Raw genomic sequence first — 57,671 nt, forward strand, 5'->3', positions numbered from 1 at the left:
GACCGCCGAACAGGAACAGCCGACCACCCTGCCCGCAACGGGCAGCGTGGTCGGCATCGACCTGGGCATAGCCAACTTCCTCGCCGACTCGGGCGGCGAGTTCGTCCCCAACCCGCGCCACGGACGGCGCGCCGCCGCGAAGCTCGAAGCCGCACAGCGGGCACTGTCCCGCTTCCCCCGGGTCCGCCGGGACAAGCGCACCGCCAACCACCAGCGTGCCGTGGACAAGGTCGCCGGACTCCACCGCAAGGTACGTCTCCAGCGGCTCGACCACGCGCACAAGACAGCCCTCGATCTGGTCCGTGAGCACGACGTCATCGCGCACGAAGACCTCAAGATCCGCAACATGGTCAAGGCCCCGGCACCGAAGCCGGACCCCGACCAGCCCGGCGGCTTCCTGCCCAACGGGGCCGCCGCGAAGGCCGGGCTGAACCACTCGATCTCGGATGCTGGATGGGGGGTGTTCCTGACGATCCTGCACACCAAGGCTGAAAGCGCCGGACGAGAAGTGATCGCCGTGGACCCCCGCAACACCTCCAGGACCTGCCCCACCTGCGGGCACGTCTCAGCGGAGAACCGGCCCACCCAGGAGAAGTTCACTTGCGTCTCGTGCGGCCACAGCGCGCACGCGGACACGGTGGGCGCCCTGAACGTTCTACGGGCCGGGCTGGTCCGTCGCGACGCCCAACCGGCATAGCGAGAAGCCCCGGCGTTCACGCCAGGGAGGAGTCACAGACTTGAAGGACTGGTTCGGGGACGCGGGGACTGGGAACTCGGGATCCGGACCGGGGAGCGGGGGGATCGCCACCTCAGGAGGACGCGATGTTGCGGCACACCAGACTGGCCGGGGAATCAGCGGACCACCTCGCCGCCCGCGAAGAACTGCGCCTGGCCGAGATCGAGCTCATGCGCCACCGCGAGCAGGTCGCGGCCCAGCGACGGGCGCTCCCGCAGGGGCCGCTCGTCGACGACTACGTCTTCATCGAGGGCCCCGCCGACCTCAACGCCGGCGACACACCGGTCCGCGAAGTCACCCTGAGCGGGCTGTTCACCGCCCCGGACCGCCCGCTGATCGTCTACCAGTTCATGTACGGCAAGCTGCAGACCGATCCCTGCCCGATGTGCACCCTGTGGATCGACGGCTTCAACGGCATCGCCCACCACATCGCCCAGAGCGCCGACTTCGTCATCGCCGCGGCCGCCGACCCGTCCGCCCTGCGCCAGCACGCCCGCAACCGCGGCTGGCACCGGCTACGGCTCCTGAGCTGCGGCGACAGCACGTTCAAGTACGACCTGGGCAGCGAGGACAAGGACGGCGAACAGGACTCCACGGTCTCCGTCTTCACCCGCGACGGCGAGGGCACGGTCCGCCATTTCTACTCCGCCCACCCACGCATGGCCGACGACATCGACGGGCGCGGCATCGACCTCCTCGCCCCCGTCTGGCACATCCTCGACCTGACCCCGCAGGGCCGCGGCGACTGGGACGCGAGCCTGGACTACTGACTCCCGTACAGCCGACAGGGCGGACATGGCGCTGTTCCAGGGCATCAGCGTGGGCGTGGACCGCAAATCGCCGGTCTCCTGGCCGGTGTACGAGCGCCAGGACGTCTTCCGCGACACCGGCGCCCTACGCTCCGTAACCTACCGTCCGGGCTTCCCCGGACCGGACTCGCCGGCGGCGGTGGCCCGGGCGCTGCGCGAAGCGGCGGCAGCGTTCGAATAGCTGGTGGCTAGGGATTGGTCCAGGCCCCGGGGTCCTCGGCAAGGCCCACGACCTCCTCGGGCAGCTTGGCCGCGGCCACATCTGCCAGGGTGACCTCGCCGAGGATCTTCCGGACGTTGGCGCGTACCGCGATCCACAGCGGCAGCAGGGATTCCGCGGGGCCGCAGTAGGAGAGCTCGGGCGGGCGCACGCCCCGTACCGACACCAGCGGTCCGTCCGCCACCCGGATCACGTCCGCGATGGCGATCGAGTCCGCCGGGCGGGCCAGCCGGTAACCGCCTTTCCCGCCCCGCTGACTGACGACAAGGCCGCCTCGGCGCAGGTCGCCCAGAATGCCCTCCAGGAACTTGTGCGGGATGCCCTGTGCCACAGCGATCGCCTCGGCCTTGACCGACGTGTCCTCACCTGCCGCCGCCAGCTCCAACGCCGCCCGTACCGCATAGTCCGCCTTCGCCGAGATCCGCATGCCGCGATTATCCGCCACTGCGGCGTACGACGGTCCCCTGCCACCGGATCGGTGCGCGGTCACGAGGGGAGAGTGAACGGAGGGTGCGCACCATTGAGGAAGTAGTCGCCGACCTCGCGGAGTCTGTCGCCGACGGGCTCGCGCAGGGTGTGCGTCCGGGCGTTGCGCCAGAAGCGGTCGAATCCGTGCCGCGAGGAGGCGGCGCGGGCGCCGATGGCGTCCAGGGCACGCGTGGTGATCTCCTGCGCGGCCCGGGAGGCGGCGGCCTCTGCCGCACCCGCGAGGACAGCGATCTCCGCGCACTCGTCGTCGTTCAGGTCCTCGCCTCGTGCGAGGCCACGTATCAGGGCGTCCACCGCCTGGTCGGCGAGAGCGGATGCGGCATGTGCGGCGACGGCGAGCTCACCGTAAGCCGTCAGCACGTACGGGTCCTGCGGCGGACGGCCCGGCCAGGACTGCCGCGAGGCCGGCGGCCAGGAGGAGTCCATGGTCCTCCCGTACTCGCGGGCTTCGGCGAGCAGCCCCTCGGCGACACCGAGACAGAACTGCGCGGAAACCAGCCGTGAGGTCGGCGCGGCCAGGCCGGCGAAGGGTGACAGGGCGCCCTCGTCCGAGGAAAGGGAGCCGAACACGTCGTCAGCCGTGATCGGCACGGAACCGAACTCCACGCTGCCGCCGGCGGCCAGCCGCTGGCCGAAGGTGTCCCCGTCGCTGCCGCACACGACGCCGGGGTGGGCGGGATCGACGAGGACGGCCAACGGTTCACCGGTGTCGGACCGAGCGGCGCGGACGACCAGTCGATCGGCGACGGTGACTCCGGCGGCGTAACTCTGGTGGCCCTCCAGCAGATAGCCGTCCGCGGTGGGAGTCAGCGTGAGTCGCGGCTCGTGGGAGGCGATACCGCCTCCCCAGCACCACTGCCCCGCCGCGGACTCCCGCTCGACACGCGCGGCCAAGTCGGGACCTGCGAAGAACCGGGGGCTGAAGGACAGGAAGAGGTGACAGCCGAGCAGTTGGCCGATCGCCCCGTCCGCCGCGGCGATCGTCCGGACGACCGCATAGGCCGTACGCCAGTCCGCTCCTCCTCCGCCATGCTCGGCCGGCACCAGCAGCGTCAGCAGCCCCGCCTCACGCAGCCGTGCGACCTCGTCGAACGGCGCTTTGCCGGCCTGCTCGCGCAGGGCCGCGTCCGTGGCCAGGTCGTCCGCCAACTCACGGGCGATGCGCAACAGGTGTGCGCGCCCGGCCCCTTCGTCGGCGGTCTCCTCGATGTATGTCATCGTCACTCGCCCTGTCGGTCGGCATTCCGATTTCCCTAGTAAATCAGTAGGGATACTAGGGAAGCAGTTGCGCTCGGGTCGCACACTCACTGGAACGCCGACGGAACCCCGGCGCCAAGGTCGACTACGCCGCGGGCTCGATTTGCGATCTTCGGTGGTTCATCCTTCGCTGGAAGGGTCCGTTGGTTCCTGGAGATCTCCATCATCAGCCGTGGCCCGCGAGCTGCAGGCGGCGGCGCGCACCCGGTCGGCCTGTGGACGTCTGCTCCTGATTCCCGCCCTGGGGGGCGTCGGTCGCGGCAGCCGCCGTGTGGGCGTGTGGCCTCGTGGTTCGAGGTGGCGCATCCGCGACCGGACACTGGTGAGCACCCGCCCGTTCAGCGACGCCGAGCGAAAGCCGTCGAGTCTTCTGTGCGTCGGATGGTTGGTGATCCTGCTCGCCGCCGACGGCCTCTACTACGGGACCCAGGCGACGACCGGAACCGCGATCGCGGAGGACCTGTCCGAGGTGGGATGGATGCTCTCCTCCCTCCTGTTGGGGTCCGCGGCGCTGCACTCGTCCGTCGCCCAGCCCGCGCTCCCGGCGAAGAACCAGGAGAGGCTGCCCCGGCGGCGAATGTCGATCCTGATCGCGCTCATCCTGATGGGGCCACTCATCGTGCTGGCCAATGTCGGCGGCATCCGGGGCCAGCCCGTGAACGTCACAGTGATCGTGGGCATGATGGCGGGCCTGTCACTGCTGCTGGTGCTGCGCGTCGCGTTCCTGGCTCAGTACGCCCAGGGCAGGGCCATTGCCCTCGCCGCCTCACTGCGGGAACAAACAGACCTCCAAAAACAACTGACCCATCAGGCGACCCACGACCCGTTGACGGGTCTGGCCAACCGAGCGCTGCTCCATGAGCGCCTGGAGTCCGTTCTCGGCCGGTGCTCCGCAAATTCCTCCGCCGGACTGGTGATGCTCGATCTCGACGGCTTCAAAGACGTCAACGACACGCTGGGGCACCCGGCAGGCGACGAACTGCTGGTCGACGTCGCACAACGGCTGACGGGCAGGGTGCGCGACCAGGACCTCGTGGCCAGGCTCGGCGGAGACGAATTCGCACTCCTCGTGGAAGGCGTGGACGCGAGGACACTGCACGACTACACCACGCGGCTCCTCGACGCCTTCACAGACCCGTTCATCCTCGCCCACGGCTATTCCGTCCACGTGACCACCAGTATCGGAACACGCAGCGTCACCAAGCCGACCACGCCCACGGAAGCACTGCGGGACGCCGACACCGCCTTGTACAGAGCCAAAACCGCAGGCAAGAACCAGGCCGCTTTCTTCGAATCCCCGCACCAGGTTTGACGACAGCGCCTAGCGCCGCGCCCCGTGGCGCGTGCCGTGCAGGGCGAAAGCGGTGTTGACGAGGCCGACGTGGCTGAATGCCTGTGGGGTGTTGCCGAGTTGGCGGTGTGCGACCGGGTCCCACTCCTCCGAGAGCAGGCCGACGTCGTTGCGGGCGTCCAGTACCCGCTCGAACACCTCGTCCGCCTCCTCTCGGCGGCCGATCGCCATGAGGGCGTCGGCGAACCACAAGGAGCAGACGAGGAAGGCTCCTTCCCGGCCGCCGTCGGTGTAGCGCCGCAGGAAGCCGTGGTCGCCGAGCGTGCGGGCCACGGCCGACAGCGTGCCGTGGACCCGGGGGTCGTCCGGAGGCAGGAAGCCGAGTTTGGGCAGCAGCAGTGCGGACGCGTCAATGCGACTCGAGCCGTACGACTGCACGAAGCTGTGCTGCTCGGCGTCCCAGCCCTCGCGGCACACCTCGTCGTGGATCGCCTGGCGCATCACCCGCCAGCGCTCCGCCGAACTCCGCAGTCCCGCGATCCGCGCCATCCGCAGCGCCCGGTCCGCGGCGACCCACGACATGATCCGGGAGTGCACGAAGTGCCGTGTCGGGCCGCGTACTTCCCAGAGTCCCACGTCGGGCTCCTGCCAGTGCTGCTCCAGGTGGTCCATGAGCGAACGGACGACGCGCCACATGTGGTGGTCGACGGGTACGCCCGCGCGCACCGCGGCGTACATGGTGTTCAGCACTTCGCCGTAGACGTCGAGTTGGAGGTGATCGGCGGCTGCGTTGCCGAGGCGGACGGGCCGGGAGCCCTCGTATCCGTCGAGCCAGCCGGCCGGCTTTTCGGGCAGCCTCCGCTGGCCCGACACCCCGTACATCGGCTGAAGGTCGTCGGGTTCGCCGGCCACGGCACGGGCCAGCCAGTTCCGCCACGCGACGGCCTCGTCGCGGTAGCCGGTGCGCAGGAGGCAGGACAGTGTGAAGGTGGAGTCACGGAGCCAGCAGAACCGGTAGTCCCAATTCTGTTCTCCGCCGAGGCATTCGGGCAGTGAGGTGGTGACGGCGGCGACCATTCCTCCGGTGGGCGCGTAAATCAGCGCCTTCAGTGTGATGAGGGACCGGATCACCGTTTCCCGCCAAGGCCCTTGATACGTGCACTTCGCCGTCCACTTTTCCCAGAATTCCTGCGTCTCGGCCAGGAGTTCGGTGGTGTCCCCGCGCGGATTCGACGGCAAGTGAGAGGGGCTCCAGTCGAGGACGAATGCCCTTCGCTGTCCGGCCGAGATCGTGAACTGCGAGCGAATACAGGAATTGCTGACGGAGAAACACGCGTCATCGTCGTCGCACAGCGGAAATCTGTCGCAACTCAAGAGGACGGAGTCCGGTCCGGCGACCGCGGCCACCGTGCGCGGGTCCACGCCCCGACTCCAGGGCAGCACACGCCCGTTGAGGAACCGCAGCCGCAGTTCCCCGCACATCTCGACCCGGCCCGCCAGCCCTTCCACCAGGCGTACGACACGGGGAATTCCCTGGCGGGGAGGCATGAAGTCGGTCACGCGCACGGCACCGTCCGCCGTCTGCCAGACCGTGTCCAGGATCAGCGTGTCACCGCGGTAGGACCGGTGATCACACAACCGCGAGGAACCGTCGGCCGGGGCGATGCGCCACCGGCCGTTTTCCTCACCGCCGAGGAGAGCGGCGAAACAGGCGGGAGAATCGAAACGGGGCAGGCACATCCAGTCGATCGCCCCGTCCCTGCCGACCAGAGCGGCCGTCTCAAGGTCGCCGATGAGGGCGTAGTCCTCGATTCGCCCTGCCATGACAAGAATTCTAGGCGACGAGACCCGGAAGCGGAAAAGCTTGAAAGGGAACGCTTTAGGGAACGCTTTCATTGACTGGCCCAGGGCGCTGTGTTAAGGCTGAGATAGCAGGGCATTCAGTTCTTCGACAGGACCTATCGATGTCCCTCTTGGTGAGCCGATTTTCGGCACGAGTGGTCCCGCACCCTCTACGGCGTGCGACGGACCGGCCTGCCGCGCACGGCTCACGGCATCCCGGTCCGCCCTGTGGCGTCCACCCGCTGCGCCGTGCCTCGGACCGCATCTCGCGCGCGCCGGTGCGCCGGGCGGCGCGGTGCCGGGTCCGGACCGCTCCGCGGCGCAGGCGTCCGCGTACGGCCTCCCGCACGGTCGGCGATCGCGGCGGGAGCGACGCAGGGGACGGAGCGGGCGACCGGGACGTGTCTTCCGCGGGAGGCTGCCATGGCAGCTGACGCCCGCAGCCCCCGCGTACTGCTCCTCACCAGTGGCCCGCTCGATGTCGGAGACGGAGAAGAGGCCGAACTGGCCCTGAGCCTCGCCCAGGCCATGCCGGAGGTGGACCACTTCTGGTTCAAGCGCGGACGGAACGGCCCGGCCGCCGCCTGGCGCGGACGCTCGGTGCCGAAAGTGTCGCGGAACGGTGCTCCCGGCCTGCCGGAACGACTCCAACTGGCCGCGGTCGGCGCCCGGTTGGCGCGGCGGGCCGATCTCGTGCACGCCGTGTTGACCATCAGTCCCGGCTTCCCCGCGTTCTCCCGCCTGTGGCTCCCGCTGCTCCACGGACGGCCGGTCCTGCACACCGTCCCCGGCGTCTCGGACCCGGCCCTGCTCGCGCGGTCCCGGCCGCTCGGCCCCACCGTGGCGCTGTCCGAGGTGACGGCCCGGGCGCTCGGCGCGGCGGGGTTCGGCAAGGTGCCGGTCATCGGTCCCATGATCGAGCCGGACGAGTGGCAGCTGCGGCCCCGGTCGGTCAGGGAGCCGCCGATCGTCCTGGCCACGGCCCATCACGACCCGGGCGGCGGTGCGTACGAGGCCATCGGCGCGGCGGCGGTCGCCGCTCGCGCGGGCGCCCGTTTCCAGCTGATCCTTGCCGTCCAGGGCCGCCCCGGACAGCGGGTCGAACCTCTGGAGCAGGCGCTGCGCGCCCGTGCGGCCCAGGAGGGACTGCACGCCAGCGAGGTTCTCGACAGCGTCGAGGACCTGCCCGGGCTGCTGACCGTCTCGGACATCGTGCTGCATCTCCCGCGCGCCCTCGGCGGCCGGCCGGACGTGCCCTTCACCGTCCTGAAAGCGCTCGCGACCGGACGTCCCGTCATCCTCAGCGACCTCCCCCAGTTCGCTCCACTGAAGGACGCCGTCGTGCGTGCCCCCGCCGCGGACGCCCACCGCGCCGGCCATCTGCTGCTCCAGCTCCTGGACCGGCCCTGGTGGTGGGACAAGCTCGCGGAGCGTGGCCGCGCCACGGTCGAGGAGCGCTTCGGTCCCGAGCAGTTCAGGTCGGGCTATGCGGCGCTGTACCGAAACCTCCTGCAATGAGCCGGGAGCCAAGGCCGAAGCGGGCCCCGTCAGGGGCGCGGGGCTGTATCAATTTGCGGCTCCGCCGCGTGGGCGCGACCAGCGTCCCTTTAGGGGCGCGGGGCTGTATCAAATTGCGCCTCCGCCGCGTGGGCGCGACCAGCCACAACGGACCCGCAGCTTCAACCGCATTCCCAGCGGAGCGCTTACGCGGTCTCCCGCCGTACGGCCCGCAGCAGCACCATGCCGGTGTCCCCGTAGTCGGGCAGCGTGGGGTCCTTGCGTACGCGCGTGATGCGCAGGTTCTCCGTGTACGGGGCGAAGACGTCGTGGACGGTGCCCGCGCCCACCGGGCAGGCCGGCCAGCGCGTCCCGGAGGCGATGCGGTAGCTGGGCATGTTCTCCATAAAGGCGGCGACGAGCCGTCCGCCCGGGCGGACGGAGCGGATGAACGCACGGCACAGGGCAGCGAATTCGCCCAGGTCCTCGGTGACGCTTTCGGCCACGAAGTTCATCGACGCCAGGTCGTACAGGCCGTCCGGCAGCGTGCGGGCGCTGCCTGGCACGACCCGTACCCGTGCCAGAGCGTCGGACAGCCGGGCGGGCAAGGCCGGGTCGAGGTCCCGGCACAGGGCGTAGAAGGGCGCCCAGTGCGGGTCAGGGCCGTCGCGCAACTGCCGGGTGAGATAGGCGATGTTGCTCGCTCCGGGCTCGACGGCCTCGATACGGCGGCTGGCCGCGGCGGACTGCATGAGGGGGTAGAGGTTGGGTCCGGCGCCGCACTCCAGAGAACGGGCGACGCTTCCCGGCGCCAGTGTCCGGTACAGGCCGGCGTGGTGCCGGATGACCGCCGCGTCGGACGGGTGGATCCTGCGGTAGTTCTCGTCGAGGTAGGCGTCCACGGGCCAGCGGTCCCAGTCGGCGTCCGCGTTGCGCCGGTGCGTGGGTGTGCCGGGTGCGCCGCGCCCGTGGGCCCTCACACTCATGGCGGGCCCCCGACCGCGGCCGTCCGCTTCACGGGGAACCGCTCGGCCACCGAGGTCAGTACGGCGTTGAGGCGGTCGATCTCGCCATCGGTGTTCCGCGCGGTGATCTGGACCCGGAAACCGACCTGGTCGCGCGGCACGAGCGGATAGGCGGCGAGCGTGACGTAGACGCCGTTGTCCCACAGATACTCGCCGACAGCCGTGAGGTCAGCCTCCTCGTCGAGCGGGATCTCGATGATGGGCAGTCCGTCGGTGTTCGGAGTGGCCAGGTCAAGGCCGCGTGCGTGGTCCAGGACCCGGGCGGTCTTGCGGTGCAGATCGGCGCGGATCTCGTCGCCCCGGCGCTCGTTGACGTCCATGCCCGCGAGCGCGGTGGCGAGCGAGGCGGTCGGGGAGGGCCCGGAGTAGAGGTAGGGGCCGGCGGCGACCTTCAGATGCGCCTTCAGGGCGGGCGGCGCGGTGACGAAGGCCAGCAGGGACGAGTACGCCTTGGAGAAGCCACCGACCAGGACGATGTCGTCGTACGACTCCCCGAAGTGCCGTACGACGCTGTTGCCGCGTATGCCGTACGGGGACGTCTCGGCGACGTCGCGTTCCCCGATCACTCCGAAGCCGTGGGCGTCGTCGACGTAGAGCAGCGCGCCCTCGCGGCGGCAGATGCGGAGCAGCTCCGGCAGATTGGGCAGGTTGCCGGTCATGCTGTTGACGCCGTCGACGCAGACCAGTCTGGGGGCGCCGACGGGAGACGCGCGCAACAGCCGGGTCAGTTCGTCGGGACGGTCCGCGTGGAAGCGGCGTACCGTCGCTCCATGTTCCTGGGCCACCAAACAGCCGTCGTACATGGTGCGGTGGGCCCGCGCCTCGACGAAGACATGGCCACCGCCGCGCCGGCCGGCCGCGAGCACCGGGATCACCGATGCGTGGATCAGCGTGATCGTCGGAAGGAGAAGCGCGTCGGGAGCGCCCAGCAGATCGGCCAGCCGTGCCTCGATCTGCGGATACAGGCGGGGATTGCCGATCAGCCGCGACCAGCTGGGGTGAGTGCCCCAGCGGCGGACGTGCGGCTCGATGGCGTCCATGATCTCGGGGTCGAGGTCGAAGCCCAGGTAGTTGCAGGAGGCGAAGTCGGTCAGCCAGTGGTCGCCGCTGCGGATGCGCCGGCCGCGTACCTCGTCGATCACCGCGTCGCACATCCGGCTTTCTCTGCGCAGCTGCGCGAGTTCGTCCCAGTGCTGCGTGCGACGTGCCGCGGCTGCGGGCAGGGAAGGGCGTCGGCTGCCGCGCGGCACGGTCGAGGACTGCCGTCCGGCGAACTGCCGTTCCTGGTTCACCATCAGGAACTGCTGTGCCTCGGCCGCCGCCATCGGCCGGGCAAACAGAAACCCCTGCCCGTAACGGCAGCCCATGGCCCCGAGCAGATCGCTCTGCCCGTCGTTCTCGATGCCCTCGGCGATCACCTGAAGACCAAGTACCTCGGCGATACGCACGATGCCCTCGACCAGGGCGACCTGCTGGCCGTCGGTGACGATGTCGTCGATGAAGGACTTGTCCACCTTGAGTACGTCGATGGGGAACTCGCGCAGATAGCTGAGCGAGGAGAATCCGGTGCCGAAGTCGTCGATGGCGAGGGAGACCCCGAGTTCCTTCAGGGTGCCCATGGCGGCCCGGATCTGTTCGTCGCGCCGTACGAGCACCGACTCGGTGAGTTCCAGGACCAGCGAACCCGGGGCCAGACCCGAGCGGTCGAGGACCCGGCGGACCTCGTCCACGAACCGGGCGTCCCGGAACTGACGGGCCGACACATTGACGTTCAGACGGAGGGGTTCGGGTCTTGGCCGCAGCTTCTGCCAGCGGGCGACGTCGGTGGCGGCGCGCTCCAGCACCCAGGCGCCGAGCGGCATGATCTGCCCGGTCTCCTCGGCCAGGTTGATGAACTGGTCCGGCGGCACCAGTCCGCGTCTGCTGTGCGGCCAGCGGATCAAAGCCTCGAATCCGACGACGTTGCCGGTGACGATCTCCACGATCGGCTGGTAACGCATGGCGAAGGAATTCTTGGTGATCGCGCCGGCCAGAGAGGCCCGAAGCTCGTGGCGTTCGGCCATGCCGGTGTGCAGGTCGGGACGGTAGCGCTGCCACTGCCGCTTGCCCGCGGTCTTGGCCGCGTACAGGGCGAGGTCGGCGTGGCCGAGGAGTTCCTCGGCCTCGTCGCCGGGGTGCGCGATCGCCACACCGACGCAGGCGGAGACACTGGTGGATCCGCTGACGAGCCGGAACGGGCGGCCCAGGGCCCCTACGATCTGCTCGGCGAGCGCCTCGGCGTCGGCCGGATCCCTGGCGCCCTCCATGAGGATGGCGAACTCGTCGCCCCCCAGCCGGGCCGCAGTGTCGCTGAGCCGCAGCGCGGCGGTCAGCCGCTGCGCCACGGCGACCAGCAGTTCGTCGCCGACCGAGTGGCCCATCATGTCGTTGACGACCTTGAAGTCGTCGAGGTCGACGAAGAGCACACCGGTGAGACCGGCGTCCCGGCGGCCGCGCAGCAGGGCACGCTCGATGCGCTCGAGCAACAGGACCCGGTTGGGCAGTCCGGTCAGCGAGTCGTGGAAGGCCCGGTGGACGAGTTCGCGTTCGAGCTGGCGTTGCTCGGTCACGTCCCGCAGGGTGAGGACGACACCGTGCACGGTCTGCTCGTGACGCAGGTTCCGGCACCGGACCTCGACATCGAGGCGTCCTTCCTCACCTCGTACGACCTGCCAGTCGTCGCGGATGTCCTGGCCGCTGTCCACGCCGTCCCCGGCCCGGACGCGCTCCAGCGTGTGCAGGGCGCGCTGGTGGTCCCGCGGGGCCACCAGCTGGGCCAGCGGCGTGTTCACCTGCAGATCACGCCCGAACATCTCGTACGCCGAAGGGCTGGCGTACCGGACGGCGTTGTCGTCGTCGACGATCAGGATGACGTCGGAGGTGTTGTGCACGAGGGTGCGGAAGTACGCCTCACTCCTACGGCGGTTGATCTCCTCGTTGAGTCCGACCCGGGCCAGCGCCAGCGCGGCCTGAGCGGCCAGCGACTCCGCCGGGCCCGACAGCTCCTTGAGTCTCTTCACAGGGCCCGCCAGGAGCAGCGCGCCGATCAACGGCTCCTGCGCGCCGGAGGCCTCGAGTCGCAGCGGGCACAGGAGCGCGGCGGAGGACGGTGCGAGGGCATCGGCGACCTCGGGGCCGAGATCGCCGACGCCGATCAGACGGGCGCCCCGGGACAGCAGCTCCGAAGGGCTCTCCCCGAGACGGCCGCCGTCGAAAGACCAAGTGGAGCGGGGTTCGGGGGCACCCACGGGAAGCAGCGAGGACCGGTCATTGTCGAAAACCAGCAGCACCGCCGCGTGGGCAGCCTCCTGTCGTTGTCCGAAGAGGGTGGCTGCCGCCGCCCTGACGGCGCCGGCCACTTCCTCGGGGCTGACGGCCGCGACCAGTGACACCGCCGCCACGCGCAGACTCCGTTCGCGGGCGACGGCCTTGCGGTGCTCGTCGACCAGACCCCACAGCCGGGCCAGCACGAACAGGAACATCACTCCGGAGAAGACCGCGGTGACCGCGACGTCACGGACACTTCCGCGCAGGGACTGGGCCAGCAGCATGGCGGGCGCGATCAGCGAGGCACAGGCGAGGGCGGCGAGCCGCCACTTGGCGATACCGGGCCGGGGCTGGGCCATCGGCTCGGTCAGCCGCACCATGGACGGGTGCAGAGCCGCCAGCCCCCAGGCGGTGAAGAAGACCACCCACCCCAGGTCCATGGGCGTACCGACCTGCCAGGTGCCCTGCAACTGGAGCACCCCGTAGAGCACATCGGAGACCAGGATGCCGACCGTCCCGACCGCCAGCAGCTGCACCGAACGTTCCCGGATGCCGCCGAGGCTGACCAGCCCTACGAGCATGGCCAGAATCAGCACATCGCCCAGCGGATAGGCCACCGAGATCGCCCGTTGCAGCCAGGTCTGCCCCTCGGTTTGTGCGATCGGGTTGATCAGATGCACCCAGGAGAGGAGCGCGAGGCCCGAGGTGAGGATCAGCGCGTCCAGCAGCCCGGCGCGGTCACGGGCCGGGAAGCGGAAGTGAATGATGCCGAAGATCCCGGCGGCGAACAGCGGATAGGTGGAGAGGTAGAAGACGTCTGCCAGCGAGGGGAAGGGGTTCTCCTCGTTGAAGGCGGCTTCGAGGATGTTGTAGGTGGTGTCGCCGGCGGTGAAGGCGAGGTTGGCGGCGGCGAGGAGGAGCCAGGGCCAGCGGTGGGCGGGGCGGTTTCGATGGACGCCCAGGAGGATCGCGGCTACTGAGCCGAGGCCGATCAGGGCCCAGCTAGTGGTGTGGCGGGAGGGGACGGTGAGGTAGACGACGGTGGGGGGGATGACGCAGAGGACGTACGCGACCATCAGGCGGAGGTGGGACTTGCCGCTTGGCGGGGGGTTCGGGGCGCGTGTTGTGGTTGTCGGTTGGGGGGTGGGTGGTGTGGGTGTCGGCTCCGAGGTGCGTGTTGTGGCTGGCTCCGGCGCACTTGCCTCGGCCAGTCCTGGCGCGGGTGCAGCGGCCGACTCCGCCGCGCGTGCGTTGGGCGACTTCGGCGAGCGTGCTGCGGCCGGCCCGGGGGCGGCTGTTGTGGCCGGCTTCGACGCGGGTGCTGCGGCGGGCTCAGCCGTGGGTGGTGTGGCCGTGGTCCGCCGTCCGCCGGAGGGTGGCGGTCGCCTCCGCGGAAAGCGCTGACCGATGCGCTGGAAAGGGCGTCCGCGACCTCGAAACCATTGCGCCATATCTACCACTTTGTCCTGATGGCGTGGCACGGTCAAACGAGGACCCTTCCGCCGAGGGGAAGGCGCGGAGTCCAGGGGCCACAGTGCCGATGAGGGGCGGGCCGGGCCTCGAGGACGGACGACAGGATCTCCCGCCCTCCACGCCGAGCCCCTTCGCGGCCTTCCGCCGTCTTCCCGATCCCACCCTTCTTGATCGGACCCTCAAAATAAGTGAAGGCGTATGTATGTACCGTAAACGTACATTGCATGGATGTAACGTAAGCTTGTGAAGGGCGTCGTTCCATCTGTGACGGAGGTTCCGGGACATCTACTCCGCCGCAGCGCCTGGGAGAAAACCCAGGAGCCGCTCCGAGCAGCCCCAGCCTCGGCTCCTCTCCAAGCCCCGGCCGACGCCAAGAGCGCCCCATGACCCGCTGAGCCCTCTTACTTATTCGACATACCGCTGTTCGACATATCCCTAAGTCGTGATCACATGCTGACACCAGGCTCCTCACATCCGAAGGCCGCAGAATCCGGCGGCCCGCCTGGCCACGAGCTGCACGTGGCGGTCGTTCTCGGCACCAGGCCCGAAGCCATCAGGATGGCACCGGTCCTCAGGGCCATGGAGAACTCGCCGCTGTTCTCACCCGTCCTGATCAGTACCGGCCAACACCGGGCGATGCTCAAACAAATGCTGCGCAGGCTCCGGCTCACCGTGCCCCATGACCTTGCCGTTATGCGGGAGCACCAGCAACCGTTCGCGCCCACCGCCCGTCTGACCAGTGGACTGGGTGAGGTGATCCGCGAAGAGCGACCCGATCTCGTCATGATGCAGGGCGACACGAGCAGCACGCTGTGCGGGACCCTCGCGGCCTTCAACGAACAATTTCCGGTGGCCCATGTAGAAGCGGGACTGCGCAGCGGTGTCCTGGGAGCCGCTTTCCCCGAGGAGCTGAACCGGCGGCTGGTCACCTCGATGACAGAGTGGCACTTCGCACCCACGCCACGTGCTGCCGCCGCACTGACCGCCGAGTCCGTTCCGGCCTCGCGCGTCATGGTGACCGGCAGCACGGTCATCGACAATCTCTTGTGGGCCCGCCACATAGGGGAAGGGCAATCGGCTTTCCGCAGCGACCGGCGAGGGGTGCTGGTGACCCTGCGCCAGCAGGAGAACCAGAGGGCGACGATGCGGTCGATCGCTGTGGCGCTGGTGCGTCTTGCGGAGCGCCGGGACATCGAGGTACTGGTACCGGTCCACAAGAGCCCCACCGTCCGCGACGCACTCCTACCCGTCCTGCGGAACCATCCGCGGATCACCCTGACCGAACCGCTGGACTACTTCGACTTCATCTCCACCCTGGCCGCCTGCGAACTCGTACTCACCGACTCCGGCGAAGTCCAGGCAGAGGCGCGCAGCCTCGACAAGCCGATTCTGGTGCTGCGGAACACGACCGAACACCCCGAAGCGGTCCAGGCGGGTGCCGCCCAGCTTGTCGGTACCGACCCCCTCTCGGTGCACACGGTGACCACCTCGCTGCTGAACGATTCTGAGCTCTACGGGCGCATGGCAGACGCGCCGAGCCCCTTCGGGGAGGGTCATGCCTCCGACCGGATACTCGACCGACTGGCCCGCGACTTCGGCAGGACTCCGGCTCCGGCTTCTGCCCTGGATGTCGCGGCCACATGAGCGTCCGCGCCGCCCGGTGGGCCGCTTGGCGGTGGCTCTGCCGCTGGTGCTGCTCCTGTCTGCGCGTGGCGACGGTCGCGAGGACCAGGCTGATCTCAACGGGTGCCAGGTGGGATTGAGTATGTGCAGATGCTGGTCGCTCCAGTGGGAGTTGGTAGTGCCAGATGGAGGCCTGCCGACCCCGCGATCGGCCAGTGGCCCTTGCATTTAATCCCCACTTGCTGGAGAAGCGCTCCTTCGCGGTCGCCCAACCACACGCGAAGGGCTCTCAGGCGTTTGCCTGCGAGCCCTTCCCTCTTTCAGAACGACAGGACCTACGCCCTCGGTGAGTGAAGCGGATGCTGTTGCCGAAGGGGTCGTGAAGACCGCAATCGATGCCGTACTCGCACTCCACGGGTTCCCCGGAGAGCTCAACACCCCGATCCCGCAGCGTCTCGTACGCCTTGCGGCAGTCGTCCGCTCTGAAGATGACCGGGGCGGTCCTGGGCCTGTCACAGGCGGCGGAGAACCGTGGCGTGTTCCGCCGCACGCCCCGCACTTGACTCAATGCCCGAAATACCCAAAGATGTACGTATACGCTATAAACATATGCCGTCTATATGCGAGCGCTCCACCAAGTCGTGGACCGTGCCCCCGCAGATGTCACACGGTCGACGGGCGAAGCCCTCTGGCAGAACCGACCCCTCGGCCCAGGCAGCGGCGCATTGTCCGGCCACTCACAACTCATCCGGACACCCACCGAATCGATCCCTGGAGACACCGGCACCATGAACAACGCCCCTCAGCTGAACGATCACCCTGTACTCGCCCATCAGCCCGACGGCGGCGGCCCTGCAGGACACCCGGCTCGCCGGTCCACAGCCCCCTCCACCCACCCCCTGCGCCGGGCGGAGGACCGCCCCCCGCCCCGCGCCACCGTGAGTCTCGTCGTGCCCGCCCGCAACGAAGCACGCAACATCCCCTGGGTCCTCGAACAGATCCCTGACTGCGTCGACGAGGTCATCCTGGTCGACGGCGACTCAAGCGACGCGACAGTACCCATGGCGACCCACTGCCTGCCCACGGTCAGGAACATCCAGCAGAGCGGGCCCGGCAAGGGCAACGCCCAACGCGCCGGATTCCGCGCAGCAACCGGCGACTACGTGGTGATGATGGACGCCGACGGAAGCATGACGCCCAGCGAGATCCCACACTACGTGCACTTCCTTGACCATGGATTCGACTTCGTCAAGGGCTCCCGGTTCATCGCGGGCGGCGGCTCCCTGGACATCACCCCCATCAGGCAACTGGGCAACCGCGTGCTGCTGGCAGCGTTCAACCAGCTCTACGGCACCTCTCTGACCGATCTGTGCTACGGATTCCTCGCTTTCCGACGCTCCTTCCTAGACCTGCTCGACCCGCAGGCCGACGGCTTCGAGATGGAGACCGAGATGCTCGCCCACGCGCTGAAAGCCGGACTGCGGATTACCGAGGTCCCCAGCCTCGAACTCCCCCGCCGCAGCGGCAGCTCCAACCTGCACGCCATATCCGACGGCAGCCGGGTACTGCACACCCTCTTCTCGGAGCGACCGGGCGCGCAGTCGGCACACCCCGGAAGGAACTCGGAATGAACAACACACAGCGACTGCCGACCAATGGTCGTCCGGCAGCAGACACGGTGTCCCCACGAGTCAAGAAGGCTCTCATCACCGGCATCACCGGCCAGGACGGCTCCTACCTCGCGGAGCTTCTCCTTGCAAAGGGATACCAGGTCCACGGCGTCGTTCGCCGGTCGTCCATGATCAACACTCAGCGCATCGACCACCTTCACCAGGACCTGCATACCTCCGAGTCGCGGTTGTTCCTGCATTACGGCGATCTCGCCGACGGCACCCGACTGGCCAGCCTGCTGGAGATGGTGGAGCCCGACGAGGTCTACCATCTGGCCGCGCAATCCCATGTTCAGGTGTCTTTCGACGAGCCGGAGCTCACCGGAAACACCACGGGCCTAGGGACCATCCGCCTTCTCGAAGCCATCCGTAGCACCGGCCTGCCCTGCCGCTTCTACCAGGCATCGAGCTCGGAGATGTTCGGCGCCTCAGCACCGCCCCAGCACGAAGAAACTCCCTTCCACCCCCGCTCCCCCTATGGGGTCGCCAAGGTTTACGCCTACTGGGCAACCCGCAACTGCCGCGAGGCCTACGGCATGTATGCCGTCAACGGCATCCTCTTCAACCACGAATCACCACGCCGCGGCCCCAACTTCGTCACCCGCAAGATCGCCACCGCCGCCGCACGCATCAAAGCCGGCCTGCAGGACTCCGTCTACCTCGGCAACCTCGACGCCCGGCGCGACTGGGGCTTCGCCGCCGAGTACGTCGAAGCCATGTGGCTCATGCTCCAACAAGACGAACCCGACGACTACGTCATCGCCACCGGCATCAGCCATAGCGTCCGCGACTTCGCCGAACAGTGCTTCTCCCACGTCGGCCTCGACTGGCGCGACCACGTCCGCTTCGACGACCGATACGTACGCCCCTCCGAAGTCGACCATCTGATCGGTGACGCCTCCAAGGCCAGACGCGCCTTCGGGTGGCAAGCCGCCACGCACGCCCCCGAACTCGCACGCCTCATGGTCGACGCCGAGCTCAACCCGATCATGGCTGCGGAGCAGGCTCAGAGGGCCGCGTAGTCACGGGCCAAGCAGCGGTGGCACATCCGTCAACCCGTCCCACTGCGTGCGGAACGACACGACCTATGCCCTCGGCTGAGTCAAAGCAGCGGCGCAATGTCCGGCCCCTCACAGCTCATCGACCCCCGGAGACGTCACACGATGAACAACGCTCCTCGCCCGAACGCACACCCCGTCCTCACTCATCTGCCCGACGGCGGCGGCCCTCCGGGACACTCGGCCCGCAGTTCTACGGACCGCCCCACCCATCCCCTGCCCCGCTGGGAGGACCGCCCCCCGCCCGACGCAACCGAGAGCCTCGACCTGCCCACCCGGAATGCGGCGCGCAACATCCCGTGGGTCTTCGAACAGACCCCGGGCTGCGTTGACGAGGTCACCCTGGTAGACGGTGATTCCAAGGACGCCACCGTACCCATGGCCCGGCACTGCTTGCCCACCGTCCGCCATGAAGAGATCCCCCACTCCTTGGACAACGGCTACGACTTCCTGAAGGGCTCGCGGTTCGCCGTCGGCGGCGGCTCACTCGACGTCATGCCGTTCAGGCGGCTGAGCAACCTGCACGCCATATCCGATGATCGGCGGGTGCTGCGCACGCTGCTCTCCCAGCGCCCCGCCGCCCAAGCCGGACGGAGCAAGCAGTGAACGCCACCGGCCGACGCTTTGCTTCGGGTGCGGGAGTCCCCGTCGCCGACGTTCCTGCGTACGTTCCGGCCCGCGTCGTCGACATCGATCTTGCCGTGCCGGGCGAGTTCAGTCCGCCGGGCGGTGGCGAGCGGATCCGCCCGCAGGGCCGGGTGCTGGCCCTGGTGCGACTGTACGGTCACCCGCTAGGCATGGTGGCCGCCGACGGCGCCGATCCCCAGACACTGTGGCGTGCCCTGGTCGAGGCGACAGAACGCGAACTCAGCATCGAGGCGGCCCGCCTGCCGCCGGCCGACAGGGCATACGTCCCAGCCGACGGTCCGGGCTCTGCCCCGTCGCCGGACGGAGCTGACGCCGGCTCTCGCCGAGGCGCCACGCTCCGTGGTGACCCGCCTAGCGCCAATCCACCTCACGATCTGCCCGATATAAGCGTTATTGTCCCCACCCACAACCGCTGCCATCTGCTACGCCAGTGCCTGGACTCTCTGCTCGGGATGGAGTACCCGACGTCGCGGTTCGAGGTCATCGTGGTGGACAACGCCCCCGCGGACGAGGCGGCCGAGCAATTGATCCACAAGGCGTACAGCAGCCGGGTCCGCTACGTGAAGGAGCCCGTTGTTGGCGGGGCTCGTGCGCGCAGCCGAGGTCTGGCCGCCGCTAACGGCAGTATCACCGCCTTCGCGGACGACGACACCCTCGTCGACACCCGGTGGCTATCCGCGCTCGCCGAGGCCTTTTCCAGAGACCGCAGGATCGGCTGCGTGACCGGGCTGATCATTCCCGCCGAGCTCGAAACCGCAGCTCAGGCCGCGCTGGAACGGCACGGTGGATTCAGCAAGGGATACAGTGCCCGCGCCTGGTCACTGGACGACCCGCCTGAAGATCCGCTCTTCCCGTTCACCGCCGGACACTTTGGCTCCGGGGCCAACATGGCTTTCCGCACGGATCTGCTAAGGAAGCTGGGCGGCTTCGACCCGGCCACCGGTCCTGGAACCCCTGCGCGCGGTGGGGAAGACTTGCTCGCCTTCTTCCAAGTGGTCGTAAGCGGCCACACCCTCACCTACCAGCCCGACGCGATCGTCTGGCATCGCCACCGACGCACCCCGGATGCCCTGTCAGCACAGGCGTTCGGGTACGGCGCTGGGTTTGGGGCCTATCTGACCGGAGCGCTCGCCCACGAGCCCCGCATGCTGCCTGTCCTGCTGCGCAGGCTCCCCGGCGGCATCCGATACGCGGCTGGCAGGGCACGCACCCGGACGAGCAGCCAAGGCTCAGAATGGTCGCCGCGGCTCACCCTCCTGGAGATTCGCGGCCTGCTGTACGGACCGCTGGGATACCTGCGCAGCCGCAATCGCTGCCTCAAACACAACCGCAGCAGCATTAGCCACGCAGATGGAAATTGAGGATGCTTCATGTACGCGACACGTGCCCGTGGTTCTCCAGGAGGGACTCCGACGCCGACCGCTCCAGCCGTTGACGCCCCGGGATACCCCGTAACCAGGGCGATACGGGCAGGGCTTGCCGCTGTGCTACCTCGCGAGCCACTCTTGCGCAACGGACATCTCCTCGCTATGAGCTCCCTGGTCAACGCCACACTGGGGGCCATCTTCTGGGTGTTGGCCACACGCTGGTACGACGACGAGGTGGTCGGCCTCAGTTATTCCGCTCTCTCCGTCGCCACGCTGCTGGCTAGCATCGGCCAGCTGAACCTCAACGAATTCCTGGTCCGCTTCGTGCCGTCCGCAGGACGGCACACCCGCAGACTGGTTCTCACCTGCTACCTCGCCAGCGTTGTCTGCAGTGTGCTGGTTGCCCTCGGCTTCCTGCTGCTGGTGCCCCGGATCTCGCCCGGTCTGGACTTCCTGCTGAGCCCGACAACCGCCATCTGCTTCGTGGCGGCCACGGCGGGCTACGCCTTGTTCGTCCTGCAGGACGGCGCCCTGACCGGAGTCAGCCGCCCGGGGTGGCTCGTGGCAGAGAACATGATGTTCGCCCTGGTGAAGATTACGCTGCTGGTCGTGGGTGCCGCCTTGACACTGTTCACAGGCATTCTGCTGTCCTGGGCCGGCGCTCTCGCCATCGCTGTAATCGTGACCAACTTTTTCCTGCTGCGGCGCGTGGTGCCCCATCACGAGCGGGCCGCAGCCGAAGCCGTACGCCCACCCCGCCTGGTCGGATACGCGGCTGCGGACTATGTCGGCTCGCTGCTCCGGATGGCCGCATACACCTTCGTCCCGCTCATGGTGCTCAACAGCCTGGGAGCGGAACAGAGCGCCTACTTCTCGCTGGCGTGGATCGTCGGCTACATGCTGTATCTGGTCGCGACCAACTTGGGGAGTTCGCTGATCGTGGAAGCTGCACGCCGCCCCGGGCAGCTGGCCGGACACACGTTCAGGATGCTGCGCCACTCGGCTCTGCTGATGACCCTGGGAGTGGTCGCGACGATCGCCCTCGCCCCACAACTCCTCTCCCTGTTCGGCCCCGAGTATGCCGAACGCGGCACAACGCTGCTACGGCTGGTGGCGCTCTCGGCACTGCCGAACCTCCTGGTGAGCCTGGCCGTTGACGTGGCACGCGCGCGCCGGAGGATGCGTGCGGTCGTCGGATTGCAACTGGCCCTGTGCGTACTGGTGCTCGGCCTCTCGGGGGCCCTGTTGCCGGTGATGGGCCTGACCGGACCAGGTGTCGCCTGGCTCGTGGCCCAGTGCCTGCTGGCTCTTTACCTGCTGGTGCGGCGATCGCACTGGCTGAACTCGGAGGTCGTAGCCTCATGAACACCACGCCCGGTCAGACACAGAGCAGCGGCCTGAACCGTACAGACATCTCCGTCGTCATCTGCGCATACACGGAGGAACGGTGGGACGACATCCTGGCGGCGGTGGCATCGGTGCGTACGCAGTCGTACCCGGCACTGGAGACGCTGTTGGTGGTCGATCACAATGCGGTACTTCTCGATCGATTGGCCAGTCAGTACCGACAGGCCGGATCAGGAGTACGGGTGCTAGGCAACGCCGGCCCTCGGGGACTGTCCGCGGGCCGCAATACCGGAATCGCCGCCGCAGAGGGCTCGGTTGTCGCGTTCCTCGACGATGACGCCGTGGCGGAACGGGACTGGCTGCGGCACTTCGCCGCGGCATACGCCGACCCACGGGTGATGGCGACTGGCGGCCGCACAGTCCCGATATGGGCTTCGGGACGTCGGCCGGCTTGGTTCCCCGCCGAATTCGATTGGGTGGTGGGCTGCACGTACAAGGGGCTACCACCGGGCAGGGTCCGGGTACGCAATGTGTTCGGCGGCAACGCCTCCTTCCGCCGCAGGGCCTTCGACATCGCCGGCGGATTTGCCACCGGGATCGGCAGGGACGGCGCCAAACGGCCGCTGGGGTGCGAGGAGACGGAGCTGTGCATCCGCTTGACCCGTGCCGATCCCAACGCGGTACTGCTGATCGACGACCGGGCTGTGATCCACCACAAGGTTTCCCCACCGCGGGAACACTTCGCGTACTTCCGCGCTCGCGCCTATGCCGAGGGCCTGTCCAAGGCTCTGGTGGCGCGTAGCGTCGGCGCAGGCAAGGGCCTGAAGTCCGAACGCGGCTACGTCACCCGGGTGGTCCCCGCAGGTGTGGCGCACGGACTGCGCGACGCGCTGCTTGGGCGCCCTGGTGGCGCCAGCCGTGCCGCCGCAATCGTGGTCGGCGTCACTGCCGCCGCATGCGGCTACGTCGTCGGCAGCGTCCGCGCGCGGAAAGACGGCGGCGCCATTACCGTAATGGAGGTGTCGGCATACAAGGAGGAGCAGCCGTCTGCCTCGTGGACGCCAGCGTAGAGGGGTGTCGTATGAATGCCGTCCGTTCGCGCAAAGCCCCGGCAACTCCACGCGTGCCCATACTGATGTATCACGCGGTCGCACACACACCGGCGTCCAAGACGTACGCCCTGTCCGTCTCACCACAGGCGTTCGCCAAGCAGATGCGGATGCTGAACGACGCAGGCTTCACACCGCTGACCACCGCCCGGCTCGCCGCCTCCTGGCGACACGGCATCCCACTACCACCCCACCCGATACTGATCACCTTCGATGACGGATATGAGGGCGTGCACCGCCACGCCCTGCCCGTCCTGGCCCGGCACCATTTCGCATCAACGGTCTTCGTCGCCACCGGCTGGATACGCGGCGCGCACGAGATCAGTGGCGCCGCCCCCGACACCATGTTGGACTGGCACCAGGTACGCGAACTCGCAGAGGCAGGCATGGAGATCGGCGGCCACAGCCATAGCCATCCGCAGCTAGACCAAATCACCGACGAACAGCTCTGGTTCGAGGTGCTGTGCTGCCGGGAAATCATCGACGAACAGCTCGGCCGGGATCCCGTCTCCTTTGCCTACCCGTACGGCTATTCCAACCGTCGGGTCCGCCGGACGGTGCACGCCGCGGGGTTCTCACAGTCACTCGCAGTGGGCAACGCACTGGCCCGGCCAGCGCAGGGGCCTTACGCGCTGGAACGGATCACGGTGCGGCGCAGCACGCATCTCCGTGAATTCGAACGGCTTCTGGACGGGCGGGAGATCGCCCGTAATTTCGCCAGGGACCGCACGCTCACGAAAGGGTATGCGCTCGTACGCAGATCCCGCCGGCTGATGCGGATAGTGACTCAGGATCGCCGCCGGTTCGCCTCCTCGACTCCTTGAAAGACTTCCAGGAGAACGATACTGCCATGCCCCACGTCTTCTCACAGATCCGTCTCAGGCCACACAGGTCTCTTGCCGTATTCCTGGCCGGTGTCACCGCGGCCTTCGCCGCCACCAGCTGCGCAGGATCGGAGGGACCTTCGCCGAGACCAAAGGGCATTCCGGGTGACTGGCACTCAGTTTTTAGTGATGAATTCGACGAGACAGCACTCGATGAGGAAAAATGGTCCGTCGGGAGCTTCCGCGACAAGGGCGAGTCAGACATCACAGCACCTGTCAACACGGCCGAACTGCAATGCTACGACGCCGATCTCGTGGACGTGTCCAAGGGCTCTCTGAAGATAGCCGCGACCAGGAAACAGGCTACCTGCGGAGGAAATACCATGGAGTACTCCTCCGGAATGATCAATACCAAGGCCCAGTTCCAGCAGAAATACGGCGCCCTTGAGTCGCGCATCTATCTTCCGCCTGCCGCTCCTGGTGTAATCGCGAATTGGCCGGCGTTTTGGCAGGTGGGCGCCGACTGGCCCAAGAACGGAGAGAACGATGTGATGGAAGGACTCTTGGGGCAGGCCTGCTTCCACTTCCACTCAGAAGCCGGTGAGAGAGGAGGGTGCACCAAGGGCAACTACACGGGCTGGCACACCTATGGGGCGAACTGGCAGCCCGGTCGGGTTGACTACTACTACGACGGCCGCTTTGTCGGTGCAATCACAGAAGACGTTACGTCGGCCCCTCAGTGGCTGGTCCTGAACTACTCGGTGCAGCCGGCGATCGGGGGGCCAACAAGACTTCCGGCCGAGATGCGGGTGGACTACGTTCGCGTCTGGCAGCACTGATCACCTGTTTTCCGTACGCGTGCAATGGGCGCTGCGCCCGGCCGGAGCCAGCGCCGCCCCCGTGGTGACCAGGGCCAGGATGATGAGAACCCGACCAGGTGTCAGGACTCCTGCCAGCAGCAGCAATTCGCTGACCACCATCACACAGGAAATACTCACAGCTCCCGTAAGCACGGCGATCTGCAGCACACTCCTGCCTGAACACCCTTCGAATGCCGACGATCTGAACGAGACTCGGAGGGCCAGTGGGAGCCCTGGGAAGAGAATCAAAGCAGCGGTCACAGCAGCGATGCGCAGGGCGTTCCCAGCAGGCAGCGCCATTGCGGCCGGTGCGCACCAAGCGGCGAGAACAAGAACCCAAGAGCGCGCACTGGGTCTCATCGGTTCCCCTGACTTTTCGGCGGGGTGAACAGGTACACCACGGCATGTTCGTTCCGATAGACGACGCGGAAGTCCGGATGGTCGGCAAGCATCTTGTCGATGTTCTTCAGGCTCGTGGAGATCCATCCGGTCGCATGGATTCTGGCCTCTTGCGCCCTGTTGAGCATCAGATACACGGGTCTATTCTTATCGGTGACGAGCGAGTCAAGCACGCCTGCCGGGTCGGTCGCAAACCGCTTCTTGACGGGTTCTCCCTCCAGCTCGATCCACAACCTCTGATACCGGTCGTAGTCGGTGTAGCCGGCGGGGAAGTCTTCCGTAACGGCTGCCACGACAGCTCCATGAGGTGCGTGGTCGAACATCCACCGGCTGGCCGCCGTCTCCGACTTGGTGAAATAGAGAGCATAATCTTTGCCGTAGTAACTGATGGTGAACCCCGCGAACAGCACGATCAAAGCGATCGGCAGCACCAGCCGACGTGCCCAGCGGCGCGGAGGGGGTGAGGCCAGCAGGGCGGCTGTGCCATACGCAGTGGCGGGCAGCCCGAACATATAAGCGCGGAAGAGCATCTCCCCGCCGTAACTGTTGAGTGCGAGCAAGGGCAGCGGAGCGACGGCGATCAAAGGCAGTGGAGTGCGCCGCAGCGCCGGCCGGAACAACAGCGCGACAGCGGCGAGCAACCACACACCGCCCGACAGCGTGCGGTCTGTCCAGGCGACCAGCACCTGTGCGGAAGACGCGTCCGACAGGTCCAGTAGACCTTGGCTCGCATTCGATCCGGGCTGAGTGAGGCCCTGGACCATCTCTCTGAGATTCGACGAGATGAAAGGGCGAGCAACGGTGAGGTCCCACGCCAACGTGAGAACCACGGTTCCCAGCAGGACTGGTAGCACCGTCCGTCGGTTCCGTCTGGGCACAGCGAGTACGGCCAGAGTGAAGATCAGCATCAGCGGTGTCAAAGGATGCGAGCATGCAATCGCGGCAACGATGGACAACAGCAGCAGTGTCCAGCCGATCGAGGGACGTTGAGCGGCTTCCCCAGCGGCAGTGGCGATCCCCTGACGCCGGGGAAGGCGCCGCACGACGACGGCCAGAACAGTGACGTAGAGCAGGAAGGAGAGCGTCTGCGGGGCGAAGTAGTCCTGGGTCACCCAGAAACAGGTGTAGAACACCCACGCGGCGACCCAGGACAATCTTCTGCTGCGGGAGAACGAGCGGTAGAGCACCATCAGCGGGCCGAGCAACAGAGCATCGGCCACAGGCGGGGCCCAAGCGGCATAAGAGAGCGCTGAGTCGATTCCCATCGCCGGAACCACCACGGCGTTCAGCGCGAAGAACCCTGGCCACTGGTTGTATACGTCCAACCCACGATCGTGGGCGATCGGCAATTCGCCGACGCGCAGAAGCACATCGACCATGGACACATGTTTCCAAGCCCAGGCGTTGCTCAGTTGGTCGTACAGGAGGGGGGATGTGCCATGCAGCATCGCGATCAGTACCAGGATGTACCCCGCGTAGAACCAATCGTGCGTACGCCGGTCAACGAGCGCTGCACAGAACCCGAGTGCCAGAAGGGCCGCCGCTACCCAGAAAGCAACCGGAAACACCTGTACCAGGCCTAGATCCCCCATGCCCGCCACATTCACGTCCTGTAGTGACACCAGCCACACGATCAGGGCCGCGGGGAGCGCGACTCGAGCGAACATACGGGAGAGACGGTGGATCGGGCGTGCTGCGACGGATACAGCCGGGGCAGATACTGCTGTATTTGCTCTCGGGCCACCCTCAGGTTTCATGGCTACCTAGGTACCACAACGAGTTGATGTCCTCCTGTATTTCCTGGCCATGTCATTCCGACTATATTTTCCCGGCCCTGTCATTCCGAATGTCCGGCCCATCGCGTCCGTATCATGCCCAGGCCGTTCAGAGTCCGCCGGGCCGCCCGCCGCAGGTGCGGCCTCTCCAGCACGGCATCGCAGAGGCGTTCTGCCGGTGCCCGGCTCAGCCAGTGCGCCACAGCGCCGGCTGATGGGAGTGCCGCCCAGCCTTCCGCAACCGTCAACTCCCGCGTCTTCAGTGTCTCCTTGTGTTCACTCGCACCGCGCCCCAGATCCATGTAGTCAAGCCCCGCCGCGGCGGCCTCCTCCGCCATCCGTAGATGAAGCATGAGTCCTGGCGAGTACCTGTAGAAGCGGGTGTCGTAGGCGGGGAACCAGCAGGCGAGGACCCTTTCGGACCGCAACCCGAAATGCGCGGCGACCGGCTGGTCCCCGCTGTAGAGCACGGAGAGGAGGCCGGTCAGCTGACCCATGCGGGTCGCCTGCAGGCGCGTCAGCAACTCGGTGATCCATGGCTGTGCGAAACGGTCCTTCCGGCCAGTCCTCCGGTATTGAGCCGACTTCCACCGCATCAGAGTGCGCAGCTGATCCTGATCCGTCTCGTCGAATACGAAGCGGACGTTTCCGAAATCTCGTGTGAGTCTGCGGGTGTATTTCCCCATCGTGCGCACGAATCGTGGTGCGTGCTCCGACACGCGTTCCTTGTACCGCTCGTAACCGTCACTCACGTCCATCACTGGCGAGGCATGAAGCGTCCGTGCGTAGGAAGAGAAAGGCTGCGCGCTCCCCACGAGGTTGTCGAATTCCCACACCGAAAGCCCGCATGCTCTCAGGAGTGGTTCCGCCTCGCTCACTGCGCCTGGCCGCTGCACCACAGCCTGGCAGTCGGAGACCCCCAGGCCCACCGCCCGGCCGATTCCCAAAGGGCCGCGCTCGAAGGGAAGGAACGCCACCGGGTCGCTACCCTGCATAGCGACCGCCACCCGTACCGTCGGCCGTACGGCGCTGACGGCCTGTGCGAAACCGGGTCCAAGGAATGGATTGGCGTACTCGGGGTGGTCCGCCTGGATGGAATGCCAGGCATCCATCTCATTGGGGCGCAGCTCGGTCGGGGCAAGTACCTTGATTTTCATATCAGTGTTCGTCTTTCGTGGTTCTGCCACGGCGGGGGCTACGGGCCGCCGACCGGGCTGCCCAGCCGGGCCCGTGTACGGCGGTAGAGGCGCCATACCGTGGTCTGTGGACGTTCCCGGAAGGGCGCAGTCCGGGCGCCCCGGCCATCGACCCAGTGTTGGAAGACGTCGGTTGCGGTGTCGGCACGCACCGTCAGCCGGGCGATGCGGAGCGGATCGTCATCCGGGGAACTGAATGCATTGGCGACCGCGCAGGACGAGATCCAGCCGGCTTCGCGCACCCGCCGCCGGACCCGCCTGTCCGAATAACCGTGTGGATAGGCGTACGTCCCGACCGTGTGACCCAGTACGTCCTCCAGCGTTCTCCTACAGCCCTCGATCTCCTCGTGCAGCATGTGCTCTGGGAGGGTGTCGAGCTGCGGATGTGTGCGCGAATGGCCGCCGATCTCCACGCCGGCGTCATCGAGCTCTCCGACCTGTCTCCAGGTCAGCATGTCGGCTGGTGGCAGCAGGCTTTCTCCCGTCACCCTGCCTGGCGTGCGTACCGCCCCGGTCGTGATGTACAGAGTGGCGGGAAGATCTCGTGCGGCGAGTTCGGGAAACACCGTGCGGTGGAAGTCAGCGAAGCCGTCATCGAAGGTGAGGACTGCGGCACGGGATGGCAGCGACGCTCCGTTGCGCATTGCGTCGATCAGCGTGCCCAGGGGGATCACGGTGCACCCGCTGCCCGCGAGTCGGTCGAGCTGGTCGACGAACACGCGTGGGGCGACCGTGAACGGTGCTATCCAGGACGGTGGATCGTCCGCAATTGCGTGGTATAGGAAGACGGGCACCGAGGTCATTGGTTCTGTCTCCCGTTCTCCGCCGTCGCGGTCGCGTCATACGCGAGGGATGGGCGTGGATTCACTGCTGTGAGGGCGATGTTCATGGACGAGGCTTTCGCGAGGGCGTACGCCTGTCGGCGATCGGCCGCGTTCAAGGGGTCCTGCAGCGCCGTGAACTGGTAGACAGCCGCGGAGCTGCTCGCGTATATTTACGATGTAAATGTACGTACAGATTGCACCAAAACGGGCACGACGTCAAGACGGCCGCAGGGACCAGCGAGAGACAGCAGAGGTGGGCGTCCAGGAAGACGTGACCGGTGCGCGGCGCGGAGTTCGCTTGAGGCGGATGGCGCGCCTCGGCCGCGAGGGCGGAAACTGCCCTCCGGACGCGTAAGATCCTTGTTTACATTGTCCGCGGATGCTGTCAACCCACAGGAAGCCTGCGCGAACGCGCGGCGAGGAGACAGGCAATGGCGAATGGCTCAGGCACCGGCCCAACCCGTCGCGCCAGCGACCGCGGCCGTTACGGCAGGCTCAATCGGGAACGTGTGCTGGCCGCCGCCCTCGACTTGGTCGATCGCGAAGGGCTCTCAGCGCTGAGCATGCGCCGTCTCGGCTCCGAGCTCGGCGTGGAGGCGATGGCGCTCTACAGGTACGCAGCGAGCAAGGACGCCCTCCTGGACGGCCTGGTGGAAGCCCTGTACCTGGAGCTGGAGGAGCGCCTGGAGGCCGAGCCCGGCCCCGGCGCGGCCGACGCAGCCGCCTGGCGCGCCAAGCTCCACCGGATCGCCCGGACGACGTACGACATCTGCCTCGCCCACCCCGAAGCCGTCCCGCTGCTCGCCACCCGCATGCTGGCGGTCCCGCTCGCCCGGCGGCCGCTTGCCGCGCTGCGGGACCACGAGCGGGTGCTGACCCTGCTGCGGGAGGCCGGGCTCGACGACGTCCGGGCCTCGGCCGTCTTCCGGGCCTTCACCGCTTGGCTCCTCGGCTACGTGTCCGTGGAGCTGCAGCCCATGGTCGACAACCCGGACGAGCAGGAGCCGGCGTTCCGGCTCGGGCTGCACCGTATGCCGTCGCAGGAACTGCCCCGGCTGCGGGAGACCGCCGCCGCGCTCGCCGAACGGGGTGGGCCCGAGGGACTGGCGGCGGGGCTGGACGCGCTGCTCGACCGGTTCCTCGCCGAAGAGTGATCAGCGGGCGAACGGTCCCTCCAGTGCCGCCCACTGCAGCAGCATGATGGTCTTCGCGTCGGCGATCTCGCCGGTTCGGACCATCTCCAGTGCCCGGCGGAAGGGTAGTTCGAGGATTTCGATGTCCTCGCCCTCCTCGTCCAGGCCGCCGCCTTCGTGGGTGTGGGTTGAGGGGCCGTAGGCGGCGGCGTAGAAGCTGACGCGTTCGGTGACCGAACCGGGGCTCATGTAGATGTCGAAGACGTGCTGGATCTCGCCGATGGTGTGGCCGGTCTCCTCCACCACCTCGCGGCGTACGGCGAGTTCCGGATGTTCGTCCTCGTCGTCGAGGAGTCCCCCGGGGGTTTCGATCAGCATGCCGTCGGGGTGGCCGTTGACGTACACGGGGAAGCGGAACTGGCGGGTGAGCAGGACGGTTTCGCGTTCGGCGTCGTACAGGAGCATCGTGGCGCCGTTGCCGCGGTCGTGTGTTTCGCGCTCCTGGGTGGTCCAGGTGCCGTCGGCGTGCTGGAAGTCGAAGGTCGTGGTGCGTTCGACGTACCAGTGGCTGGACAGGAGTTTCACGTCCCGGACCCTGACGCGTGGATTGCCGGTGAGGTCGCGGCCGGTCCGGTCGAGTCCGGTGCGGCCACGGCGGTCCGGGGTGTCGATGCCGGCGGTCATCGGGCACCGCTCCGGCGGCGGGGACGAACGACATGCGAGTTGGTCATGCCTGCTTTTATCACTTCTCCCGTCGCCGGTGGGCGGGAGGGCGTCCCGCCCACCGGCGACTCGCCAACACCAGCCCGGCCCCGTCAGAGGAAGCCAACCCCCTGCGCAAGCGCCGGCTCAATGCCGACGGGAACAGTTCACGGCGGGCGAGAAAGGCTTCCAGGCGGGCACGCAAGTCGGCGTCGAAGTCTGTGACAGGCGCGCCGCGACGTGGCTCGCAACTGCCATTGATTGATCGTTGACATGGTCCGGCCTTTCGATCGGAGTTCACACGTTCACACGACGTGGGCCTCGGGGCGGATCTCGGCGCCGTGGCGGAACCGGTCGGCGCTGAGCGGGGAGATGTCGGTGAATGGCTCGCGCTCCAGGTACAGGTCGCGTACGACCTCGCCGACGGCGGGCGCCTGGAGGAAGCCGTGGCCCGAAAACCCGGCTGCGTAGAGGAAGTTGGGCAGTTCGCCGGAGCGGCCGATCAGTGCGTTGTGGTCGGGTGTGATCTCGTACAGGCCGGCCCAGCCGTCGACGGTCCTCATGTCGGCCAGAGCGGGGGCCCGGTCGCGGGCGACGGTGCGGAACAGGTCGAGCCACTCCGGAGTCCAGGTGGTGTCGAAGCCATCCTTCTCGTCGGGGTCGGCGAGGCCGAACAGCAGGCCGTCGTCGCTGTTGTGGAAGTAGGCCGACGACGAGAAGTCGATGGTGAACGGGATGCGCGGCGCGGCCGGTGTGAGCGGCGCTGTGAACGCCAGCTGCCGCCGTACGGGCCGGACCGGGAGACTGACGCCGGCCATGGCGCCGAGCTGTGCCGACCAGGCCCCCGCCGCGCAGATGACGGTGCCGCAGGCGATGCGGCCCTGGCTGGTGTGTACGCCGACGACCTGGCCCCCGGCGGTGTCGATGCCGGTGACCGCGGTGTGCGTGGCGATGGTGACGCCGGCGCGGGCCGCGGCCTGCGCGTACCCATTGACGACCAGCCCCGGGCGGCAGTGTCCGTCGGTGGGCGAGTACGCGGCGGCCACGAGGCCGTCGGTGGTGATGTAGGGACACAGTTTCTGTGCCTCGGCGGGCCCGATCATGCGGCTCGGCACGCCCAGGCTGTTCTGGATGCCGACGCTTGTCTCGAAGTCGGCGGCCTGCTGTTCGCTGGTGAGCAGGAAGAGGTAGCCGACGGTGTCGAGCTTGATGTCGGCGCCGGGCCGGTGGGGGAATTCCTGGTAGGCGCGCAGGCTGCGGTTTCCCAGTTCGATGTTGAGCGGGTCTGAGAACTGGGCGCGGATGCCGCCTATCGGCTTGCCTGAGCTGCCGCGGCCGAGGTCGTCGCGTTCGACGACGACGATGTTGTGCACGCCGGCCTCGGCGAGGTGGAACGCGATGCTCGCACCCATCACGCCGCCACCGATGATCACCACATCGGCGGAGGTCGGAACGGTGCGGAAGGCGGAGGAGGACAAATGGACCACACTCCCATCTATGGGCCGCACGGCGGACGCGGACGGGTCCGCCCCGCCGGCGGCGGGGTTGTCGATACGGGGGCGCGCTGCTGGGTCTTGTGCGGCGGGCAGGTGTACGCAGATCGTGACGGGGCGGCGAAGTCGAGCGTGACCATCTGAGCATGAGGGAGCTACTGAAGTGACGGCGACAGTGCAGGGCCCGGAGCGTCTCGACGCGGCGGCCGTGACTGAGGCGCTCGCCCGGGGCGACTGCGGTGAGGTGCAGGGTGATGCCGGACGCCGGGCGCAGTATTCGGCCGACGCCTCCAACTACCGCCGGATTCCGCTGGCCGTGGTCTTCCCCCGCGAGCGTCGGCATGTGCTCAACGCGCTGGCCGTGTGCCGTCGCCTGGGTGTGCCGATCACCTCGCGCGGCGGGGGCACCAGCACCTCGGGGCAGGCCGTCGGCTCCGGCGTGGTCCTGGACTTCTCCCGCTACTTCAACCGTCTGCTCGCGCTGGATCCCGTCGCGCGTACGGCGACGGTGCAGCCCGGCATCGTTCTGGACGAGCTGCAACGGGCCGCCGGCGAACACGGTCTGCTCTTCGGCGCGGATCCCTCGACCCACAGCCGCTGCACGCTGGGCGGCATGATCGGCAACAATGCGTGCGGCTCGCACTCCGTCGCCTGGGGGCGCACCGCGGAGAATGTACTGGAACTCGAAGTGGTCACCTACCGTGGGACCGTCCTGCGCCTCGGCGAGATGACCCAATCCGAGATCGAGGAAGCCGTCGCTGCCGGGGGCGAACGCGGCCGGCTCATCGCGTCCCTGCACCGGCTGGCCGAGCGGAATCTGGCAACCCTGCGCACCGAGTTGGGCCGGTTCCCCCGGCAGGTATCGGGCTACGCGCTCGAACACCTGCTGCCGGAGCGGCGGTTCAACCTCGCCCGCGCCCTGGTCGGCAGCGAAGGCACCCTCGCGGTGATCCTCTCCGCCACCGTCCGTCTCGTAACTCCCCCTCCCGCCCGGGCCCTTGTCGTACTCGGCTACCAGGACGCCTGCGCTGCGGCCGACGCCGTACCCGCCCTCCTCAAGCACCAACTGCTGGCCCTGGAAGGACTCGACCAGGCCCTGACCGACATCGTCACCCGCGCCGAGACCCGTAGGACGATCGACACCCTGCCGCGCGCACAGGCGTGGCTGTTCGCCGAGTTCGGCGGGCAGGAGGACGAACTGCCCAGGCTGGCCGAGGAGTTCAGCGCGACAGCCGGCCGGACAGGGGGGTTCACCGGCCATGAGGTGGTCACCGATCCCGTACGCGCCCGGCAGCTGTGGCGGATCCGGGAAGACGGAGCCGGTCTGGCCACACGTACCCCCGACGGGGCAGAAGCCTGGCCCGGCTGGGAGGACGCCGCCGTACCACCCGGCCAACTCGGCTCTTACCTACGGCAGTTCACCGAATTGCTCAGCCGCCACGACCTTCGGGGCCCCGTGTACGGGCACTTCGGCGAGGGCTGCCTGCACGTACGCATCGACTTCGACTTCACCACCGAGCACGGCACCGCCGTCTTCCGGGCCTTCGTCACCGAGGCCGCCGAACTCGTCGCCGCCCACGGCGGCTCGCTCTCGGGGGAGCATGGCGACGGCCAGGCACGTTCCGAGCTGCTGCCGTTGATGTACGGGCCCGAAGTCATCGCTCTGTTCGAGCAGTTCAAGGGCGTCTGGGATCCCGACAACGGCCTGAACCCCGGAATGATCGTCGAACCGCTGCCCATCGACGGCAACCTTCGGGTCGGCCCGCACCGCACCCCGTTGCCCCTGACCACCGTCTTCCCCTTCCACGCCGACGACGGCGACTTCGCCAAGGCCACCCGCCGCTGCGTGGGTGTCGGAAAGTGCCGCAGCGCCACCCCGCGCGGCGATGTCATGTGCCCCAGCTACCGCGTCACCCTGGACGAGAAGGACTCCACCCGGGGCCGGGCCCGTCTGCTGTACGAGATGACCCAGGGCGAGGTCATCACGGACGGCTGGCGGTCCGCCGAGGTGCGCGACGCGCTCGACCTGTGTCTGTCGTGCAAGGGATGCAGCGTCGACTGCCCGGTGGAGGTCGACATGGCCACGTACAAGTCCGAGTTCCTGCACCACCACTACCGTCGGCGCCTGCGGCCCGCGTCCCACTACTCCATGGGCTGGCTGCCCCTGCTGTCGCGCCTGGCCGCTCGTATGCCTCGGCTGGTCAACGGGCTCACCGCGTCTCGCCTCGCACCGGTCGTCAAGCGGCTGGGCGGTATCGCCGCCGAACGCGAGGTGCCCCGCTTCGCCGAGCGGACCTTCCTGGCCTGGTTCCGTGCGCGCATTCCCGAGGGCGACGGGCATCGTGGCCCGGTCATGCTCTGGGTGGACTCCTTCAACAACCACTTCACGCCCGAAGTCCTCAAGGCAGGAGTGGCCGTTCTGGAACATGCCGGATACCGGGTCCAGGTCCCGGACGGCACCCAGTGCTGCGGGCTGACCTGGATCACCACCGGTCAACTGGGCATGGCCCGACGTATCGCCCGCCGCACCGCCACCGCGCTCGCACCGGCGACACGCGAAGGCGTACCAGTCGTGGGCCTGGAGCCGAGCTGTACCGCGGCGCTCAGAACCGACCTGCCCGAACTCCTCCACGGCGATCCCGACGCGCAGGCCCTCTCCCGGTCCACCCTCACCCTCGCCGAACTCCTCCTCCATCACGCCGAGGGATGGCAGCCGCCACGGATCGACGCCGGCTCCATCAGCCAGACCCATTGTCACCAGCACGCCACCAGCGGCTTCAGTGCCGACAGCGCACTGCTGGAAGCCATGGGCGTCGACAACAGGGTGCTGAACTCCGGCTGTTGCGGACTGGCCGGCAACTTCGGCTTCGAGCGCGGTCATTACGAGGTCTCCGTGGCGGCCGGTGAGCAGGTCCTGCTGCCGGCGGTACGCGCGGCCGGCCCGGACACCGTCGTCCTGGCCGACGGCTTCAGCTGCCGTACGCAGATCGCCCAGCAGACCGAGCGCAGCGGTACTCACCTCGCCCAGTTGATCGCCCGTGCCCTGCGCACGCAGCGTTAGGTCGCCTCTCACCAGACAAGGAGCCCGCAGGAAGCCGGGCGCCGCGCCACCACTCCGCACGTCGCCGGGCGCGGGCCGGCAGAGTAACGCGTCCGCGCCGCCATACGGAGCAACGGGCGCCTTCCTTCCTGAGAGCCCGTGACGGCATGGGGGGTGCCCCCTATGGGTTTCGTCAACCCGTTGGGGCGGGGAGGCGAAGGTCTCATACATGGCAGCCTCATCCACAGCATGGATGACCCGGATACGGGATTCGGATCGCGCGGAGGATAGCGGCGGGGTTCCGTACAGCCCATAGTCGTGCCCACCGCACGCCGCTGTCCGGACCAGCACCCGGTGTGTGGCCCTTCCCCGCATGCCGTGCGCCGTCGTCGGCGCCCGTGACGGCATGCCCGCTCCCGTACACAGCCCTGGAGTCGCCATGCCCGGTTCCGTGCCCCCGTCCCCCACCGCGGTGGTTGACCCCGCTCCGTCACCCGTCGCCACCTCGGGCCCGGCTCATCTGCTGCGCCTGATCTTGCTGATGGCGGGCAGCTGTCTGCCGGTCCTGGGTGCAGTGCTGATCGCCCCGGTGCTGCCGAGGATGCAGGACCACTTCGCCTCGACGCCGGGGGCGAAGGCGCTGGTGCCCCTCGCACTGACCGTTCCGGCGCTGTCGCTGGCACTGCTCGCCCCGTTCGCCGGGGTGATCGTGGACCGGCTCGGCCGCAAGCGCCTGCTGATCGTGGCGACCGTCCTGTACGCCATGTTCGGAACGGCGCCGCTGTGGCTGGACTCGCTGGGCGCGATCATCGCCAGCCGCGCCCTGGTCGGTGTCGCCGAGGCCGCCATCATGACTTGCTGCACCACACTGATCGGCGACTACTACAGCGGCCGGCAGCGGGTGAAGTACCTGGCGCTGCAGGCCGTGTGCACCTCCGCGTCGGCCACCGCCTTCTTCGTGGTCGGCGGCGCCGTCGGCGCGGCGGGCTGGCGGGTGCCCTTCTGGATCTACGCCGTGAGCCTGGTGATCGCCCCGCTGATGGTCGCCGCTCTGCCCAACCCGGCGGCCCGCGCGGCCACCCACGAGGCCCCGGCCGTGGCCATGACCGGTCGTCCGTTCCCCTGGCGGCCGCTGGCGGGGATCTGCGCCCTCACCTTCTTCGGAGCGATGGTCTTCTACACGGTCCCGGTGGAGATGGCGTACCTGCTCGACGACCTCGGTGTGGAGGACCCCGGCGTCATCGGTCTGGCCACGGCGATCGCGAGTGCCGCCACCGTGGCCGGAGCGCTCCTGTTCGCCCGGCTGAAGCGCTCCCCGGACGTGACGCTGCCCGCGGTCTTCGCGGTCTGTGGCGCCGGTTTCGGGGTGATGTTCCTCGCCGGCAGCGCCCCCCTGCTGGTCGTCGGGGCGGTGGTCAACTGTCTGGGCACGGGCATGCTGCTGCCCGCCCTCCTCACCAGTGCCATGTCCCGCCTGGCGTTCGAGGACCGCGGTCGCGGTACGGGGCTGTGGACGTCGGCCTTCTTCGGCGGTGCGTTCGTCTGTCCGCTGGTGCTGCTCGCCCTGGAGCCTGCGGTCGGCGGTCTCGCGGGGGCGGTGGGCCTGCTCGGTGCGGCTGCCGCGGTGGTCGCGGCGGGGCTGTGGGGTGCCCTGCGCCGCGCGGGCGCCGCGCATCCCCGTCCGCTGCCGAAGCAGCCGGCCTGAGGCCGCGGAGCCGGCGGGCCGGGCACCGACGACGATGCCCCGGCCCCCGTCCCGCATCGCATGCCGGCCTCGCCGTCGTACCGGACGCACCGGGCGGCGGCGAGGCCCACATGTGCCGAACACCTGGCGGGTTTCCGGGCCGGGATCAGAGCAGGCCCGGCGCCCGCCCCGCATCCTGTACGACGGACATGTCGTCGTCGGGGCCGTGGCCCTTCAGCGTCGCGCCCACCTCCGTCGCCTTCTGCCGCAGCCAGATGTGGGCCGCGTCCTGGGTGTGCAGCGGGTGCCACCACATCGCCTCCTGCACCGGCACGGCCTCGAACGGGCAGGGCAGGACCCGCACGGCGGCGGAGCGGACCGCCTTACGGGCCAGGCGCTCCTGGATCATCGCGATCCGGCGGGTGCCCTCGACCATGTGGGGCAGCAACTGGAAGGTCTGCACGGACACCTCCACCCGGGGGCTGATGCCGAGCATGCTGAGCTGGCGGGCGGCCGGGGCGTCGTAGGGGCGCTGGTAGACGGCCCAGGGCAGGCGGGCCAGTTGGTCGAGGGTGAGTTCGCCGGCGATCTCGGGGTGGTCGTCGGCGACCATGCACAGCCAGCGGTCCTGGTGGAGGTCGACGTAGGGGAAGCCGTCGATGACGCCGTGCGGCATCAGCAGTCCGTCGACGGTGCTCAGCAGGGCGGCGGTGTTCTCCTCGACGGAGGGTGCCGGGTGCTGGAAGGTGAGCCGGATACTGGGTGCCTCCTGGTGCAGGACGCGGGCGAGCGCGGCGCCGAACACGGCCGCGCCGTAGTCGGCGGCGAGCAGGGTGAACTCGCGGGTCTCGGTGGTCGGGTCGAAGTCGGCCTGGCTGGAGAAGACGCGCTCCAGCAGGTCGCACGCGGTGGCGCTGCGGTCCCGCAGGGCCACACCGAGCGGTGTCAGTTCGTAGCTGTTGCCCGTGCGGGCGAGCAGTTCGTCGTCGAAGTGGCGGCGCAGCCGGGACAGCGCCGCGCTCATCGCGGGCTGGCTCAGTCCGACGCGCTCGCCGGCCCGGGTGACGTTGCGCTCCTCCAGCAGAGCGCGCAGGGCGAGGACCAGGTTGAGGTCGAGTCGGGACAGGTTCACCGGGCACCGCCTATGCGAGCGAGAGCTATCCACGGCATGGATTCGACACATCCACAGGATTGATTTCCGTGATTCGCCGTTGAGGCTCACAGTAGACCGCAACCCAGCAGGGAGGAAATCTGATGGCAATGCTCGCGCAACCTGCAGGCCCGTTCGCGCTCGGCACGTTCTCCGCTCCGGACGGGGTGCCGTTCCCCGGTCTCCTGGCCAGGGACCGGGTACTCGACCTGGGCGGAGCCCTGGACTGGGCACCCTCCGGACTGCGCGCCGTACTGGAACGGTGGGAGGCGACCCTCCCCGTCCTGCACTCCCTGGCGGACGACGACACGCTCGACTGGCGGCCGCTGGACGGCCTGCGTGTGCACGTCCCGCTGGAGCCCCGTCAGATCTTCCAGTCCGGTGCCAACTACCGCCAGCACGTGATCGACCTGGAGGTCGCCCACCGCTCCCCCGACGACCCGCGCACCGTCGAGGAGGCCCGTGCGGAGATCGCCGCGATCATGGACCGCCGGGCCGCCGAGGACCTGCCGTACGTGTTCATCGGCCTGCCCAGCACCATCACGGGCCCGTACGACGACGTCGTCCTCCCCGCATGGGCCGAAAAGCCGGACTGGGAGCTGGAGTTGGCGGCCGTCATCGCCAGGCCCGCCTACCGGGTCTCCGTCGACGAGGCCCTGGAGTACGTCGCCGGCTACACGATCGCCAACGACCTCACGGACCGCGCCACCGTCTTCCGCCGGGACATGCCCGCCATCGGCACCGACTGGCTGCGCTGCAAGAACGCCCCGGGCTTCACCCCGCTCGGGCCCTGGATCGTGCCCGCCGAGTCCATCGCCGACCCGGGTGACCTGCGGGTCACGCTGAAGCTGAACGGCGAGACCATGCAGGACGAGTCCACCAAGGACATGCTCTTCGGCGTTGCGCGGCTGGTGTCGTACATCTCGCAGACCTCCAGGCTCCTGCCCGGCGACCTGGTGCTGACCGGCAGCCCGGCCGGTAACGGCATCCACTGGGGGCGGCTGCTGCGCGACGGCGACGTCATGGAGGGTTCGATCACCGGTCTGGGTGTGCAGCGCACGCGTTGCGTGGCGGAGGCGTCGTGAGTCTGGACCGCCATGACCCGGAGGGCGCGATCGCCGAGGCCGCCAAGGCGTACTCGAACTGGGGTCGCTGGGGCGAGGACGACGTACTCGGCACACTGAACTTCCTCGACGAGGCCAAGCGGCGCGAAGGCGCGGCGTTGGTGCGCCGGGGCGTGAGCTTCTCCCTCTCGCAGCGGTTCGACATGAACGGCCCGCAGAAGGGCTGGCGCCGGCGGACGAATCCGGTGCACACCATGCTCGACACCGGCACCGACGCGGCCCTCGGCAACCAGGGCTTCCCGCACGGTATCGGCGGCGCGGACGACGTGATCGCGATGCCGCTGCAGTGCTCCACCCAGTGGGACGGCCTCGGGCACATCTTCGACCACGGCAAGGCGTGGAACGGACGCGACGCCGAGAAGGTCGTCACCTCCGCCGGCGACCTGGTCACCGGGATCGAGCACATGGCCCCGTACGTGGCCGGTCGCGGCGTCCTGCTGGACGTGGCCCGGGCCATCGGCGACGACGACGGCGACGGCGAACCGGAGCTGCCCGACGGTTTCGCGATCACCGCGGAGCACCTGACCGCGACCGCCGAGGCCCACGGCGTGAGCGTCGGCCGCGGCGACATCGTGCTCGTCCGCACCGGGCGCCTCGCCCGCGCCCGGCGTGACGGCTGGGGCGACTACGCGGGCGGCGACGCGCCCGGCCTGTCGTTCACCACCGCCGGCTGGCTGCACCGTACCGAGATCGCCGCGATCGCCACGGACACCTGGGGTTTCGAAGTACGGCCCAACGAGTTCGACCACGCCTTCCAGCCGCTGCACCAGATCGTCATCCCCAACATGGGCCTGCTGATCGGCGAGATGTGGGACCTCGACGCACTCGCCGCCGACTGCGCCGACGACGGCGTGTACGAATTCTGGCTCACCGCCGCTCCGCTCCCCATCACCGGCGCCGTCGGCTCCCCGGTCAATCCCATGGCGGTGAAGTAGCCCGCGCAGTCGCCGGGCTCGCACCGAGCGGACCCGCCGAAGTCCGGCGCGGTACCCGGCGCCCCGAAGGGGCGCGGGGAACCGCGCGACCAGCCACAGACAGCCCGCAGCTTTCGTACCGCACTCTCAGCGGAGCGCTCGGCGGGCGACAGCCCCACCCCCGGCCGCCCGAAGCCGTGCGGCCCAACCCCGGGAGGTATCCCCGACATGGCTGACAACTTCACCCTCCCCCCGCCTCCGGCTGGGGGCGCCCCCATCGTCCTGGTCATCGGCGGAGGCACCTCCGGAAACGCCCTGACCGTCCTGCTGCGCCGGGCCGGGATCGCCGTCGACCTCGTCGAGGCGAGCCCCGACTGGAAGGCCTCCGCCGGCTCCGGAATCACCCTTCAGGGCAACGCGCTGCGCGTGCTGCGCGAGGTCGGAGTCCTCGAAGGGATCGAGAAGGACGGATACGCCGCCGACGGCCTCGCTGTCCTCGCCCCCGACGGCACCGTGCTGCACGCCCACGAGGAACTCCGCACCGGCGGTGACGACCTGCCCTCTCACATCGGTATGGGGCGCCCCAGGCTCCAGCAGCTCCTCATCGACCAGGTGCGCGCCTCGGGCGCCGATGTCCGCCTGGGCACCACGGCCACCGCCTTCCAGCAGGACGGCGAGGGCGTGGACGTGACCTTCTCGGACGGCACGAGCCGGCGGTACGACCTGGTGGTCGGCGCCGACGGGCTGCACTCCGCCACCCGCTCCATGATCGGCATCACCGACGAGCCCCAGCCCACCGGCATGGGTATCTGGCGTGCCCCCGCGCCCCGCCCGGCCGGTGTCCGCCGCACCGAGATGATCTACGGCGGCCGCTGTTTCATCGCCGGGTACTGCCCGACCAGCGAGGACACGGTCTACACATACCTCGTCGAACCGGCCCGCGACCGGGCCTCGCTGGACCCGGACGCGTACGCCGACGAGATGCGGGCGCTCAGCGAGGGCTACGGCGGCGTGTGGGAGGAGCTCCGCGCCGCGTTCACCGACCCGAAGGCCGTCAACTACACGTGGTTCGACCGGCATCTGGTGGAGGGCCCGTGGCACCGCGGCCGGGTCGTGCTCATCGGGGACGCCGCCCACGCCTGCCCGCCCACCTTCGCCCAGGGCGCCGCGATGTCCCTGGAGGACGCCCAGGTCCTCGCCGACCTGCTGACCGGCCGGGACTCCTGGGACGACCAGCTCCTCACCGACTACCACGCCAGACGGCTGCCCCGTGTACGCATGGTCGTCGACGCCTCCGTCCAGCTCGCCCAGTGGCTGCTCGACGGGGTGCGCGACGCGGACGTGCCCGGGCTGATGCACCGCACCCTGAGCGCGCTGAAGGAACTCCCGTGACCCGGTCCCCTTCGACTCCGACGATCGACGTCCACGCCCACCTGCTGCTCCCGGAGGTCGAGGCAGCCGTCGCCGGTCACACCGGCCTCGCCGAGGCCCGCGATCTCGACGCCCGCCGCAACGGGCCGGCGGCCCTTGCCGTGAACGGTCCCATGGTGGGCGCGCGAGTGCCGAGGCTGACGGACGTGACCGCGCGCCTGGCGGCCATGGACGCGGCCGGCGTGGACGTGCAGCTGGTGAGCCCCTCGCCGTCCCACTACCACTACTGGGCCGAGCCCCAACTGGCCGAGCGGGTGTGCCGGCTGGCCGACGAGGGCACCGCCGCGCACTGTGCCAAGGCCCCCGACCGGCTGCACGGCCTCGGGCTGATCCCGCTCCAGCACCCCCACCTCGCGATCGCTCTGCTCGATCACGCCCTGGACCAGGGACTGAAGGGCGTGGAGATCTCCTCGCATGCGCCGGGGCCGGGCGGGACACGGGCGGTGGAACTCTCCGACCCGCGGCTCGCGCCCTTCTGGGCGCGAGCGGAGGAGACCGGCGCCCTGGTCTTCCTGCACCCGTTCGGCTGCACGCTCGACGAGCGACTGGACCAGTGGTACCTGTCCAACACGGTCGGCCAGCCCACCGAGAACGCCGTCGCCCTCTCCCACCTGATCTTCTCCGGTGTCCTGGACCGCCATCCGGGCCTGAAGCTGATCGCGGCGCACGGCGGCGGCTACCTCCCCACCCACATCGGCCGCTCCGACCACGCCTGGAGGGCCCGCCCCGACGCCCGGGACTGCGCCCGTGAGCCGAGCGGCTACCTGAAGCAGCTCTACTTCGACTCCCTCGTCCACGACCCGCACGTACTGCGGGAGCTGGTCCGCACCGCCGGGCCGGACCGGGTCCTGCTCGGCTCCGACTACCCCTTCGACATGGGTACCGAGGACCCGCTGGGCGCCCTGCGCGCCGCGGACCTGCCCGACGCCGACTTCCTTGCCATCCGCGGCGGAAACGCCGCCGCCCTGCTCAACCTCGCCTGAGGAGGAACCCCCATGAGCAACCGCCTGCTCACCCACCTGCGGCACGTCGACCTCGCCGTGCCCGACTACGACAAGCAGCTCGACTTCTACGCGGACGTCTGGGGCCTGACCAAGGTCGCCGAGGACTCCGGGATCTCCTTCCTCGCCGCCGAGGGCAGCCCCGAGCAGTACGTCGTACGGCTGCGCGAGGCCGACGAGAAGCGCCTCGACCTGGTCTCGTACGGGGCGGGCAGCCCGGCCGACGTCGACACCCTGGCCGGGCAACTCCTCTCCCAGGGCGTGCAGTTGATCTCCCAGCCGGGGAAGCTCGACACCCCGGGCGGCGGTTACGGCTTCCGCTTCTTCGACGTCGACGGCCGCACCATCGAGGTCTCCGCCGACGTGGAGGCGCGGCAGCACCGCCGCGTCGAGGAGAAGGAGTCGATCCCGGTCCGCCTGTCGCACGTGGTGCTCAACTCCCCGGATCTGAACAAGACCCGTGAGTGGTACGAGCGCCACCTCGGCTTCCGTCTCTCCGACACGCTGGGCTCGCCGCACATGGGCGAGGTCATGCACTTCATGCGGATCAGCAACCAGCACCACTCGATGGCCATCGCCAAGGGGCCGCACACCTCCCTGCACCACGTCTCGTTCGAGATGCGCGGCCTGGACGAGTACATGCGCGGCTCCGGCCGCGTGATGCGGGCCGGGTTCCGCAAGCTCTGGGGCCCGGGCCGGCACCTGGCGGGCGACAACACCTTCACGTACTTCCTCGACCCGCACGGCAACACCGTCGAGTACACCACCGAGTTGGAGGAACTGGACGAGGACACCTGGCACCCCCACGTCTACGACTTCTCGGAGCCCGAGGTCTCCGACCAGTGGGGCACCGCGAACCCGATGAACGAACTCATCGTCAAGGAGTCGTTCAACGACGTCGACCGCGGCGTGTTCGTCGCCCCGCCGGTCTGACCGTCCGGCGTCCGACCGTCCGGCGACTTCTGACCGTCCGACCGTCCGGCGACTTCTGATCGTCCGACCGTCCGACCGGCAAGGTCCCCAGGTCACCGGGGCGCGGCGATCCCCTGTCAGCCCTGATTGCCCGCCGTGCCCCGGGCTCCCCGTGCCCTCCCGCCCCACGCCATCGCCCATGCCGACAGGACCCTTCCATGCGCTTCGCCACGTACGAACACCGCGACCAACACCATGTGGCCGTCGTCGACGAGGACGGCACGCTCCGCCCCCTGCCCGGTATCCAGTCCCTGACCGGACTGCTCACCGAGGGGGGCGGCCTGACGCAACTGCTCGAGACGGGCACCAGGACGCTCGACGCCCTGGCTGGTCCCCATGTCTCCGAGGTGCGTCTGCTGCCGCCGCTCCAGCCGCCCACCGTGCGGGACTTCGTCACCTTCGAGGAGCACGTCGAGGGCGTACGGCGATCCGTGGACGGGGCCGCGGGGGTGCCGGAGCGGTGGTACGCGGCGCCGACGTTCTACTTCACCAACCCTTACGCGGTGTACGGCCCGCACGACGACATCCCCGTGCCCCCGGGATCGAGCGTGCTCGACTTCGAGCTGGAGGTCGCCGCCGTGATCGGCAAGGAAGGCCGCGACCTCACCCCCGAGCAGGCCCGCGACCACATCGTCGGCTACACCGTCTTCAACGACTGGACGGCCCGCGATCTGCAGTCCGCCGAGATGAGGGTCGGCCTCGGCCCCTGCAAGGGCAAGGACACCGCCACGACGCTGGGTCCCTGCCTGGTCACCGCCGACGAGCTGGAGAAGTACCGGGACGCGGACGGCTTCCTGCGTCTGGCGCTGACGGCGGAGGTCAACGGGGAGGTCGTGGGCAAGGACCTGCTGTCCAACATGAGCTGGACCTTCGAGGAGCTGGTCGCCTACGCCTCGCGAGGTACGGTCGTTCGCCCCGGCGACGTCCTCGGTTCCGGGACCTGCGGCAACGGCGGCTGTCTCGCCGAGCTGTGGGGCGTACGAGGCAGGCAGGAGCCGGCGCCGCTGAAGCCCGGTGACACGGTCACGCTCACCGTCGAGGGCATCGGCACGGTCTCCAACACCGTGGTGGCCGGCGCCGCTCCCGTGCCGGTGCCGACCGCCCGGCGCCGCAGCCGGGAGCGGCCGTGACCGACTTGAACCCCAAGCGTCTTCTCGGCAAGGTCGTGGTCGTCACCGGCGCGGCCGGCGGTCAGGGCGCCGCGGAGGCCGAGGCACTGACCCGCGAGGGCGCCCGGGTGATCGCCACCGACGTGACGGAGGCACCGGGCTGCCGCCGCCTCGACGTCACCTGCGAGAAGGACTGGGCGGATCTCGCCGCCGAGCTCAAGGAGTCGTACGGGCAGGTGCACGGCCTGGTCAACAACGCGGGCGTCACCTGGCGCGCCCGCATCGACCACGTACGGCCCGAGGACATGGCCCGGGTCCACGCGGTCAACGTCACCGGGCCGCTCCTCGGCATCCAGCACCTGATTCCGCTGATGCCCCCGGGGGCGTCGATCGTGAACGTCGGCTCGTCGGCGGCGCTGACCGCGCACTACCCGGTCGCGTACACGGCGAGCAAGTGGGCGCTGCGCGGCCTGTCGAGGACCGCCGCCATGGAACTGGGGCCTCGTGGTATCCGTGTGAACATCATCCATCCCGGCTTCATCGAGACGGACATGACCGCCTCCGCAGCGCCGGCGTTCCGCGATGCGAACCTCCGCGAGACACCGCTCGGCCGCACCGGGACCGTCGACGACATCACCCCGCTCGTGACCTTCCTCCTCTCCGACGACTCCGCCTTCATCACCGGCGCCGAGATCCCCGTCGACGGCGGCCTCACCGCACACGGCGGCGCCAAGTCGATCTCGGACGCCCTGCGTCACGGCACCTGAACAGCAGCAGCGGCAACGGCAACGGCAACGGCAGACTGACACAAGTCGTGTAGGTCATGGACGCGGGGGGGGGGGGGGGGGGGCCCCCCCCCCCCCCCCCCCCCCCCCCGACGCCTTTCGCGTGCCGTTACGACAAGGGCATCACCTTGCGGTAGGCGAACACCGCGACGACCGCGACCGCCACGTGCATCAGCAGCAACGCCACGACGCCGGCCGCTCCGCCTTCACCGAAGAGCAGGAAGTCGGGCACGAAGGAAACCGCGACGACGGTCGGCACCAGCCATCGCAGCAGCGCTTCGGGGTCCTTCGACACCTTGCGGATGATGGCCCAGCCGATGGCCCCGGCCACCACCCCGACCGTTGTCAGGAAGATGTACGAGCCGGGCATGAGCGGCTGGAAGTCGTCGGGCGCACCCACGGCCAGGGCGAGGAGGGCAAGCACCGCGTCGGCCAGAGAGCCCACCCCGATCGCGGCAAGCACACCTCCCGCCACGACGAGCGGTCCACGGCGGGCGGTGACTGCCTCAGAGGTAACGGACATGGCAACTCCAGGGTGGGGACTGCGGGAAGAGCTCCGAAAGGAATGTTTCAACTTCAAAGCAGAGCCTCCCTGAAGGTCGTTGAAACTTCAAGCCCTACACCTGGAGCGCGACAGTCCGCCTCCATCCGCGGCAGGAATTCCTCCGCCTCGACCTCTGTCGGGACATCCGGACAAACCTGTTGACAGCACCAGGGGGCAGCCCCATAGTTACCTAGCACTAGAGCGCGCTAATGATGCGCTCTAGTCACGGAAGGCGAGGTGGTCGTACCCATGCGACTGCCGCGGACAAGCGACAACGGTCCCGCCGCCTCCCCAGCCCCCTCCCACGGCACACCCACCCCCTGGGCCGGGCGTGCTCCGCTCCGGGGTACCTGAAGTCCTTCGAGCCAGGCCCCCTCCCCATATCAACCCCCGACCGCACAGTGAGGTGCAAGGGACATGCACAGACACCACCGAACCGCGGCTCTCGCCGCCACCGTCCTCGCCGGCACCCTGCTCGCAGCCGGCTGCTCCAGCAGCTCCGGTGGCAAGGAGTCGGAGGAAGGCGGCGCGGAAGCCGCGGCGGGCAAGGCGAGCACCCCGAAGATGACCGTGGCCATGATCACCCACGCGGCTCCCGGCGACACCTTCTGGGACCTGATCCGCAAGGGCGCACAGGCCGCTGCCTCCAAGGACAACGTCAAGCTCGTCTACTCCAGCAGTCCCAACGCCGCCGACCAGGCGAACCTGGTGCAGAACGCGATCGACCAGAAGGTCGACGGCATCGCGCTCACCGCGGCCAAGCCGGACGCCATGAAGGACGTCGTGGCCAAGGCCAAGGCGGCCGGTATCCCGGTCGTCGGCTTCAACTCCGGCCTGGACGACTGGAAGGACCTCGGCATGCTCGAGTACTTCGGGCAGGACGAGAACATCGCAGGCCAGGCGTTCGGCGAGCGCCTCAACGAGATCGGCGCCAAGAACGCCGTCTGCGTGGTCCAGGAACAGGGCCACGTCGCCCTGGAAGCACGCTGCGCGGGCTTGAAGAAGGCGTTCGAGGGCAAGACCGAGAACCTCTACGTCAACGGCGCCGACATGCCGTCCGTGAAGTCGACGATCACCGCCAAGCTCAAGCAGGACTCGTCCATCGACGAGGTCGTCACGCTCGGCGCCCCGTTCGCGCTGACCGCAGTCCAGTCCGTGGCCGACGCGGGCAGCAAGGCCAAGGTCGCCACCTTCGACCTCAACAAGGACCTGGTGAACGCCGTCAAGGAGGGCAACGTCCAGTTCGCCGTCGACCAGCAGCCCTACCTGCAGGGTTACCTCGCCGTGGACGGCCTCTGGCTCTACAAGAACAACGGGAACTTCAGCGGCGGCGGCACCGCACCGGTCCTGACCGGTCCGGCCTTCGTCACCGAGGAGAACGTCGACGCCATCGCCAAGTTCGCCGAGAAGGGCACACGGTAACGACCAGGCGGTCGCGGGTCCTCGACCCTCACAGGGCTTTCAGGCCGGCCCCTCCGGGGCCGGCCCGCTCGCTCCTGACTTGACACGGGAGCGAGCAGCGCGACGAACGCGGTCAGCGCGCTCCCGTCGGCTGGGCAAGGCGGCGGGCGGGCAGGACGGCGGTGGGCATCGGGAGACCGTTGCCCACGCTGTGGCTTAGGTGTCGCACGTACTGCTCTCGCGGTACGAGAATGCCGCCCAGGTCGTGGACGTGCGGGCTGTCCCGCTGCGCGTCGAGCAGCACGCCGCCGGCCTGGGCGAAGCGCGCCGCGAGGTCGGTCACCGCGACCTTCGAGGCACCGGGACGGTGGTAGAACATCGAGTCCATGCTGAAGACCGGTCCGACCTGGATGCCGAAGACGCCGCCGATGAGATCACCGTCCTCGCCGTCCTCCCACACCTCGACGCTGTGCGCATGACCCAGATCGTGCAGGCGGACCAAGCTTGCGATCAGTTCGTCGGTGAGCCACAGGGGGACGCGGCCGGCGCGGCATTCGCGGACGACCTGTTCGAACCGCCGGTCCAGGCTGGTCGACCACGGCAGCCGGTTGCGCACCCGCCGGGCGAGGCTCCGGCTGAGGTGGGTGGCCGAGACGGGCAGCACCGGCCTGGGGTCGGGCGACCACCAGGAAACGGCGTAGGGATCGGCCGAGTCCTCCCCCACGAGCGGGATGCGGCCCTCCTGGACCTGATCGGCGAAGACCACCTCGTTGAGGGCGCGGGTGTACTCGTCAGATGCCGGGAACGGATAGACCCCGGCGCGGTACGCCGCCAGGATGCCGGCGGGACTGAGGTCGGTGCCGAAGGCCACCGGACCGTCGGGCGCCGCTTTCAGCACATCCAGCGCCTCCCAGCAGGGGCATCTGCTCACCACCGTGCCGCTCCCTGCCCTTGGCTCTTCACCGGCCTGACGTCGTCGGCCTGTTGGAGGAAGTCGATGTAGCGGTCCATCATCTCCGCGTCCACCGGCGGAATGTCGATCCCGGCGTCCACCAGTGCCCGTTCCGCGTTGCCGCGGCTGAACTCCGTGAAGACGCCCTGGAAGTACATCTCGCTCACGGTGATGTCGGCGCGGGCGCACCGGTCGACGAAGAGCGGGACGAACGGGGTGATCGCGTCGGTCGGATGCCCGGCCGCGTACTTCACCAGAGCGGCGATCCATTCGGCGTACGGGATCTCCTGGACCGGGTAACCCCGTCGGCGCAGCCGCTCGGCGAGCGAATTCAGCAGCGTGGGACGGGGGTTGGTGAGGTGGTAGACCTCGCCGCGAGCGGGATGGAGGGTGGAGATGTGTCCGATGGCGCGTGCGAGGTGGTCGGCCGGCAGGAAGTCCAGCGGCAGCGGGACGTCGGGGCACAGCCCGGTCCGCGTGATGAACTCGAAGAGGGCGGCCAGCTCGCTGCTGGTGTTCATCACGCCGGTTCCACTGCGGCCCGTGATGTCCATGAGGCGGTAGACGGCGACCGGCAGGCCCGCGTCGGACGCCTTCTTCAGCAGCGCCTCGGCGACCCATTTGGTCTCCACGTATCCCACCGACAGATACTCGGGGAAGCTCAGTGGCGTGCTCTCCGTCACCTCGTGCACCCCGGCCGGCCCGAATCCGGCGAGCACCGCCATGCTGGAGGTGAAGTGGACGGGGACGGCCCGGCCGGCGGCGAGGCGGATGATCTCGTATGTTCCGTCGACGTTGGCCGCCCGCAACTCGTGGTACGGGTAGATGAAGTTGACCTGGCCGCCGAAGTGGTAAACGGCGTCGATGGTCGATCCCAGCTCCTCGAACCGGCTTGGGGACAGCCCCAGTCCGGGCTTGCCCAGGTCGCCTACGACCGGCTGGACACGCTCGCTGGACAGATCGCCGAGGACGTACCTCTGGTGGCTCGCCCGGATCCGCTCCATGCCGTGCTGCTCGTCGGAGGCCCGGACCAGGCAGAGGATCCGTCCCGTCGTCCTGCGGAGCAGTTCGTCGATCATGTGCGCGCCACAGAACCCCGTCGCCCCGGTGAGGAGGACGTCGCCGGGGTGCCGGGGGTCCGGAGCCGGCGCGTCATGGCCCACTGCCGGAACGCGCCGACCGGTCTCGGCGGCGAAGTCGACGCTTCCGCCGTCCGGGTGGGCCAGCGTGCCGGCACGTGCCTGGCGCACGGACTCGGCGAACGCGGCGAGCGTCGGATACCGCAGCAGTGAACGGGTCAGGTCGCGGATCTGTGTGATGCCGATACCGAATACGACGCGGGTCCGGGCGAGCATTTCCATGGCCAGCAGCGAGTTGCCGCCGAGCTCGAAGAAGTCGTCGCGCGGACGGACGTAGTCCACATCCAGGATCTGGCCCCACAGCTGGGCCATCCCCTGCGGCACCGGACGGTCGTCGGCGCCGGCCGTTGTCGCGGTCCCGGGTTCCAGCACGGCCCTGCGGTCCAGCTTTCCGCCGGGTGTGACGGGCAGCCGCTCCACCGCGTGAAAGGCTGCCGGGATCATGTAGCCCGGCAGGACCTGGGCGAGTGCCGACCGCAGCCGTGCGCGCAGCACCTCCTCGCCGCCGGCCGGCGGCGAGGTCGGCGTGAAGTATGCGACGAGGTCCCGGTCGCCGCCGGCGCGTGTCCGGGCCACCACCATCGCCTGGCCGATCTCCGGGTGGGAGGCGAGCGCGGCCTCGACCTCGGCCGGGTCGACCCGGAACCCGCGGATCTTCATCTGGTCGTCGATCCGGCCCAGCACTTCGAGGTTGCCGTCCGAGCGCCGGCGGCCCAGATCGCCGGTGCGGTACATCCGGTCCCCCGGCGCCAAGCCGTGCGGGTCGGGCAGGAACTGCTGTGCGGTCAGGACGGGTTGCCGCCAGATACCGCGCGCCAGCCCCCGACCGCCGATGTAGATCTCGCCGCGCTCGCCGGGCGGCACCGGGCGCAGTTCGGCGTCGAGCACGTGAACGTGATTCCCCTCCAGGGGCCTGCCGATCGGGGCGACGGCGGTGTCCGGCACGGCGAGCACCTCCTCGTTGAGGTCGCAGAGCGTGGAGGTGATGGTGGTCTCGGTGAGCCCGTAGGCGTTGACGAGCCTCGCGCCGGGAATCCGGTGCAGAATTCCGCGGCAGTCCTTCGCGGTGACGATCTCACCGCCGACGATGACGAGCCTCAGCGATGCGAGGCTCTCGTGGCGGTCCGGGGCGGAGACGATCCGATGCCAGTAGGCGGGGGTCAGGTCGGCGACAGTGATCCCTTGCTCCGGGAGGCGGTGCAGCAGGTCGGTGGGCGCCCACGTATGCGTTCCCGCGAGGACGAGTGTCGCGCCGCTGATCAGCGTGGCGAAGATCTGCTCCAGTGAGGTGTCGAAGCCGAGCGCCGCGGCGTGCAACACCCGGTCGCGGGGGGTCAGTTCGTAGGCCCGGGCCGCCGTGGTGAGGGAGTGGGCCAGCGACCGGTGGCTGATCATCACTCCCTTGGGAGGCCCCGTGGATCCGGAGGTGTAGAGCACGTAGGCGAGGTCGTCCGGCCGCGGGCACCGTGCCGGCCGCGGGCCCTCCGACAGCGCCTGCGCGGCCTGATCCCCGGCGTGGACGATCCGCGCCTCGCACCCGGCGAACTTCGGAGCGTGCTCGCGGCTCGAGACGATGAGGCGTGAACCGGTCTCCTCGACCAGTCCGGCCATCCGTTGCCGCGGCATCGCCGGGTCGAGGGGCAGGAACGCGCCGCCGGAGTTCAGCACCGCCAGCAGCGCGACGACCAACTCGGGCACGCGGTCGAGGCACACGGTGACGACGGACTCCGCGTCGACGCCTGACTCCAGAAGCTGGTGGGCAAGCCGGTCCGCGCGGCCGGTCAGCTCGGCGTAGCTGAGCCGGCCCTCGTCCGAGAGCACCGCGAGGGCGGACGGGTCACGCCGTGCCCGCTCCCGGACCAGCTCGGGCACGGTGCTCGGCCCGGTTTCCGGGGGCCGCCGCTCGGCACGGGCGCTCGCGGGCCGCATATCGGTCCACAGGCGGTCGACCAGGCTCCCGCACGACGCGGCGGACTCCGGTCCGCCGATCCGATGCCACCCGGCCGGAATCCGGCGACCGGCGGGCCAGATCGCGTACTGCTCCTCGTCGTTGCGCAGCACGAGGCACAGCGCAACGGACTCTGCCGACGGGCGGTCACGTTCCGTCACCGTGGGTCTCCTGCCTCGCGCGGTGTCCTGCGGAGCATGACCTGCGCGTTTCGCGGGAGAGGGCCGCCGCCATCACCTTTTCCTTTCCGCGGGCGCCGCAGGCCTTCCGGCCAGGCGACCGAGCGGCGGCGCGAGGACGAGGCGCTCCGCCTCCTCGGCGCTGACCGGCTCGGCGAAGAGATAACCTTGGCCGAGTCGGCAGCCCATGGAGATCAGCGACTCCTGCTGCCTCACGTCCTCCACTCCTTCGGCGATCACCGTGAGACCGAGTGTGTCGGCGAGATGCGTGATGCCCTCGACCAGGGCGTACTGCTCGGGCGAGCGCCCGAGTTGGTCGACGAACGACTTGTCGATCTTGAGTATCGAGATCGGGAACTCCCGCAGATAGCTCAGCGACGAGTAACCCGTTCCAAAATCGTCAATCGCGAAGCGGATCCCGAGGTCGGTGAGCGAACTCATCTCAGCCAGGATGCGCTCGTCGTTGTACATCAGCACACTCTCGGTCAGTTCCAGTACCAGAGACGACGGTTCGATACCGGAGAGTTGCAGGGCGCGCCGGACCACGTCGTGGAATTCGTCGTCCCGGAACTGACGCGGCGACACATTCACGCTGACGTAAGGTGCGTTGCGGTCGGCCGTCCCGTGGCGCAGCACGGAGTCCTCCCACCGGACGGCCTCGGCCGCGGCCTGATCAAGTACCCAGGCGCCGAGCGGAACGATCTGCCCGCTCTCCTCGGCCAGCGTGATGAACTGCTCCGGCAGCACCATGCCGCGCGTGGAGTGGGGCCAGCGAACGAGTGCCTCGAAGCCGGCGATCCGCCCGCTGGTCAGCTCCACGATGGGCTGGTAGAGCACCATGAACGACGTCTCGATCGACGAACTGTCCAGCCCCTCCTGCAACTTGGCACGCTCGGCCATGCCGCTCTGCAGCTCCGGGTGGTACCGGCGCCACTGGCGCTTGCCCGCCGTCTTCGCCGCGTACAGGGCGAGATCGGCGTGTGTCAGCAGTTCGACCGAGTCGATGCTGTCCTCCGTCGTCGCTACGCCGACGCTGGCGTATGTGCTCACCGGCCCCACACTGAGCCGGAACGGCTCGGCGAACGCGGTCATCACGTGTTCCGTGAACCGCTCCACGCCCTCAGGCGCGATGGAGCCCTCGACCAGCAGTGCGAACTCGTCACCGCCGATGCGCGCGGCGGTGTCGGAGGCACGGACGGTGGTCTGCAGCCGGAGTGACAGCGCGACCAGGAGTTCGTCGCCCACACTGTGGCCGTGTATGTCGTTGACGACCTTGAAGTCGTCCACGTCCACGAAGAGCACGCCGACCACCGTGCCCTCGCGCTGAGCCTGCACCAGGGCGTGGTTGATCCGCTCCTGGAAGAGCACGCGGTTGGCCAGGCCGGTGAGCGAGTCATGGAACGCCTGGTGGGTGAGTTCGCGTTCGAGCTTGCGCTGTTCGGTCACGTCCCGCAGGGTGAGCACCACCCCGCCGACGGTGGCCTCCTCGCGAAGGTCGCTCCACCTCACCTCGACCTCGATGATCGACCGGTCGGTGCGGACCATGCGCCAGTGCTCGCGCATGGTCTGGTACTCGCGGCTCCGTATCCGGCCGAGCGTCTCGACCACCGTGCGGCTGTCCTGCGGCGGCACCAGATCGATGAGCTGTGTGCCCTCCAGGTTCGGAATGCCCAGCACCTGGTCGGCGGAAGGGCTGGCGTATCGGACCCGGTCGTCGTCGTCGAGGATCAGGATGACGTCGGAGGCGTTCTGCACCAGTGTGCGGAAGTACATCTCGCTGTTGCGCCGGTTGACTTCCTCGGCCAGGGCGACCCTCGCCACGGCAAGTGCCGCCTGTGCAGCGAGAGTCGCCAGCGTGTCTCGGAACACGAGCAGGTCGTGCTCGTCCCCGGCCACGATCAGTGCCCCGATCAGCGGATCGCCGGAGGGGTGATCCTGTGAGACGAGCGGGCAGACCAGCACGTGGCCGGTGCGGGTCGGCTCCTTGTCCGGGCCCGTGAGGCGGGCGGCAAGATCGGGCCCCGCACCGTCGAGGGCCACCAGGCGGTTCTCGCCGGACGCGATCAGTTCCCGTACGGCTGCGGTCATCGGCGCAGACGGCGGCCCGTGTGCGCCGCCGTGCGCCCCATTCACCCAGAGCATGTTGTCCGGCACGGTGAGCAGCGCGGAACGAGGCGGGCCGTGCGGCATCAGCTCCGTCACCGCGGAGTGGACGGCGGCGGCCACATCCGGCAGATCGCCCGCTCCGCCCAGCGACGACACCGCGTTGCGCAGCACCTTCTCCCGGCCGACCGCCCGCCGGTGGGTGGCCACCACGCCCGCCAGGCGGTAGAGCACGAGGAGGAAGAGCACCGCGGAGAACACCCCGATGACGCCGGTGTTGGAATTCACGCCGCGGACCGCCTCCGTCAGGAGGATGGTCGGCGCGATCAACGACGCCAGGGTGAGCAGGCTCAGCCGGCCCGTGCCGGTCTCGGCGCGCCATTCCACCGGCTGGGTGAGCGACCGCATGGTCGGATCGAGCGCGGCGGCCGCCCAGGCGCCGTACAGGACGGCCCAGCCGAGATCGACCCAGGTACCCGTGCGCCAGGTCCCGTTCAGTTGAATCAGGCCGTAAGCCACGTCGGCGGTGAGCAGTCCGACGGTGCCCGCGGTGAGCAGCATGAGCGAGCGGCTCTTGCCGCCACGGCCGGCGAGCAGGCGCAGCAGCATCGCCAGTACGAGGATGTCGCCGAGCGGATACGCGATGGAGAACGACTTCTGCACCCAGGTGAGACCCTCGACGCGCGCGTACGGATCGATGAGGTAAAGCCACGACAGCAGCGCCAGGCCGACGGTCAGCGTCAGCGCGTCGACGAGGCTCGCGCGGTCGCGCCAACTCGTGCGCCAGTGCACGAAGCCCAGCAATGCCGCCGCATAGAGCGGATATGCCGCGAGATAGAAGCCGTCGGCGATCGATGGGAACGGGATCTCCTCGTCGAGCAACTCGATGAGGACGATCTGGGTGGCCTGGCCCGCGGCGAATGCGAAATTTCCCGCGGCGAGCAACAACCAGGGGAGTCTGTGCGCGGGACGGTTGAGAAGGATACCCAGGGTAATTCCGATGACGCCGGTGGCTCCAATGCCGACGAAGATCAGCCGCTGTTCCGGAAACAGGTAGTAGAACACGGTCAGCACGACAATGCATGTGCTGACCGCAGCCATCGCGGCCTGGCTTCGCAGTCGCGCGTTCATCCCAGCTAACCTCCTTGGAGGGCCACTTGTCGGGCGGACGAGCTGGGCGAACGGCACTGGGCGACGGCGGAGAAGCCCGTGGGATCGGGCTGACAAAGGAGGAGAATTCTCCTGGGACGGGGCTCGGCCCCGGTAGCCTCTGAACCGATCGCCTCTGTACGCGGTCGATACGCGGTCGCCGTTTACACGGTCGCCGGTATATGGGCTCCCTCTCGCCGAGAGATCGACGTGTCTTCTTCAAGCTAACTCGGCTCGCCATTTCCCGCACGTGCAGGGAGAGGTACCGCGTCACGTCGCGGCATACCGCGCCATACGTGAAAATGGCGTACACGGAGGACGCAGTAACCGGACCGGATCCGCCCAGCGACGATCGGCTCCTGACGGAGCGTGGAGTCCATGCTCTCCGATTACCGCCGAATCTTCTCTCCTGCGGGCAGCCTGCTCTTCTCCGCCGCGGGCTTCGTTTCACGCCTTCCGATGTCGATGATCGGCGTCGGCATCATCACCATGCTGTCGCAACTCGGCGGTGAATACTGGCTCGCCGGCTCGGTCTCCGCCACGCAGGCGCTCGCCACCGCGGCGATCGCTCCGCAGATCTCCCGGCTGATCGACCGTCACGGCCAGCGCCGGGTCGTCCTCCCCGCGATGGCCGTGACGGTCGCCGCCATCTGTGCGCTGCTGCTGTGCGCCCGGTATGCCGCCCCGGAATGGACGCTGTACGTCGCGGCGGCGGCAGCGGGCTGCATGCCCAGCATGGCCGCGCTCGTCAGGTCCCGCTGGTCGGAGGTCCACCGGGAGTCGCCGCGGCTGCTGCACACCGCGTACTCGCTGGAGACGGTGCTCGAGGAGGTGATCTACGTCGTCGGCCCAGTCCTGGCGATCACGCTGTCCACCAGCGTCTTCGCCGAGGCAGGTCCGCTGGCGGCCGCGGTCCTGCTCGCCGTCGGTGTCCTGCTGTTCGCCGCCCAGCGGCGCACGGAACCGCCGGTGCGCCCCGGGCCGCAACGCGCCCGGGGCTCTGCGCTGCGCATCCCGGGACTCGGCCTGTTGGTGCTGACCGTGACGTCGGTGGGCGCGTCCTTCGGTTCGGTTGAGGTCGTGACGGTGGCGTTCGCCGACACACACCACCACAAGGCGCTCTCGGGCCTGCTCCTGGGCGTGTACGCGCTCGGCTCGGGCCTGGCGGGCGCGGTGTTCGGCGCGGTCAGGCCGCGGGGTGCGATCACACGGGGATTGCTGGTCAGCGTCTGGGCGATGGCGGTGACGATGGCACCGCTGCTGTTCGCGCCGAGTCTTGCGGCACTGGCGGGGATGCTCTTCGTGGCGGGCATGGCCATCGCGCCGACCTTGATCACCACGATGGGGCTCGTGGGCCGCCTGGCGCCGGCCTCTCAGCTCACCGAGAGCATCACCTGGATCGTCTCAGGCCTCTCCGTCGGGGTGGCTCTGGGCTACGCCACGTCCGGGTGGGTGGTCGACGCGGCCGGGGCCTCAGCGGGCTACGGGGCGTCGTGCGCGGCGGCCCTGCTCGCCGCCTCGACGGTCTCCCTCGCCCTGCCACGGCTGGCCCGCGCCGACGCGCAGTGAGCGCGGCCAGGCCCGCCATGCCGGCGCTCCGTCCGGACCCTTTTCAGCAGGGGCGGTTTCCAGGGCAACGCACGCATCGGCCGACCGCTGCATGCTCGTGCGGCGACGATCACGCGTCACAGGCCGACAGTGCCGGCGTCCGGCGCCGCGGGTGGTCCGGACCGGTCCGGCTTTCGTCACCGAGGGGAACGTCGACGCCATCGCCAAGTCCGCCGAGAAGGGCACACGGTAACGACCAGGCGGTCGCGGGTCCTCGGCCCTCACCGAGCCTTCAGGCCGGCCCCTGCTCCGGGGCCGGCCCGCTCGTTCCGCGCACCACCAGTTTCGGGTCCAGGACCGCCTCGCGCGGCTCCAGTTCCCCGTCCTCCAGGCGTTCCACGGCGAACCGGACCGCGTACTCCGCCATCAGGAGCGAGTCCTGGCGGACGGTGGTCAGGCCGATCGGCATCAGGTGAGACAGGTGACTGTCGTCGTAGCCGACGACGGACAGGTCCCGCGGGACGTCGACGCCGGCCCGCGTCAGAGCCATCAACAGGCCCATCGCGCACCGGTCGTTCCCGGCGAGGACCGCCGTCGGCAGCGGCTCCCCGCGATCGCGTTCCGCCAGCAGCAGGCGGCCTGTCTCGATGCCGGACTCCTCGGTGTGATCCCCGGGGATCACCCGCAGTCCGGAGTGCAGACCGTGACGGCGCATCGCGGCCCGATACGCCCGCCGCCGCTCGGCCGAACCAGGACCCCGGCCGCCGTCGATGTGCACGATCCGGCGGTGCCCCAGCTCGTAGAGGTGGTCCATGGCCTGCCGTACGCCCTTGCCCTCGGCGGTGTGCACGCTGTCGACGCGGGTCTGGGGCACCCGGCGTCCGACGGAGACGGCGACCGTACGGTGGCCAAGGGCATCGAGGTCCGCAGCCACCGTGTCCGGGCCCAGCAGGATCACCGCCTCGCAGCGATGACTCAACAGGGCCTCGACGGCCTTCGCCTCGCCCCTCCCCTGGCCGGTGGCGGAGAGCAACACCTCGTAGCCGAGCCGCTCGGCCTCGGGATAGATGCCCTCGACGAGGTCGGCGTGGAAGGTCTGGTGGACGGTGAACATCACGCCCAGCGTGCGGCTGCGGCCACGGGCCAGCAGCCGCGCCGCGTTGTCGGGGCGGTAGCCGATCTCGTCGGCGACGCGCAGTACGCGCTCGCGGGTCTCCTGGCTCGCCCCCGGCTGGTCGCGGAAGATGATCGAGACGAGCGCCCTGGACACGCCCGCCTTCGCGGCGACGTCCACCATCGTGGGCCGCTGTTTGCCCGACGCACTCACCTGTGAACCACCCTTCGACGCGCCCACCATACGGGCAGTCCTGAAATCTCCCGGCAACAAGCTATTGACATGACATTTGGACAGGGGCCATCGTACTCGCACTAGCGCGCGCTAGTAGAGCGCGTCAGTCAAGTCCTCCTGCTGACAACTCCCCGAGCTTCCCCAAACCCCCACCCGTTCCCTCTTCGAAGGACGTGC

42 protein-coding genes and 2 pseudogenes (1 of these 44 cut by a window edge) are annotated in these 57,671 nt (G+C 68.9%); 26 read left to right on the top strand and 18 right to left on the bottom strand.

Translation table 11 applies throughout. The features are described 5' to 3' along the window. The 3 genes and pseudogenes from ACGFNK_RS40805 to ACGFNK_RS40815 form a co-directional block, all read left to right on the top strand. Nucleotides 1–697 carry the 3' portion of an RNA-guided endonuclease InsQ/TnpB family protein gene (locus tag ACGFNK_RS40805; protein WP_393424893.1) on the top strand. The gene continues 518 nt to the left of window position 1, outside the view, so only the last 697 of its 1,215 coding nucleotides appear in the window; its start codon lies off the left edge, out of view; the stop codon is at nucleotides 695–697. Nucleotides 698–822: 125 nt separating this feature from the next. Continuing rightward, nucleotides 823–1,506, top strand: a complete 684-nt coding sequence (locus tag ACGFNK_RS40810) for a DUF899 family protein (RefSeq protein ID WP_393424896.1) — start codon at nucleotides 823–825, stop codon at nucleotides 1,504–1,506. Nucleotides 1,507–1,531: 25 nt separating this feature from the next. After that, nucleotides 1,532–1,726 (top strand): annotated as a pseudogene (locus tag ACGFNK_RS40815) (hypothetical protein); the annotation flags it as partial. A 7-nt stretch (nucleotides 1,727–1,733) separates the two neighbouring features. Here the strand turns inward: ACGFNK_RS40815 and ACGFNK_RS40820 are convergent. Then, a complete protein-coding gene (locus ACGFNK_RS40820; RefSeq protein WP_386356907.1) occupies nucleotides 1,734–2,192 on the bottom strand; it encodes an RrF2 family transcriptional regulator in 459 nt (152 codons plus the stop codon). A 59-nt stretch (nucleotides 2,193–2,251) separates the two neighbouring features. Next, nucleotides 2,252–3,472, bottom strand: a complete 1,221-nt coding sequence (locus tag ACGFNK_RS40825) for an acyl-CoA dehydrogenase family protein (protein ID WP_393424899.1) — start codon at nucleotides 3,470–3,472, stop codon at nucleotides 2,252–2,254. Between the two features lie 361 nt (nucleotides 3,473–3,833). Here ACGFNK_RS40825 and ACGFNK_RS40830 point away from each other — a divergent pair, with 361 nt between their 5' ends. After that, the gene (locus tag ACGFNK_RS40830) at nucleotides 3,834–4,823 is read left to right on the top strand and encodes a diguanylate cyclase domain-containing protein (protein WP_393424902.1); all 990 of its coding nucleotides are present in this window, start codon (nucleotides 3,834–3,836) and stop codon (nucleotides 4,821–4,823) included. 9 nt (nucleotides 4,824–4,832) lie between these two features. Here ACGFNK_RS40830 and ACGFNK_RS40835 read toward each other — a convergent pair whose 3' ends face one another. Beyond that, nucleotides 4,833–6,626 (bottom strand): glycoside hydrolase family 15 protein, encoded by a 1,794-nt coding sequence (locus ACGFNK_RS40835; RefSeq protein WP_393424905.1) that lies wholly within the window; start codon nucleotides 6,624–6,626, stop codon nucleotides 4,833–4,835. Nucleotides 6,627–7,067: 441 nt separating this feature from the next. On the opposite strand from ACGFNK_RS40835, the gene ACGFNK_RS40840 reads away from it, so the two are divergent. Then, nucleotides 7,068–8,162, top strand: a complete 1,095-nt coding sequence (locus ACGFNK_RS40840; protein WP_393424908.1) for a hypothetical protein — start codon at nucleotides 7,068–7,070, stop codon at nucleotides 8,160–8,162. 185 nt (nucleotides 8,163–8,347) lie between these two features. Here ACGFNK_RS40840 and ACGFNK_RS40845 read toward each other — a convergent pair whose 3' ends face one another. Next, the gene (locus ACGFNK_RS40845; protein WP_393424911.1) at nucleotides 8,348–9,127 is read right to left on the bottom strand and encodes a class I SAM-dependent methyltransferase; all 780 of its coding nucleotides are present in this window, start codon (nucleotides 9,125–9,127) and stop codon (nucleotides 8,348–8,350) included. Next, a complete protein-coding gene (locus tag ACGFNK_RS40850) occupies nucleotides 9,124–13,548 on the bottom strand; it encodes an aminotransferase class I/II-fold pyridoxal phosphate-dependent enzyme (protein WP_393424914.1) in 4,425 nt (1,474 codons plus the stop codon). The genes ACGFNK_RS40845 and ACGFNK_RS40850 overlap by 4 nt, the downstream gene beginning before the upstream one ends. A 916-nt stretch (nucleotides 13,549–14,464) precedes the next feature. Between ACGFNK_RS40850 and wecB the strand changes: the two genes are divergently transcribed. Then, entirely contained in the window at nucleotides 14,465–15,589 is a 1,125-nt protein-coding gene (wecB, locus tag ACGFNK_RS40855) for a non-hydrolyzing UDP-N-acetylglucosamine 2-epimerase (RefSeq protein WP_393424917.1), read from the top strand. A gap of 268 nt (nucleotides 15,590–15,857) precedes the next feature. Here the strand turns inward: wecB and ACGFNK_RS40860 are convergent. Next, a pseudogene (locus tag ACGFNK_RS40860) lies at nucleotides 15,858–16,061 on the bottom strand (hypothetical protein); the annotation flags it as partial. A gap of 295 nt (nucleotides 16,062–16,356) precedes the next feature. Between ACGFNK_RS40860 and ACGFNK_RS40865 the strand changes: the two are divergent. The 8 genes from ACGFNK_RS40865 to ACGFNK_RS40900 all read left to right on the top strand — a co-directional run bounded on the left by ACGFNK_RS40865 (nucleotide 16,357) and on the right by ACGFNK_RS40900 (nucleotide 24,430). Further along, nucleotides 16,357–17,199 carry a glycosyltransferase family 2 protein gene (locus ACGFNK_RS40865; protein WP_393424920.1) on the top strand — a complete coding sequence of 281 codons (843 nt, stop codon included), beginning with the start codon at nucleotides 16,357–16,359 and terminating at the stop codon, nucleotides 17,197–17,199. Continuing rightward, nucleotides 17,196–18,260, top strand: coding sequence for a GDP-mannose 4,6-dehydratase (gene gmd / locus ACGFNK_RS40870; RefSeq protein ID WP_393424923.1), 1,065 nt, complete (start codon nucleotides 17,196–17,198; stop codon nucleotides 18,258–18,260). Before ACGFNK_RS40865 ends, gmd begins: the two co-directional genes overlap by 4 nt. A gap of 141 nt (nucleotides 18,261–18,401) precedes the next feature. Beyond that, a complete protein-coding gene (locus ACGFNK_RS40875; RefSeq protein ID WP_393424926.1) occupies nucleotides 18,402–18,902 on the top strand; it encodes a hypothetical protein in 501 nt (166 codons plus the stop codon). After that, on the top strand, nucleotides 18,899–20,305 hold the full coding sequence (locus ACGFNK_RS40880) for a glycosyltransferase (RefSeq protein WP_393424929.1): 1,407 nt from the start codon (nucleotides 18,899–18,901) through the stop codon (nucleotides 20,303–20,305). The genes ACGFNK_RS40875 and ACGFNK_RS40880 overlap by 4 nt, the downstream gene beginning before the upstream one ends. Nucleotides 20,306–20,473: 168 nt before the next feature. Beyond that, the gene (locus ACGFNK_RS40885; RefSeq protein WP_393424932.1) at nucleotides 20,474–21,676 is read left to right on the top strand and encodes a lipopolysaccharide biosynthesis protein; all 1,203 of its coding nucleotides are present in this window, start codon (nucleotides 20,474–20,476) and stop codon (nucleotides 21,674–21,676) included. Continuing rightward, entirely contained in the window at nucleotides 21,673–22,728 is a 1,056-nt protein-coding gene (locus tag ACGFNK_RS40890) for a glycosyltransferase family 2 protein (RefSeq protein WP_393424935.1), read from the top strand. Before ACGFNK_RS40885 ends, ACGFNK_RS40890 begins: the two co-directional genes overlap by 4 nt. Before the next feature lie 11 nt (nucleotides 22,729–22,739). Continuing rightward, on the top strand, nucleotides 22,740–23,591 hold the full coding sequence (locus ACGFNK_RS40895) for a polysaccharide deacetylase family protein (RefSeq protein WP_393424938.1): 852 nt from the start codon (nucleotides 22,740–22,742) through the stop codon (nucleotides 23,589–23,591). A 26-nt stretch (nucleotides 23,592–23,617) separates the two neighbouring features. After that, a complete protein-coding gene (locus ACGFNK_RS40900; protein ID WP_393424941.1) occupies nucleotides 23,618–24,430 on the top strand; it encodes a family 16 glycosylhydrolase in 813 nt (270 codons plus the stop codon). Here ACGFNK_RS40900 and ACGFNK_RS40905 read toward each other — a convergent pair whose 3' ends face one another. The 4 genes from ACGFNK_RS40905 to ACGFNK_RS40920 all read right to left on the bottom strand — a co-directional run bounded on the left by ACGFNK_RS40905 (nucleotide 24,431) and on the right by ACGFNK_RS40920 (nucleotide 28,624). Then, nucleotides 24,431–24,619, bottom strand: coding sequence for a hypothetical protein (locus tag ACGFNK_RS40905; protein ID WP_393424944.1), 189 nt, complete (start codon nucleotides 24,617–24,619; stop codon nucleotides 24,431–24,433). A 188-nt stretch (nucleotides 24,620–24,807) separates the two neighbouring features. After that, a complete protein-coding gene (locus tag ACGFNK_RS40910; RefSeq protein ID WP_393424946.1) occupies nucleotides 24,808–26,472 on the bottom strand; it encodes a glycosyltransferase in 1,665 nt (554 codons plus the stop codon). Nucleotides 26,473–26,687: 215 nt separating this feature from the next. After that, nucleotides 26,688–27,812: a GNAT family N-acetyltransferase gene (locus tag ACGFNK_RS40915; protein ID WP_393424949.1), complete on the bottom strand. Its 1,125-nt coding sequence runs from the start codon at nucleotides 27,810–27,812 to the stop codon at nucleotides 26,688–26,690. A gap of 8 nt (nucleotides 27,813–27,820) precedes the next feature. Then, nucleotides 27,821–28,624: a polysaccharide deacetylase family protein gene (locus ACGFNK_RS40920; protein WP_393424952.1), complete on the bottom strand. Its 804-nt coding sequence runs from the start codon at nucleotides 28,622–28,624 to the stop codon at nucleotides 27,821–27,823. A 452-nt stretch (nucleotides 28,625–29,076) separates the two neighbouring features. On the opposite strand from ACGFNK_RS40920, the gene ACGFNK_RS40925 reads away from it, so the two are divergent. Then, nucleotides 29,077–29,799: a TetR/AcrR family transcriptional regulator gene (locus ACGFNK_RS40925; protein ID WP_393424955.1), complete on the top strand. Its 723-nt coding sequence runs from the start codon at nucleotides 29,077–29,079 to the stop codon at nucleotides 29,797–29,799. Here ACGFNK_RS40925 and ACGFNK_RS40930 read toward each other — a convergent pair whose 3' ends face one another. Further along, on the bottom strand, nucleotides 29,800–30,462 hold the full coding sequence (locus ACGFNK_RS40930; RefSeq protein ID WP_393424957.1) for an NUDIX domain-containing protein: 663 nt from the start codon (nucleotides 30,460–30,462) through the stop codon (nucleotides 29,800–29,802). A 323-nt stretch (nucleotides 30,463–30,785) separates the two neighbouring features. After that, complete coding sequence (locus ACGFNK_RS40935; RefSeq protein WP_393425059.1) at nucleotides 30,786–31,958, bottom strand: NAD(P)/FAD-dependent oxidoreductase; 1,173 nt, start codon at nucleotides 31,956–31,958, stop codon at nucleotides 30,786–30,788. Nucleotides 31,959–32,136: 178 nt separating this feature from the next. On the opposite strand from ACGFNK_RS40935, the gene ACGFNK_RS40940 reads away from it, so the two are divergent. Both ACGFNK_RS40940 and ACGFNK_RS40945 read left to right on the top strand, forming a co-directional pair. Further along, nucleotides 32,137–35,034, top strand: a complete 2,898-nt coding sequence (locus ACGFNK_RS40940) for an FAD-binding and (Fe-S)-binding domain-containing protein (protein ID WP_393424960.1) — start codon at nucleotides 32,137–32,139, stop codon at nucleotides 35,032–35,034. Between the two features lie 418 nt (nucleotides 35,035–35,452). Further along, entirely contained in the window at nucleotides 35,453–36,718 is a 1,266-nt protein-coding gene (locus tag ACGFNK_RS40945) for an MFS transporter (RefSeq protein WP_393424963.1), read from the top strand. A 145-nt stretch (nucleotides 36,719–36,863) separates the two neighbouring features. Here the strand turns inward: ACGFNK_RS40945 and ACGFNK_RS40950 are convergent, their stop codons facing one another. Then, a complete protein-coding gene (locus ACGFNK_RS40950) occupies nucleotides 36,864–37,829 on the bottom strand; it encodes a LysR family transcriptional regulator (RefSeq protein WP_393424966.1) in 966 nt (321 codons plus the stop codon). A 122-nt stretch (nucleotides 37,830–37,951) separates the two neighbouring features. Between ACGFNK_RS40950 and ACGFNK_RS40955 the strand changes: the two genes are divergently transcribed. The 7 genes from ACGFNK_RS40955 (at nucleotide 37,952) to ACGFNK_RS40985 (ending at nucleotide 45,165) form a co-directional block, all read left to right on the top strand. Further along, nucleotides 37,952–38,932, top strand: coding sequence for a fumarylacetoacetate hydrolase family protein (locus ACGFNK_RS40955; protein WP_393424969.1), 981 nt, complete (start codon nucleotides 37,952–37,954; stop codon nucleotides 38,930–38,932). After that, nucleotides 38,929–39,906: a cyclase family protein gene (locus tag ACGFNK_RS40960; RefSeq protein ID WP_393424972.1), complete on the top strand. Its 978-nt coding sequence runs from the start codon at nucleotides 38,929–38,931 to the stop codon at nucleotides 39,904–39,906. The genes ACGFNK_RS40955 and ACGFNK_RS40960 overlap by 4 nt, the downstream gene beginning before the upstream one ends. A 207-nt stretch (nucleotides 39,907–40,113) precedes the next feature. Continuing rightward, complete coding sequence (locus ACGFNK_RS40965; protein WP_393424975.1) at nucleotides 40,114–41,277, top strand: FAD-dependent oxidoreductase; 1,164 nt, start codon at nucleotides 40,114–40,116, stop codon at nucleotides 41,275–41,277. Beyond that, nucleotides 41,274–42,299: an amidohydrolase family protein gene (locus ACGFNK_RS40970; protein WP_393424978.1), complete on the top strand. Its 1,026-nt coding sequence runs from the start codon at nucleotides 41,274–41,276 to the stop codon at nucleotides 42,297–42,299. The genes ACGFNK_RS40965 and ACGFNK_RS40970 overlap by 4 nt, the downstream gene beginning before the upstream one ends. Before the next feature lie 12 nt (nucleotides 42,300–42,311). After that, nucleotides 42,312–43,250, top strand: a complete 939-nt coding sequence (locus tag ACGFNK_RS40975) for a VOC family protein (protein ID WP_393424981.1) — start codon at nucleotides 42,312–42,314, stop codon at nucleotides 43,248–43,250. Between the two features lie 197 nt (nucleotides 43,251–43,447). Then, complete coding sequence (locus tag ACGFNK_RS40980; protein WP_393424984.1) at nucleotides 43,448–44,419, top strand: fumarylacetoacetate hydrolase family protein; 972 nt, start codon at nucleotides 43,448–43,450, stop codon at nucleotides 44,417–44,419. After that, entirely contained in the window at nucleotides 44,416–45,165 is a 750-nt protein-coding gene (locus tag ACGFNK_RS40985; RefSeq protein ID WP_393424987.1) for an SDR family NAD(P)-dependent oxidoreductase, read from the top strand. Before ACGFNK_RS40980 ends, ACGFNK_RS40985 begins: the two co-directional genes overlap by 4 nt. Before the next feature lie 127 nt (nucleotides 45,166–45,292). Here ACGFNK_RS40985 and ACGFNK_RS40990 read toward each other — a convergent pair whose 3' ends face one another. Further along, nucleotides 45,293–45,706, bottom strand: coding sequence for a DUF6069 family protein (locus ACGFNK_RS40990; RefSeq protein ID WP_393424990.1), 414 nt, complete (start codon nucleotides 45,704–45,706; stop codon nucleotides 45,293–45,295). Between the two features lie 438 nt (nucleotides 45,707–46,144). Here ACGFNK_RS40990 and ACGFNK_RS40995 point away from each other — a divergent pair, with 438 nt between their 5' ends. Further along, nucleotides 46,145–47,149, top strand: a complete 1,005-nt coding sequence (locus ACGFNK_RS40995) for a sugar ABC transporter substrate-binding protein (protein ID WP_393424993.1) — start codon at nucleotides 46,145–46,147, stop codon at nucleotides 47,147–47,149. 112 nt (nucleotides 47,150–47,261) lie between these two features. Here ACGFNK_RS40995 and ACGFNK_RS41000 read toward each other — a convergent pair whose 3' ends face one another. The 3 genes from ACGFNK_RS41000 to ACGFNK_RS41010 form a co-directional block, all read right to left on the bottom strand. Next, complete coding sequence (locus tag ACGFNK_RS41000; protein ID WP_393424996.1) at nucleotides 47,262–48,059, bottom strand: leucyl/phenylalanyl-tRNA--protein transferase; 798 nt, start codon at nucleotides 48,057–48,059, stop codon at nucleotides 47,262–47,264. Next, the gene (locus ACGFNK_RS41005; protein ID WP_393424999.1) at nucleotides 48,056–51,328 is read right to left on the bottom strand and encodes an amino acid adenylation domain-containing protein; all 3,273 of its coding nucleotides are present in this window, start codon (nucleotides 51,326–51,328) and stop codon (nucleotides 48,056–48,058) included. Before ACGFNK_RS41005 ends, ACGFNK_RS41000 begins: the two co-directional genes overlap by 4 nt. 72 nt (nucleotides 51,329–51,400) lie before the next feature. Further along, nucleotides 51,401–54,580 carry a putative bifunctional diguanylate cyclase/phosphodiesterase gene (locus ACGFNK_RS41010; RefSeq protein ID WP_393425002.1) on the bottom strand — a complete coding sequence of 1,060 codons (3,180 nt, stop codon included), beginning with the start codon at nucleotides 54,578–54,580 and terminating at the stop codon, nucleotides 51,401–51,403. Nucleotides 54,581–54,976: 396 nt separating this feature from the next. Here ACGFNK_RS41010 and ACGFNK_RS41015 point away from each other — a divergent pair, with 396 nt between their 5' ends. Further along, nucleotides 54,977–56,167, top strand: a complete 1,191-nt coding sequence (locus ACGFNK_RS41015) for an MFS transporter (protein ID WP_393425005.1) — start codon at nucleotides 54,977–54,979, stop codon at nucleotides 56,165–56,167. Between the two features lie 271 nt (nucleotides 56,168–56,438). On the opposite strand, the gene ACGFNK_RS41020 is transcribed toward ACGFNK_RS41015, so the two are convergent. Continuing rightward, nucleotides 56,439–57,443: a LacI family DNA-binding transcriptional regulator gene (locus tag ACGFNK_RS41020; protein WP_393425062.1), complete on the bottom strand. Its 1,005-nt coding sequence runs from the start codon at nucleotides 57,441–57,443 to the stop codon at nucleotides 56,439–56,441. Nucleotides 57,444–57,671 lie beyond the last annotated feature (228 nt).

Origin of the sequence: Streptomyces sp. NPDC048825, assembly GCF_043198355.1 — a bacterium.
Taxonomy (GTDB): domain Bacteria; phylum Actinomycetota; class Actinomycetes; order Streptomycetales; family Streptomycetaceae; genus Streptomyces; species Streptomyces xiangluensis.

What these genes read in the sequence shown, in the direction of transcription:
- ACGFNK_RS40810 (WP_393424896.1), top strand. Translation starts at nt 823, where the DNA reads ATGTTGCGGCACACCAGACTGGCCGGGGAATCAGCGGACCACCTCGCC.
- ACGFNK_RS40820 (WP_386356907.1), bottom strand. Translation starts at nt 2,192, where the DNA reads ATGCGGATCTCGGCGAAGGCGGACTATGCGGTACGGGCGGCGTTGGAG.
- ACGFNK_RS40825 (WP_393424899.1), bottom strand. Translation starts at nt 3,472, where the DNA reads ATGACATACATCGAGGAGACCGCCGACGAAGGGGCCGGGCGCGCACAC.
- ACGFNK_RS40835 (WP_393424905.1), bottom strand. Translation starts at nt 6,626, where the DNA reads ATGGCAGGGCGAATCGAGGACTACGCCCTCATCGGCGACCTTGAGACG.
- ACGFNK_RS40840 (WP_393424908.1), top strand. Translation starts at nt 7,068, where the DNA reads ATGGCAGCTGACGCCCGCAGCCCCCGCGTACTGCTCCTCACCAGTGGC.
- ACGFNK_RS40845 (WP_393424911.1), bottom strand. Translation starts at nt 9,127, where the DNA reads ATGAGTGTGAGGGCCCACGGGCGCGGCGCACCCGGCACACCCACGCAC.
- ACGFNK_RS40850 (WP_393424914.1), bottom strand. Translation starts at nt 13,548, where the DNA reads ATGGTCGCGTACGTCCTCTGCGTCATCCCCCCCACCGTCGTCTACCTC.
- ACGFNK_RS40865 (WP_393424920.1), top strand. Translation starts at nt 16,357, where the DNA reads ATGAACAACGCCCCTCAGCTGAACGATCACCCTGTACTCGCCCATCAG.
- gmd (WP_393424923.1), top strand. Translation starts at nt 17,196, where the DNA reads ATGAACAACACACAGCGACTGCCGACCAATGGTCGTCCGGCAGCAGAC.
- ACGFNK_RS40875 (WP_393424926.1), top strand. Translation starts at nt 18,402, where the DNA reads ATGAACAACGCTCCTCGCCCGAACGCACACCCCGTCCTCACTCATCTG.
- ACGFNK_RS40885 (WP_393424932.1), top strand. Translation starts at nt 20,474, where the DNA reads ATGAGCTCCCTGGTCAACGCCACACTGGGGGCCATCTTCTGGGTGTTG.
- ACGFNK_RS40890 (WP_393424935.1), top strand. Translation starts at nt 21,673, where the DNA reads ATGAACACCACGCCCGGTCAGACACAGAGCAGCGGCCTGAACCGTACA.
- ACGFNK_RS40895 (WP_393424938.1), top strand. Translation starts at nt 22,740, where the DNA reads ATGAATGCCGTCCGTTCGCGCAAAGCCCCGGCAACTCCACGCGTGCCC.
- ACGFNK_RS40900 (WP_393424941.1), top strand. Translation starts at nt 23,618, where the DNA reads ATGCCCCACGTCTTCTCACAGATCCGTCTCAGGCCACACAGGTCTCTT.
- ACGFNK_RS40920 (WP_393424952.1), bottom strand. Translation starts at nt 28,624, where the DNA reads ATGACCTCGGTGCCCGTCTTCCTATACCACGCAATTGCGGACGATCCA.
- ACGFNK_RS40925 (WP_393424955.1), top strand. Translation starts at nt 29,077, where the DNA reads ATGGCGAATGGCTCAGGCACCGGCCCAACCCGTCGCGCCAGCGACCGC.
- ACGFNK_RS40930 (WP_393424957.1), bottom strand. Translation starts at nt 30,462, where the DNA reads ATGACCGCCGGCATCGACACCCCGGACCGCCGTGGCCGCACCGGACTC.
- ACGFNK_RS40945 (WP_393424963.1), top strand. Translation starts at nt 35,453, where the DNA reads ATGCCCGGTTCCGTGCCCCCGTCCCCCACCGCGGTGGTTGACCCCGCT.
- ACGFNK_RS40955 (WP_393424969.1), top strand. Translation starts at nt 37,952, where the DNA reads ATGGCAATGCTCGCGCAACCTGCAGGCCCGTTCGCGCTCGGCACGTTC.
- ACGFNK_RS40965 (WP_393424975.1), top strand. Translation starts at nt 40,114, where the DNA reads ATGGCTGACAACTTCACCCTCCCCCCGCCTCCGGCTGGGGGCGCCCCC.
- ACGFNK_RS40975 (WP_393424981.1), top strand. Translation starts at nt 42,312, where the DNA reads ATGAGCAACCGCCTGCTCACCCACCTGCGGCACGTCGACCTCGCCGTG.
- ACGFNK_RS40980 (WP_393424984.1), top strand. Translation starts at nt 43,448, where the DNA reads ATGCGCTTCGCCACGTACGAACACCGCGACCAACACCATGTGGCCGTC.
- ACGFNK_RS40990 (WP_393424990.1), bottom strand. Translation starts at nt 45,706, where the DNA reads ATGTCCGTTACCTCTGAGGCAGTCACCGCCCGCCGTGGACCGCTCGTC.
- ACGFNK_RS40995 (WP_393424993.1), top strand. Translation starts at nt 46,145, where the DNA reads ATGCACAGACACCACCGAACCGCGGCTCTCGCCGCCACCGTCCTCGCC.
- ACGFNK_RS41010 (WP_393425002.1), bottom strand. Translation starts at nt 54,580, where the DNA reads ATGAACGCGCGACTGCGAAGCCAGGCCGCGATGGCTGCGGTCAGCACA.
- ACGFNK_RS41015 (WP_393425005.1), top strand. Translation starts at nt 54,977, where the DNA reads ATGCTCTCCGATTACCGCCGAATCTTCTCTCCTGCGGGCAGCCTGCTC.
- ACGFNK_RS41020 (WP_393425062.1), bottom strand. Translation starts at nt 57,443, where the DNA reads ATGGTGGACGTCGCCGCGAAGGCGGGCGTGTCCAGGGCGCTCGTCTCG.